Origin of the sequence: Amycolatopsis sp. NPDC059027 (genome assembly GCF_042739735.1) — a bacterium.
Taxonomy (GTDB): domain Bacteria; phylum Actinomycetota; class Actinomycetes; order Mycobacteriales; family Pseudonocardiaceae; genus Amycolatopsis.
This window is the reverse complement of sequence record NZ_JBHYIK010000052.1, coordinates 4,187-60,540: the sequence shown is the minus strand read 5'-3', so window position 1 is coordinate 60,540 and position 56,354 is coordinate 4,187. Positions and strand designations below refer to the sequence as shown.

Genomic DNA, 56,354 nt, shown 5'->3' with positions numbered 1-56,354 from the left:
TCACCCGTCTGGCCGATCAACGCCCGGGCGGCATCGTGGATCTTGAGGTTGTGGTCCCGGCAGAAGGACCGCAGCATGGCGAATGCCTCGTCCACGTCGATCCCGTAGCGTTCGGCGAGGATACCCTTCGCCTGCTCGATCGGCAGCCGGTGGTCCAGCGCGTACTGGAGCTGATCCGCCCGCGTACGGTAGTAGCGGAGGCGGTTCCGCAGTGCTTCGATCTCGCTGCTCTGGGCGGTGAGATTCGGGGGCCGGGACTTCGTGGTGTCCATGCACGAAGGATCACACAGCGCGCGGTGACCGGTGAAGACACGAAGGTCCCGGGCCCGTTAGGTGCAAATGACCCTGGCCGGGTTTCGAAACGGAATACCCCGAGGGACGACCAGCGCCGTGAAGGGGTCCTTCATAGCGCTGAGCGCGCTGAAAGCGCCCTTCGCCGCATCGCAGTCCACAAAGGACAAAGCGGGCGGCCGAGTGGATCAGCTCGCCTCCGATGGTCCACCGGCGCCGTGCACGCGCACGGGCACGCCGAAAAGCCGGGAAGGCAGCCGCCCGGCGGGCACCGTGCCGGGATTCACCCACACGTCGAGGGCGGGCGCGCCGTCGGAGTAGCCCCGGCCGACCCCGACGACGCCGGGCACCTCGTCCAGCCAGCGGGCGGCGGTGGCGAGCGCGGCGCCGAGGTCGGGGCGGGCTTTCGCGGGCATGTTACGGGTTCGCCCGGATGCCGGGCGGGGCGAGCGACAGGTGTTCTGCCGGAAGCCCGGAGTATTCGATCATTTCCGGGACCACTTCCCTCGCGGGGTGAACGGGGCGAGAATCGGCTCCGCGGCCACTGTCCCGCAGTATTCCGCGTCCCGCCATAGGTCAACCGGGTGCGTCGGCGCGGATCCTCTTGTCGCACAAGGAAGATCTGTTCCCGGAGCGAGACTGCGCCGGATGCGGGCGCACCGGCGAACCGGGGACTTTCGGCACTATTGTTTCAGGGTTTCGCGAGAGGGGATCGGTAAGGATCCCGCAGCCATCGGTGCTCGGCGACAATGGGGGTCGCCGAGCGCGGGAATCGCGCGTATGTTCGAACTCTCGCGGAGGGTGACCCGCCCGGGGTGTTGCGCCGGGCGTGCGGCACGGGGATAGGTAGGATCGGCAAGGGTTTTCCTGTTCGGGAAGCCGCTGGTGTCCGGAAAGCCTGGAACAACGTGGTCACGGTTCACGACGGAAGCAGAGACGACTCGCGGCTCGCGAAGCTCTGGACTTCGCTGAGCGAGCTCGCGCGGGCGCGGCGCAGGCGCGTCACCGTGGAGTTCGTCTGCGAGGCCGTGGTGGACCGGTTCGGGGTGAAGGGCGCGTGCCTGGTGGTCGGCACCGGGGCCGGTACCGCCGAACTGCGGTACGCGACGGGGGAGCTGGGCACCCGGCTCACCGAGATCGAGGCGACCGTCGGCGAGGGGCCGGGGAGCCTGGTGCTGCGCACCGGCGTCCCCGTGCTCGTCGCCGACCTGGAGGCACCGGCGATCGGCCGTCGCTGGCCGCTGTTCGTGCCGCTGGCCGTCGAAGCGGGTGCCCGCTCGTGTCATGTGCTGCCGCTGTCGGCCGGAGCCAGCCGTGCCGGGGCGCTGACGCTCTACTGCGCCGAACCCGGATCGCTGCCCAGGGCCGCGGTGGGCGAGGCGCTCTCGTTCGCCGAGCTGGTCTGGATCCTGCTCCTCAATGAGCAGACCCACACAGGGGGTGGGAAACTGGTCGGGTCGGGCAACGGCTTCCCCTTGCTGAGCCCACAGGTGCACCAGGCGGCCGGAATGGTCGCCGCACAGCTGGACGTGAGCCTGGAGGACGCCTACGCCCGGCTGCGGGCACGTGCCTTCGCCGAACACCGCGGGCTGGCGGAGCTGGCGGCGGATGTGGTCGCGCGGCGGCTGAGATTCGCACCCGAACGGGATCCCGGCTGAGACGCAGCGGATGACCGTGATCGTTGTAGGGTGTTCCGGGTGCGGAGGTGCGTGGGTCGATGCGTGACGACAGTCTGACCGAGGTACTCGTCGAACTGGCGGACACTCTGGTCGACGACTTCGACGTGCTGGATTTCCTCCACCTCCTTTCCCTGCGCTGTGTCGAACTGCTCGAGATCGACGCGGCGGGCGTGCTGCTCGCCGATCCCCGCGGTGGCCTGCAGGTGGTGGCCAGCGCGGACGAGGAATCCCGGACCCACGAGCTGTTCCAGTTGCAGATCGACGAAGGCCCGTGCGCCGACGCGTATCGGCTCGGCGCGGTCGTCGGCTACACCGATCTGCCCGGGGCGGAGGCCAAATGGCCCTCGTTCGCGCTCAAGGCGTCCGCGGCCGGTTTCCAGGCCGCCTACGCGCTGCCGATGCGGTTGCGGTCCGACATCGTCGGCGTGCTGAACCTGCTGATCGGCGCGCCGGGAGCGCTCGACGGGCCGTCGATGCGCACCGCGCAGGCCATGGTGGACGTGGCCACGATCGGCCTCCTGCAGGCGCGCTCGGCCCGGCACTACGACGTCCTTATCGAACAGTTGCAGACTGCACTGTCCAGCAGGGTGGTCATCGAGCAGGCGAAAGGCTTCATCGCCGAACGGCTCGGCCTCGACATGGCGGGCGCGTTCGCGGTGCTGCGCGGATATTCGCGGCGCAACAACCGGAAACTGACCGAGGTCGCGACGGCGGTCGTCTCGCGTTCCGAAGACGTCCAGGATCTTTTCTCCGCCTGATATTCCCGTGCGCGGCGGGGTGTACATTGCGCCGGTCGCGGATTCCCGTGCATCGGAAAGTGCGGATGGGAATGCGTGGATATCCGCACGCCGTAACACTGCGCCCGATCGGCGGATGGTCCCGGCATCCGGACTTACTAACATCAGTGAAGCTGTGGACGCCGGGGTACGCAGATGTGCCGCGACGGTGTAATCCCGTCCTGGACCCAGACGGCTGTCTGTTCGTCCGGTTGAAATACCAGGAGCGTGGGAATTCCATGGACATCCGTCAGGGACTCGTGGTGCGTTCGGAGGTGTGGTGATGACCGCGCTCACCGGTGAGGAACGGCTTCCAGTCCGAGTCGACACCGCGGACATCGAGGACCTGGAGGCGGCGGTCGAGACGTTCCGGGCGCTCGACTACCGCCTCGGCGGTGGCTACTGCCGGGACGCACTGCGGGTGCTGAAGACCAGTGGCCGCCTGTTGCGCCGGGGGATGGTGCCCGAGCACCTCCGTGCGCGGCTGTGCACCGTGCTCGCCGACACGGAGAACCTCTTGGGCTGGACCGAGTTCGACGCCGGGAACGCCCGGGTCGCCCAGCGTAGGTTCGAGCGCGCGATCGAACTGGCGACCGAGGCGGGCAACGATGATCTGGTGGCGAACGTGTGCTACCGGCTCGGCAGACTGCACCTGCACTACCACGCCGTCGGGGCGGCGGTGACCGAGTTCGCCCGCGGCCAGGAAGCCGCGCGGCGCGCCGGATCGGCTCTCGGTCAGGCGATCCTTTCGGCCAACCAGGCGTGGGCGCACGCGATGCGGGGCGACGCCGACGAGGCGCTGGCGAACCTGGGCCGGGCGGCGGACGAGTTCGCGGATTCCCGGGACACGCCGCCCGCGCCGTGGGCGGCGTTCTTCGGCGCCACCGATCTGGCGGCGATGGCAGGTACGGTGCGGACCGAGCTCGCCAGGACGGTGGACACGCGGCACGGGGAGCGGGCGATTCCCGAGCTGACGAAGGCGATCGACGGCTACGGACCGGAAATGGCCCGCAGCTGCTCCTTGACGCTGATCTGGCTCGCGGTGTGCCACGCCCTTGCGGGCGATCTCGACGAGGCCGCCGGGGCGGGCACGGAAGCGATCGAGCTGGCGCGCGGACTGCGGTCGGCGCGGACGAAGGACCGCTTGTGGCCGTTGGACGAGGCCATCCGGCGGAACGGGCCGAGCCCGCGCGGCGGTGAACTGCTTGAGCTGATCGGCCGGTTCCGGGCGCAACCGGCCTGATGACTACCGGGCGCCCAGCAACGCGCCCTCCCGTGGCGGGGCCGCGGGGGCGGATCGGCGCAGCTTGGTCAGCGCGCGGAACTGGGTGACGCGGACCGCGGCGGCGCTGGGCATGTTGAGCTTGGAGGCGGTTTCCTCGGCGGTGAATCCGAACAGGACCCGCATGCCCAGCACCTCCCGGTAGTTGTCGGGCAGCCGCTGGAGCATCCGCCTGAGCTGGCGTTGCTGGTCGAGGCGTTCGACCGCGTCCTCCGGCGGGACCGGTTCGGGAGCGACCACGGCGTCGGGATCGGGTAGCGGCTCGCACCGTTCCCTGCCGCGTCGCCGGAGCAGATCGCTGATCTTGTGCGCGGCGACACCGAAGACGAAGGACAGGAAGCGGTCCGTGCGATAGCGATAACGCGGCAGTGCGACCAGCACCGCGACCAGGACCTCCTGCGTGCAGTCCTCGGCGCCGGCGCAGCCGGTCTCCTGGACGCCGAGCCTGCTGACGCAGTAGCGCAGCACCATCGGCCGCAGCACCTCGGCGAGGGCGTTCAGTGCCTCCCGCTCGCCGGTGACCGCGGCTGCGATGAGCCGCGCGTCCGGGCGGGTGAAAGTGCTCGCGGTGGGCAGAATGTGGGAAAATTCCTGGGCATTTCCACGCATTCGGCTGCTCCCGGATCGATCGCGTCGGTCGGAATTCCCTTCGGAGTTCACGCTCGACCATCAGGGTCCGGGACAGCACGGGCGTACGGGAGACAACCCTGCCCCATTGGCGGGAGCTTGTCCACCGTCGTGGCCTCCGGCACCCGTTTGCGAGGAAAAGCCGATCACGGACACGCTCGGCAACTATCGCCGCACGCTACCTGCTCCTGGGTGTGGTGGGCGGCCGGGGTTCGTGTTTCATTGTCCTGGCAAGGAAAACCGGAATCCGGCCTGGCGGAGGGAGCCGCGATGTGCGGCGATCAGCTGATCGAGTCGATGATCCTATTGTCCGACACGTTGGCGCCGGATTTCGACGAGTCGATGTTCGGCCGTTTCCTCGTCGAGCGGGCGCGGGCACTGGCCGGGGCCGACAGCGTGGTGCTGTTGTTCGCCGGCTCCGGCGGGCGCCTGCGGATGGTGGCCGACGCCGGTGCCGGCCTCACCCGGGCCCGGCTGTGGCTCTCGGACTCCACCGTGGTGCCGTTGCGCAGAAGGACGGACACGGTCGGGTTGCTGTGCCTCATTCACGCGGACGGGAAAGGCGAAGACACGCACGCGCTGCGCGCCGCTTCCGCGCTCGCGGACGCCGCGGCGATCGGCCTCCTGCACCGGCAGCGGATCCGCGAGAAGGCCGCACGGAGTGCGTTGCTGCAGGCGGAACTGGACCGCACGGTGGTGATCGCGCAGGCGACCGGTGTCCTCGCGGAGCGGTACAAGACCGATCCGGCGGCAGGCCGCGAATCGTTGCTGGCCCTCGCGCGCTCGCGGCGGCAACCGGTGGAGGTCACGGCCGCCGAAGTGGTCGCGTCCGGGGCCCGGACACGCCCGGAACGACCGGGGTGACCGCTTCGGCCGGGTGGCCGAGAATACGTTCGGCTGAACGGCGGAAATTCGCGGCTCTGCGCCGGGCAGCATGCGGTAAAGGGATGAACACGGACGGTTTGCAGATTGCCGGTTTCGTCAGGGGCACGCTAATTTCTGATCTCGGTGCGGGGATGTCGTGGCCGCGCGGACGGCCGCAGTCGGAGGTGGAATGCTTGACCGGGGACACTGTTTCGCGAGGTGCGCGTCGCACTATGGGAATCCGGGAAGGGGCCGGAACCGGTAGGCGCCGATCGTGATGCGGATATTGCTGGTCCTGGGTTCGTCCATCAGCTCGAACGGGATCAGGAGAATTCTCGCGAAAGAGCCGGAAACAGAAGTCGTCGAGGATGTGACGCAAACCGGGAGCGACGTCTTCGCCGCACTGGCCGCAGTGGAGCCGGACGTGGTCCTCGTCGACCGGGATCTGCCGGGCGAGGACGGGATCGCCGTCGTGGCCGAGGTCGTCCGGTCCACCGGGAGGCGTGCGCCATGGACACTGGTCCTCGCCGACGCGTACCGCCGGGGTGACGCCGCGCGGGCTGCGCGGGCGGGTGCGCGAGGGTACCTCATCAAGAACCAGGAGGCGTGGACCCTTGGCGCCGCACTGAAAGCCGTTGCGGGAGGGGAAGCGTGGCTTTCCCCGCAGGCGGCGGGGGAACTGCTGGAGGAGTTCCGCGGCGGCCGCCCCGGCAGGCGCGAGCCGCGCGGGGCCACACCCCTGACCGAACGCGAACGCGGCGTCATCCGCTTGATCGCCTACGGCTGTTCGAACCTCGAAGTCGCACGGGAACTCGGGGTGAGCGAGTCGACGGTCAAGACGCATGTGTCACGCATACTGGCCAAGCTGGATCTGCGCAGCCGCACCCAGCTCGCCGCGTTCGCGCGCGACCTCGGCATAGCCTGACCCACGACGGGAGAGGACCGGGAGTACGGGGCCGCGAATTCGTTCTTTCGACCGATGCGGGTGCGTTGTCGCGGTCCCTATAATCTGCTGTGCTGCCGGCGTCGGCCTTCGTTTTCGGGCGAGCCGGCGGTTTCGTGTGTAAAAAGGACAGAGAATTCAGGGCGCTGGATTTCACCCCGACGGTGGATTCCGGCGCCTGGTCGCGGGTGAAGGATGATCACGAGGGCGCGACGAGGCGACTTCCCCGGGGGGTTTACCCGAACGATTCGAAGGTCGGAGGTCATTGTGGTCGGGGTCGAGGTCCCTGAAGCGTCGTTGCCTCTCGCGCGCCACGAGTTGCTCCACTGCGGCGATCCGGAGTACGTGAGAGAGGTGTGCGGCCGGGTCCTGTGCCCGCACACGCTCGACGTCCTCGGGCCGGCCGCGCGACTGGACGCTCGGATGCATTCGGTGCGGCTGCGGGACATGTCGGTCAACTACGTCAGTTACGGCTGTGACGTGCGCATCCGCTACGCGCCGCAGGACACCTTCTTCGCGGTGCTCATCCCGTTGACCGGGCGGGCCGAGATCCGCTGTGGTCCGGACCGGGTGCTGGTGGGGGCGGGGCAGGCGTCGGTGCTCTCGCCGGCCGACCCGGTGACCATGCGCTGGACCGCGGACTGCACGCAACTGGTGCTGCGCATGGAACGCGCGTCGCTGGAAGCGCGGTTGAGTGATCTGCTCGGTGCCCCTTTGCGAAGACCCTTGCGCTTCGCGCCGTCGATGGACCTCGGCTCCGGGTACGGGCGGAGCTGGCGCCGCGCGGTGGATCTGCTGGTCACCGAGCTGGACCGGCCGGGGACGTTGATCGAACAGCCGGTGGTCGCGGACCGTTTCGAGTGGACACTCATGAGCGCGTTGCTGGTGGCGCACGCGAACAACTATTCGAGCATGCTCAACGGTGACGTGGCCGCGGCGCCCTCGCGCGCGGTGAGCATCGCGCTCGAATGGATGGAAAGCCACCCGCAGTGGCGGCACACGACGGCGAGCCTCGCCCGCGAGGCCGATGTGACCGAACGCTCGCTGCAGCTGGGTTTTCGCAAGCATCTGAACATGCGGCCGATGGAGTATCTGCGCGAGATCCGGCTCCGCCGGGTGCACGACCAGCTGCGCGCCGCCCAGTCCGACGCGGTGACGGTGACCGCGGTGGCGGCCGAATGGGGATTTCTGCACACCGGCCGGTTCGCCGCCACCTATCAGCGACGGTTCGGCGAAAAGCCGTCGGAAACGCTGCGCCGCCACTGATTCCTTCGTGGCGATGGTGTCACGCCCTCGCTTGTCGCGAACGGAGCGTTCGCGACGATCAGCGTCCTGAACGGAGCGTTCGCGACAAAAGTGTGGCGCCCAGTACGCCGGCCGACTCTCCGGGTACGCGAGTTCGCCGTTTCCGCGCCTGACCGAAAAGCACAAGGGGCCAATTACCGGGGATCGAATGTTTCGGTTCATGGATTGCCGCGTTCGGGCGGCCGTGGGGAGAATCGAGTCATGTCATTCGGTATTCGGGTGGAGGGTCTGGTCAAGCGTTTCGGGCCGACCGTGGCGCTGGACGGGATCGACCTCGCCGCCGGGGCGGGCACCGTGCTCGGGGTACTGGGGCCCAACGGTGCCGGGAAGACGACCGCGGTGCGGATTCTGGCCACACTGGTGCGGCCGGACGCTGGTGTGGCCATTGTGGACGGACACGACGTCGTCCGCGATCCGGTCGCGGTGCGGGAGGTGATCGGCCTCACCGGGCAGTACGCGTCGGTGGACGGCGATCTCACCGGCACCGAGAACCTCGTCCTCATGGGACGGTTGCTCGGCATGTCCGCGCGGGCGGCGCGGGCGCGGGCCGGCGAGCTGACCGACCGGTTCCGGCTGGGCGAGGTGGCGGGCCGGGCCGCGAAGACCTACTCGGGCGGGACCCGCAGGAGGCTCGACTTGGCCGCGAGCCTGCTCGGGCGGCCGCGAGTGCTCTTCCTGGACGAACCGACCACCGGGCTCGACGCCCATGTGCGCCGCGAACTGTGGGACGTCGTCCGGCGGCTCGTGGCCGACGGGGTCACGGTGCTGCTCACCACGCAGTATCTCGAGGAGGCGGACCGGCTCGCCGACCGCATCGCGGTGTTCGACCGCGGCCGGGTGGTGGCCGAGGGCACCCCCGGCGAGCTCAAGCGCCGGATCGGCGGGCACATCCTGCGGGTCCGGCCCGCGATTCCCGGCGACGTCGCCGTGGTCGCCGGGATCGTCGGGAAACTGGCAGGCGCCGCGCCCGCCTACGACACCACCACCGGACTGCTGACGGTGCCCGCCCGTGATCCGCTGCTGGTGTCCACTGTGGTCCGGAAACTGGACGAGGCCGGGATCGCCGCGGACGAACTGGCCCTGCGGTTGCCCAGTCTCGACGAGGTGTTCCTGTCGCTGACCGGCGTCCCCGGTGAGCGGCCGGTGCCGGAAGGAAGTGCGGTATGAGCGGGACGGACGCGAGGCGGCACGTCGGGCCCGGCGAGGCCGTGCGGCACTGCGCCGTCCTTTGTGGACGCGGACTGCGAAAGATCCGGCGCAATCCGGAACATCTGGTGGACGTGACCGTACAGCCGGTCCTGTTCCTGGTGATGTTCGGCTTCCTGTTCGGTGGCGCGATCGCCGGGGACACCACGTCGTACCTGCGTAATCTGGTGCCCGGCCTGCTGGTGCCGACCGTGCTGCTGGCGAGCATGTCCGCCGGGGTGGGCCTCAACATCGACGTCGACCAGGGCGTGTTCGACCGCTTCCGCAGCATGCCCATCGCGCGCGCCGCGCCACTGGTCGGCGGGGTGCTGGCGGACGTGGTCCGCTATCTGCTCGCGTTCGGCACGGTGCTCGCCGTGGGCACGGCGATGGGGTTCCGGGTCCACACCGGACTCTTCGCGACGCTGGCAGCGGCCGGTCTGCTGGTGGCGGCCGGGCTGTGCTTCTGCTGGGTGACCGTCTACATCGGAATGGTCGTCCGCCGCCCCGATTCGGTGCAGGGCGTCGCGATCGCGTTGTTCATGCCGTTCGTGTTCGCCAGCAACGTTTTCGTCCCGAGTGCCAGCATGCCCGGCTGGCTGCGGGCCTGGTCCGGGGTCAACCCGGTCAGCCTGCTCGCGGACGTCATGCGCGGGCTGCTCGCCGGTGGCCCCGTCGCCGGTCCGCTCGCCGGGGGACTGGTGTGGATGGTCGTGGCCGTGCTGGTGTTCTTCCCGCTCGCCATGCGTGCCTACCGGAAACGCGCGGGCTGAGGCCGGAGAGAGGAGGTGAACGAGCCATGGGCGTGGCTGAACCGAGTGTCGACGTGCGCCTGGAAGGCGGCCCGGACGGAGTCCCGGACCGGATGAGCGTCCGGTTTTCGGAGTTCTCCGCGAGATACCTGAAGATTCCGTTCCGGGCGGGGTACGAACATTTCGTACTGGATCTCGAATCGCCAGGGGGATGCGACGAAGCTCCCGTTTTCGTCTGGTGCGACCGGACGAAGGTCGCCGAATAACACGTTCGAGGAATTCCTTCCGTAGGTGGATTGTGCCCGAAGAAAGGTCACCCATGTCATGAACACCGCGATTCTCGGAACCGGCTCCTACCTGCCGGAAACGGTCCTCACCAGCGAGACGCTCGGCAAGCGTCTCGGGGTGGGGGAGCAGTGGATCTTCGACAAGACGCTCATCGCGGAGCGCCGCGTCGCCGCCCCCGACGAAGCGACGTCCGACCTGGCCTCGGCGGCCGCCCACCGGGCGCTGCACGCCGCGGGCATCGCCGCCACCGACCTCGACCTGATCATCGTCGCGACCTCGACCCCGGACCAGCCGATGCCCGCGACCGCCTGTGCCGTCCAGGCCCAGCTCGGCGCCGTCCGCGCGGCGGCGTTCGACGTCGATTCGGTGTGCTCCGGGTTCGTCTACGCGCTGGTGACCGCGCACGCGATGCTCACCGCGGACCCCGGCCCGCGCACCGCGCTCGTGATCGGCGCCGACATCTATTCCCGCATCCTCGACTACACCGACCGGCGTACCTGCGTCCTGTTCGGCGACGGCGCGGGCGCGGTGGTGCTTGGCAAGAGCGGTACCGGACGCGGGCTGCTGGCCAGCACGCTCGGCTCCGACGGCACGCTCGTGGACATGGTCGGTATTCCCGGCGGTGGCAGCCGTCGCCCGGCCAGCGCGGAGACCCTCGCCGGCGGTCAGCACCACTTCGCCATGAACGGCAGGGGAGTCCGCGACTTCGCCGCGCGGGTGGTGCCCGAGCTCGTCGCCGACGTGGTGAAGGCGGCCGAACTCGACATCGCCGACGTCGACCTGCTCGTGCCGCATCAGGCGAACGGGACGATCCTGCGCGAGCTGGCCGACACCATGGGCCTGCGGCCCGAGCAGATGCACCTGACGATCGAGCGCTACGGCAACACCGGCGCGGCGTCGGTCCCGATCACCCTCGACGACGCGGTGCGGACCGGGAAGGTCTTCGCGGGCGACGTCGTGCTGCTGATCGCCTTCGGCGGCGGGATGAGCTGGGGCGGCGCGGCCCTGCGCTGGGCGGGGCCGAGGACGCGGGAGGACCTGTGGTGACGCGTCCCCCGATCCGGTTCCCGCGTTCGCGCCCGCCGCGGTACGAGGTCGAGTTCACCGGTGACGTCCGCATCCCCTCCAGCGTGCCGGGCCTGACTCTCGGCGGGGATCTGTACCTGCCGAAGGGCGCGGGCCGGGTGCCCGCGCTGGTGACCGTCCACACCGGACGGAAGGACGGGCTCGGCGGGATAGCGGCCCGGAAATACCTGCGCTACTTCGCCGAGCGTGGTTACGCGGTGCTCTATGTGGACAGTTTCGGCATCGGGACCTCCGAGGGCGTGCCCCGGCCGATCCTGAGCCCGGAGGAGGTCGACGACGGCGTGTCGGTCGTCGAGTGGGCGGCGGCGCAGCCGTGGTGCACCGGCCGGGTCGGCATGTGGGGCCTTTCGCACGGCGGGATGACGACGCTGGCCGTGGCGAGCAGGCAGCCGCCGCACCTGCGGGCGATCTTCCCGGTGATGGGCTGGACGGACGCCGAGCGCGATCTGGTGCACCCGGCGGGACTGCGCGGCGGGATCGGCATGTTCGGGCATCTCAGTCTGTACAACATCTTCTGCGCGCTGCTGCCTCCGCTGCGAGAGCACGACAAGGCCGAACACGAGACATTGTGGAAGGAACGGCTGGAGAAGTTCGAACCGTGGTTCGCCGATTCGTGGCTCCATCCGCCGGGACATCCGGTGTGGGAACAGCGTCGCGTCGACGCCAGGAGGATCACCGTGCCGTCGCTGTGCGTCGCGGGCTGGCGTGACCTGTTCTGCGCGTCGATGATCACCGCGTACCAGCAGATCCGCGGCCCGAAGCGGCTGCTGGTGGGGCCGTGGTTGCACACCTTCCCGGACGTCGCGGGCGTCGAGCCGGTGCCCTCGGCCGCGCTGGCCTGCGCCTGGTGGGACCGCTGGCTGCACGGCGAAGTGCCGCGCACGCGGGAAAGGCCGGCGACGTTCTTCGTCCAGGGCGGTGAAGGCCGCTGGGTACAGGCGCCGCGCTGGCCGCCGGAGAAGACCGGGGACCAGGTTTTCGTCGCCGCGCGCTCGGGGCATCTCTACCGATCGAACCGCACCGGGCGTTCGACCGCGGTCGTGACCACGGTCTGCCGGAGCGACGACACGGTGGGCGCGCTGAGCGGGCTCACGAAACACCCGATCGACAAGTTCGGCTATCCGCTCGACCAGCACGAGGACGACACCCGGTCGCTCGCGTTCACCAGCGCTCCGTTCCCCGAACCGGTGCTGGTGGCGGGCAGCCCGACGGCACGGGTGATCATCACCCCGGCCACCAGCGCCTCCCGCTGTGTGGTCAAGGTGACCGATGTGGACGAACAGGACCGGTCGGTGCTCGTCTCGATGGGCGTGGCCGACCTGGATTCCCCGCGGCCCCAGCGGAATGGCTCGCCCTACGTCGTGCAGGTGCGGCTCGACCCGACGTGCTACCGGCTGGCGGCCGGGCACCGGCTGCGGCTGGTCCTCGCGATGGCCGACGTCCCGAGGCTGTGGCCTGCCGGAAAGCCCGCGCTGCTCGGCGTGCGCGTCATCCAGGCGTCCGGGGACTACGTCGGCCTGGCCGCGGAGGGCTACGGCGGGAACACCGCGACCACGCTCAGCCTGCCGGTGTGCGATCCGGCTTCGCTTACCGACGTCGTCGTGGATCCGCCGGAACGACGGACGAGTGCCCGCGACGTCCCGAAAGACCGCTGGGAAATCACGCGCGATCACCTCGGCGACGCGGTGCGGCTCACCGTGGCGAAGGAGGACCGGGTCCGCTACACCGAGGGTTCGCTCGCCATGAGGACGCTGCTCGGCTTCGAGGTGGCCAACGGCGACGCGGCAGGCGCGCGGATGCTGGCTTCGGGGGAGAAGACCGCGGAGACCGCCGACGGCGACCGGGCGACGGTCCGTGCCGAGATCGACATGCGGGCCGCCGCCGCGACCGTGACCGCGGAAGTCCTGATCAACGGAACCCCTTTCTGCACCAGAGAATGGACCCTGTCATGACCATGGTGGAACGTCCGCTGAACTACCTGGAGCTGGCGCATTTCAACCGGGTCGTCATCATGGCCGCCGAGTACGAGGGCGACCTGGACGCCGAGGCGCTCGACCGCGCGTTCCGGGCGTTGTGCGCCGCGCATCCGGTGCTGCGAGCGAGGATCCGCGGGGCAGGGCGCGACGCCGTGATGCGCGTCGAGGACGGCCAGGTCCCCGAGTTGCTGATCCTCGACGAGGCCCCCGACGTCCTGACGAAGATCGTCGAACTGCCGTGGGACGCTTCGCGGGCGGTCGCGGACCTCGTGCTCGTGCGGGGCGAGCGGCACGGATATCTCGCCCTGCGCGCGGACCATTCGATCGTCGACGCCAACGGCTGGCTCGGCTATCTGCGAGAACTGCTGCGGTTGTTCACCGTGGGGGAGGCGGAGCCCGCCGAGGCGGCGGGCACGTTGCCCGCTCCGCCCGCGGAGCTGTTCCACGAGCGGCTCGGTCTCATTCCGTACGACCGGCGGCTGTTCCACACGGCGGGCCCGTCGATCCTCGACGGCGAGGGTGGGCTGCTCAGCGGGTACCTCCGGCTCGACGAGGAGCAGACGAGCTGGATCCGGCGGACCGCGCGGCGGTACGGCACGACCGTGCACGGGCTGGTCAGCGGCGCGATCCTGCTCACGCAGCGGGCGTTCGCCGGTGGCCGCGACCCGGTCCCGATGTTCTCGGTGTCCCCTGTGGACTTTCGCGGGCGCGTCGAGCCGCCGGTGGGGGAGCTGGAGACGACCAACTTCATGCTCTCCTACGTCGCCGAGGTCGACGTCTCGACGCGGATGAGTCCCGTGCTGGTGGGGCAGTCTGTGAAGGCGCAGATGGACGCGGCGCTGGAGAGCGGCGAGGGGGTGCGGGCGGGCGCGCCGCTCAAGAGCGCGCTCGACCGCAACCTTTCCTTCGCGCTGGTCAGCAATCTCGGTGTGGTACCGGAATTCCCGATGCCCGACGGCGTCGAGGTCGTCGAGACGCACATTCTCAACACCGTCGACGACACGCTCTTCCCCGGTTATTACGTCTCCACCTATCGTGGCAGGCTGACCGTCCTTTATGTACTGACGAAGCGTTTCTTCACCGAGGAGGACGCGGAGGCCATCGCGCGGGAACTGCAGGAGCAGCTGCTCATCATCGGGGCGTCGTCGTGAAGGTCCTGCTGATCACCCACGGCAGCAGGGGCGACGTCCAGCCGTTCACCGCGCTCGCGATGGCGCTGACCAGGGCCGGGCACGAGCCGGTGCTGGCGGGCCCGGCGTCGGCGGTCGCGATCGCCGAGCCGCACTGCGCCCGGGTCGTGCCGCTGGACGACGGGACGAACAAACTGGTCGGCGACCGCCGGGCGTGGGAGGCGGTGGAGAACAACTTCCGTGGCCTGCGCGGAAAACTCCTCGGCCTCGAGTTCCTGCGCCACAACCGCGCGGCGATGGGCCGGGTGTTCGACGACCTCGCCGCGCTGGCGTTCGCGGCGGCCGATTCCGGCGACGTCGATCTGGTCGTGCACCAGGTCAACGTGCCGGGCGACGCGATCGCGGAACTCCTCGGCGTGCCCGCGGTCCCGGTGTGCCTCCAGCCGTTCTGGGTGCCCACGCGGTCGTTCCCCGATCCGCTGTTCCCGTTCCCGCTGCCCGCACCGCTCAACCGCGCTTCGTACCTTTCGACCCGGCTGTTCGTCCGTGCCTTCACGGGCGGGACCCGCCGCTGGCGCACGGAAACGCTGGGCCTGCCGCGTCGCCGGTCCGGGGTGTTCCGCCGTCCGGACGGCGGGCCCGCGACGGTACTGCAGGGCTTCAGCGGGCACGTCCTGCCCGCGGGGGCGCGGTATCCGGATTCGGTGCACACGACGGGGTTCTTCTTCCTGCCCGGCCCGGCGGGCTGGACTCCACCGGCCGAGCTGGCGGCGTTCCTTGCCGCCGGGAAACCGCCGGTCTACCTGGGTTTCGGCAGCATGGTCGGCAGCGATCCGGTGCGGACCGGCCGGATCGTCCTCGACGCGGTCCGCGGGGCCGGGGTACGGGCGGTGCTGGCGGTCGGCAGGGGCGGGATCGACCCCGGGGAGCTGGGCGACGACGTCTTCTGCCTCACCGACGTTCCGCACGACTGGCTCTTCCCCCGGATGGCCGCGGTGGTGCACCACGGCGGAGCAGGCACGACGGCCGCCGCACTCGCCGCCGGGCGCCCGCAGGTGGTCTGCCCGTTCATGTTCGACCAGCCGTTCTTCGCGCGGCGGATGCAGCTGAGCGGCGTCGCTCCCGCCCCGCAGCCACTGCGCACGCTGACGTCCGATGACTTGGCCGCCGCGATCCGCCGGGCCGCCGGTGATCCCGCGCTCGCCGCGCGCGCGGAGCAGCTCGGCCACCTGATCCGCGCGGAGGACGGCGTCGGCACGGCGGTCAAGATCCTGGAGACGGCCCGGAGACCGACGGGACCGCGGCCAGCAACGCCCGGGTGTAGGGATGGCAGGGGTGGCCGGTGACCCGCTCGATCGGTCCCTGTTCGACGATCCGGCCACCGAACAGGACCGCCGCCCGGTGCGCCATATGCCGCACGACGTCGATGTCGTGCGAGATGAACAGGTAGCTCAGCCCGAGCCGCCGCTGCAGGTCCAGCAGCAGGTTCAGGATCTGGGCCTGCACCGAGAGGTCGAGCGCGCTGGTCGGCTCGTCGCAGACGATCAGTTCCGGTTCGCCGACGAGCGCGCGGGCGATCGCGACGCGCTGACGCTGGCCACCGGACAAAGCGGCCGGGTACCGCGAAGCGGTCTCGGGCGGCATTCCCACCTGGGCGAGGATCTCCGCGACGCGGGCATCGGCGTCCCGGCGGCTCATGCCGCGCACGACGCGCAGCGGCTCGGCCAGTGTCCGGCCGACGGTCCGCGACGGGTTGAGCGAGCCGTGCGGATCCTGGAAGACGATCTGCACGTGCTGCCCGAGTTCCCGGCGCCGTCGCGCCGAGACGTGGGTGATGTCCTTGCCGTGGAACAGGATCCGGCCCGCGGCGGGCCGGGCCAGCCCGACGAGCGCGTGCCCGGTGCTCGACTTGCCCGAGCCTGATTCCCCGACCAGGCCGAGGGTTTCCCCTCGTTCGAGGTGCAGGTTCACCCCGTCGACGGCGACGACGTCGTGGCCACGCCCGCCGGGTCTGCGGGGATACGCGACCCGCAGATCGAGGACCTCAAGCAGGCTCACGTTTTTTCCTTTCCCAGCAAAGCTTTTCGTGGTGCAGGCAGCGGGTGGTGTGTCCCGGCAGTGGCTCGGACACCGGGATCGGGGCGTCCGAACACTCGGGCGTGGCCAGCTCACAGCGCGGGGCGAAGGGACAGCCCGGCACCCGCGCCGAGGGCACGCTTCCCGGAATGGTCGCGAGCCTGCCCCGGGGCACCGCGCGGCTCGGCATCGCGCCGAGCAGACCCTCGGTGTAGGGATGCCGCGGCCGGTCGAGCAACTCCGCGACTTCGCACGATTCGACGATGTCGCCCGCGTACATCACGTACGCGCGGCGGCACAGCGCCGAAACGACGCCCCAGTCGTGCGTGACGAGCAGGATCGCCATCCCCCGCTCCTTCTGCAGCCCCCGCAACAGGTCGAGGACCTCGGCCTGCACGGTGACGTCCAGCGCGGTCGTCGGCTCGTCGGCGATGAGCAGCTTCGGCTCCCCGGACAACGCCATCGCGATCGCGACGCGCTGGGCCATCCCACCGGAGAGTTCGTGCGGGTAACGCCGCGCCACCTGCTCGGGTTCGGGGAGGTTGACGTCCCGCAGCAGATCGAGCGTCCGGGCGCGCACGGCCTGCCGGGTCCCGCCGCGATGCCGCCGTACCAGCTCGCCCAGCTGCTGGCCCACGGTGAACACCGGATCGAGCGCGGCGATCGGGTCCTGCGAGATCATCGCGATCCCGGAGCCCCGGAGCCGCCGCATCGCACGAGGTCCCGCGGTGGCGAGGTCGGTGCCGTCGAACAGGATGCTGCCCCCGGTGACGGCCCCGTCGGCCGGGAGCAGGTCGAGGACCGCCCGGCAGGTCAGGGTTTTGCCGCAGCCCGACTCGCCGATCAGCCCGACGGCTTCGCCCGCGTGGACGTCCAGATCGACGTCCGCCACGACGGTCCGTGTCCCGGTAGTGCCCGGCAGCGCGATCGATACTCCTTGCAGGGACAGCAATGCCGAGGAACCGCCGGTGTGCGGGGCGAGCGTCGGGGTCGGCGCGCGATGGGCGCGGTGCAGCCGCTCGCCGGGATGCTCGGAACGATCGGCTGTCGCGTCGCGGACGGCGTCGCCGAGCAGGCCGAACGCCAGGATCGCCAGCCCGAGCACGACACCGGGCGGCAGCAGCAGCCACGGCTGGCGGTCGATCACGGCCGACGCGTCCGCGATCATGTTCCCCCAGGTCGGATCCGGGGGTTGCGCGCCGAACCCGAGGTAGCTCAGGCCGGCGTCGATCAGCAGCGCGCCGCCGGCCAGCATCGAGATCTGCACGATGATCGGCCCGGCCACCCGCGGCAGCACGTGGTGCACGACGATGTGCCGGTTCGGCAGCCCGTACACGCGGGCCGCGGCGATGTACAGCTCCTGCCGCACGGCGAACGTCGAACCGCGGACCACCCGCGCGAGCCCGGGGGAGAGCAGGATGCCCAGGGTGATCATGGCGACGTCCCGCTGCCCGCCGACCATGGCGAGTACCACGAGCAGGGTGACCAGCACGGGGATCGCGAGCAGCACGTCCACGACCCAGGTGAAGACGCGGTCGAGCCAGCCGTCGAGGAACCCCGCGGCGATCCCGCTGCCGACGCCTGCGATCAGCACGGTGAGCACGACGACGGCCGCGTCGACCAAGCTGATCCGGCCGCCGTACACGATTCGCGTGAGCACGTCGCGGCCGAGGCCGTCGGTGCCGAACGGATGTGCCGCGGTCGGCCCGGACAGCACGTGGTCCAGATCCGCGGCGGCCGGGTCGTAGGTGGCCAGCAGCGGGGCGAACACCGCGGCGAGCAGCAGGATGGCGAGGTAGGCCAGCGGTACCGCGGCGATCGGGCGGCGCAGCACGGCCCGCCACCGGTGGCCGGGCGCGCTCACCGGGCACGCACCTTGGGGTTGAGCCAGCCGTAGGCGAGGTCCACCACCAGGTTGACCGTCACCACCACCAGCGTGAACACGACGACCACCCCCTGCAGCATGCGGACGTCGTGCTGGGTGGTGGCCTGCACGGCGAGCCCGCCCAGCCCGGGCATCGCGAACACGGCCTCGACGAACACCGTGCCGCTCAGCAGGCTGATGAAGGTCAGCCCGACGAGCGTCACGACCGGGATCGCGGCGTTGCGCAGCGCGTGCCGCACCACGATGGAGAACTCCGGGACCCCGTTGGCGCGCAAAGCGTTCACGAAATCCCGTGACAGCGCTTCCAGCATGGCGTCGCGGGTCTGCTTGGCGAACACCGCGATCCCGGGCAGCGCGAGCGTGGCGACCGGCAGGATCAGGCTGCGCACCCAGCCCGCCGGCGACGAGCCGAGCGACACGTACCCGGTGGCGGGCAGGAGCCGGATGGTGACGGCGAAGAGCGTGACCATGGTCAGCGCGAACCAGAAGCTCGGGAGCGCGTAGCCGACGAGCGAAAGCACGTCGATCACGCGCCCGATCCGGCCGCCGTGCACCGCGCTGAGCACGCCGAGCGCGACGCCGACGAACGCGGTCACCAGCGTCGCGCCCACCATGAGCGAGATCGTGACCGGAGCCCGGTTGGCGATCTCGGCGGAGACGTCGAGCCCGGACAGCGGCGACGATCCGAGATCGCCGCGCACCGCGTGGGTCAGCCACTGCCAGTACTGCGTCAGCAGCGGGCGGTCGATGCCGAGTTCGTGTCGTAGCCGCTCGTAGGCTTCCGCGCTGTAGTGGTCGCCGAGGAGGGTGCGCGCGACGTCCCCGGGGGCCGCGGCCTGCAACAGGAAGGTCACCAGCGAGACGATGAACACGAGCGCGGCCGAGACGGCTACCCGCCGCGCGATCAGCCGTGACATGGCGGGCCCTCCCCGGCCGACTGCGCCGCGATGAGCCGCCGATACCACTCGAAGGACGCCTTGGGCGTGCGCTCCAGCGTGGTGAAGTCGACGTGCACGAGGCCGAAGCGAGGACCGTAGCCGTGTTCCCATTCGAGATTGTCCAATAACGACCAGACGTGGTAGCCGCGGACGTCGAGGCCCGCGTCGATCGCGGCCCGCAGCTGGACGAGACAGCCGCGGAGATAGCCGATGCGTTCCTCGTCCCGCACCGCGCCGCCCGCGTCCACCTCGTCGGGCAGTGGCATGCCGTTTTCCGTGACGTGGACCGGTGGCAGGTCCGGGTACTGCGCCCGCAGCCAGCGCAGCAGCCCGCCGAACGCCGCGGGCACGATCGGCCAGCCGAGCATGTTGGCCGCGGTGTCCGGCAACGGAGTCCTGGTGTAGCCGAACGGCTCCGAGGGCGCGGCGGCGACGCGCGCTGGTGCGTACCAGTTGACACCGAGGAAATCGAGCGGGGCCGCGATAACGGTGTTGTCGGCCGGATCGCAGCGCACCACGGGGACGCCCTCGACACGGGGATAACGACCGTGCAGCAACGGATCGAGGAACAAGCGGTCCTCATAGGCCTCGGCCCGGCCGGCGGCTTCGACATCGGCGTAGCGCCCGCTGGCCGGTGTGACCCCGGACAGGTTGAGCGCGATCCCGACCTCCATCCGCCGTCCGCGCCCGGTCAGCCCGCGCAGCCGCTGCGCCGCGAGCCCGTGGGCCAGCAGCAGATGGTGGGCCATCGCCAGTGCGTGCTGCCGCAGCGGTCCGTCGAGGCGTGACGAGCCGTTCATCGCGGCGTGCACGACCGACAGCGGTTCGTTGACCGTGATCCACCGGTGCACCCGGTCCCCGAGCCTGGCCGCGATTCCCTCCGCGTACTCGGCGAAACGTTCGGCGGTGTCCCGGTTCAGCCAGCCGCCGTCGTCCTCCAGCGCCTGCGGATGATCCCAGTGGTAGAGCGTCAGCATCGGGTCGATGTTCCGGGCCAGCAGGCCGTCGACGAGCCGGTCGTAGAACGCCAGCCCTCGCGGGTTCCACTGCCCCCGGCCGGTGGGCCGCACCCGTGGCCAGGACACCGAAAAGCGGTAGCTGGTCACCCCGAGGCGGGCCATGAGCTCGAGGTCCTCGTCCAGCCGGTGGTAGTGATCGCAGGCGACGTCGCCGGTCGCGCCGCCCGCCAGCCCGCCGGGCCGGTGACTCAGTGTGTCCCATGTGGACGGTCCCTTGCCGTCGGCGTCCCACGCTCCCTCGATCTGGTAGGCCGAGGTCGCCACGCCCCAGCAGAACCCGGGCGGGAACGCCAGCGCGTCGTCCGCCGTTTCCGGTTCGGTGTCCGTTCCGGTGTCCATGTCCGCCCCCTCAGGTCGCGGGATGCCAGGCGGTGACGCTCGGGAACAGCTTCCCGCGCACCGCGTCGATCCCGACCGAATTCCGGTAGTACAGGAACAACGGGCTCAGGCACACCGGCAGGAACCAGCCCAGTTCCACGACCCGCCGGACGATCCGCCGGTCGAGGTCGGCCCGTACCTCGCCGTCGGCCGCGGCCGCCTGCCGGTCCAGGTCTTCGAGCATCGGATCGCTGCTGTGGAAGGGATTCATCCCGATCGCGTCCTTGAGCCACAGGCCACGCCCCATGAAATACACCGGCAGCGCGCCCCAGCCCATGTGCGACGCCGGGTACTTGGTGATCTCGGCGTTCGCGGCGGACGGCTCCTTCGAGGTGATCTGGAGGTTCACCCCGACCTGACGCAGATTGGCCGCGATGGCCTGCACGATGTCGCCGAAGAAGGCCGGGGTCGATCCGACGATCACCGGCAGCGAGAAACCGTTGGCCAGTCCCGCCTCGGCCAGGAGCTGACGTGCGCGTGCCGGGTCGTAGCTGTAGAAGTTCTTGTCGTTGAAGCCGTCTTCGCCTGGCGCGGCGGGTTGTTCGGTCGGGATGCCGTACTCGCCGAGCAGCGCCCTGGTGATCTTCTCGCGGTCCACGGCGAAGTTCAGCGCCTGGCGCACCCGGACGTCGGCGAGCGGCGGGCTGAGCGTGCCTGCGCGGTCGTTGAGCTGCAGGCCCATCACGATGTTCGGGCTCGTCGTGATCTTCAGCCCGGCCGCCTTCGCGCCGTCGGCGATGGCGTAGCTGCCGCCGATGACGTCGACCTGCCCGGTCTTGAGCGCCGCGAGCCCGGTGTTCTCGTTGGGCAGCACCTTGATGGTGATCCGGTCGTAGTTGCGCTCCCGCGCGTTCCAGTACCGGGGATTCGGCGCGTAGGTGTAGTGGTCGTTCGCGACGGTTTCCCCCGGCACCAGCACGTACGGCCCGGCGCCGAACGTCTGGGTCGCCAGCTCCTCGGGCTTGGCGACCGCCGCGGGGCTGAGCACGTTGCCCACGAAGAAGTCCTGGGTGAACAGGGCGGGCAACTGGGGATGCGGCTGGGAAAGCCCGAGCCGCACGGTGAGCGGCCCGGTGGCTTCCACCTTGTCGACCGCGGCCAGGAACGCCGCGGCCTGCCCGGCGCCCTTGCGGAAGTGCCCGATGCTGCCCGCCACCGCTTCGGCGGTGAGCGGCGCGCCGTCGCTGAAGGTCACGCCTTCCCGCAGCGTCATCTCGAAACTCTGGTTGCCACTGCCGAGATAGCGCCATGCCGTCGCCAGCCGCGGCTGGTACGAACCGTCCGGTGCCCGGTAGATGAGCGGTTCATAGGCGGGGTTGAAGTACAAAGTGGACTCGCCGCCCGCCTTGGCGGGGTCGAGGCTGGTCGGCGGCCAGTACTGCCCGATCCGCAGGATGCGGGAGGCACCCTGCGGATCGGGGCCGCCACCGCAGGCCGCGCTCGCCGCGAGCGCCAGCCCGCCGAGTGCGAGACCGGTGAACCGGCGGCGGCTGATCATGGGGGAGGGAAAGGCTTCCGGCGCTGTGCGCATCGCGATGCCCTTTCGTTCGGGGCGGGGCTCAGCCGCGCCAGTGCCGGTCGAGGAGGGTTTCCCCGTCGAGGGTGACGCGGCCGGTGGCGTCGACCGATGAGGACGTCGCGCTCACCCCCACGTCGACGGTCAGGTGCGCGCCGGTTTCGGTGTCGATGGTCGCGGTGATGCTGCCGGTGACGGTCGACGCCGCCGGGTCGGCGCGGTCGGCGGTGGCCACCAGGGTCTGGGCGATGGCCAGCGCGTGGTCGCGATCGGCGACGTCCTCCGGGCGGACGGCGTTGGAACTGGCCAGCCGCAGGGAGACCCGGTCGTTGAGCAGATCGGTGGTGATCTCCCACGCGGCCTGCTCCGAAGGGTCCTGTTCGGACATCGGCGCCGCCGCGGCCGCGCCGGCGTCCGGCAGTGGATAGTCGATCGTCGCGCCGCTGCCCGCGGGGACCACGGGGAGCGAAAGCGTGCGCACCGACGGGAATCCGGTGCCCGGCGGGGTTTCCGGCCAGACGCGGGGGAAGTCGCCGGGGGCGACGGCCACCCGGAGCCGGTGTCCTGCCGGGATCTCGTAGGTGGTCGGGGTCAGCTCGACCTCGATCCGGTCCGCACCGTCCTTTCCGGACTCCAGTCCCGCGCAGATGAGGGTGGAGCGTCCGGCCGGGTCGACGTCGGTCAGCTTCACCGACACCCGCGGCCACCCGGCCGACACCACGACGCGCGGTTTTCCGCTGACGAGCAACGCTTCGGCCAGTGGTGCCGAGGTGTGGCACAGGCTGCGCGCGTCGTCGTCGTGCTGGTCCAGCGGCAGGCCGAACATCCCGGCAGGCGTCGACCACAGGCCGGAAAGCAGGCCGACCGCCGCGTCGGTTTCCGCGGGCTCACCGCGTTGCCAGGTCGCGAGATCCTCGACGCGGGTGGTGCCGGGCGGTGGCCAGCTGGGAAAGCCGAGCCAGCGTGGCCGGGCGCCCTGGACGTAGACGCTGACCGGCGGCGGTTCGGGCCCGGTGTCCTCGCCGAGCAGCCAGCGGTCCCACCAGGACTGGGCGAGGGCGAGGAAGTCGATGGGCGTGAACGGACATTCCTGTGGCATCACGTGCATCCACGGTCCGGCGACGAGCCGCTTGGGGCCGCTCATCCGCTCGAACGCGCGGATGGTGCCGTCGACGAACAGATCGCGCCAGCCCGCGACGCACAGCGCGGGTACCTCGATCGCCGCGAGGTCCACTTCGCGCACGGGCCAGGCGGGCGAACCCGGTCCGTTGCGCCAGAGGTCGAGCAGGTACGGCGCAGCGGTGAACCGGCGGCGCCAGCGTGTCTGCTCGGCCGGATCGGCGTAGTCGTCGAGCGGGGGCAGGAGCTGGTTGAACAACGTGCCCAGCGCCCAGGTTCCCAAGGGGGAGAAGGCACCGCGCGAGCCTCCGGGATGGACGAAGTCACGGCCGGGGTCGGTGGGGCCCTCGACCGCGATGATCGCGCGGAGGCCGGGCGGCCGGTGGCTGGCGGCCCGCATCGCCGTCAGTGCGCCGTAGGAACCGCCCCACATCCCGACGTTTCCGTCGCACCAGGGTTGTTCGACCGCCCATTCGATGGCGGCGAGGGCGTCTTCGGCTTCGCCGGGGTCGAACGGGGGCCGCTGGGTGCCGTCCGAGGAACCGGTACCGCGCAGGTCGAGCAGCATCGAGGCGTAGCCGCGCGCGGCGAACCACCGCTCGGCGGGGGAACCGTTCAGCGCGGTGATGTCGCGGCGGTACGGCAGGACCGTGAGCAGTAAGGGAACCGGGCTCTTGCCCTCGGGAAGGAAAAGATCGCCCGAAAGCGTCACGCCGCTCACGCCGGTCGGGATCCGGACGTCGCGCCGCACCGTGACGTCGTACCCCTGGGCAGGTCTGCTCTCCGTGCGCACCGGCATCGTTGCCTCCGCCCTCCACCCCGCGGGCCTGCTGCCCGGCGGGTACTGGGTGCGGGTACTAAATCGAATACTTGAGTACCCACTGGAGTACGTTAAACACACATGCGCGGACGCCGCAAGCCTCGTGTCCGAGTTGTGCGGTGCCGGTGATTTATTGCCCGGTCAGGGCGTGCCGGTGTGGTTGGTGAGCGCGGCCAGTACGAGATTGCCCAGTTCCGTGTAGGCGTCGCCCATCGCGAGCCCGGTGCGGTCGAGCAGTTCGCCGTGCTGGATGCTGTCGATGAGCAGGCTCACCGCGGCGCCGACGAAATCCGCGTTGACCGCGCGGAACTCCCCGGATGCGACACCGTCCTGAATGGACTCGCGGACGTGTTGCGCGGCGGCGAGCGAGTTGCGTGCGTAGATCTCCGCGGTCGCCTGGGTGGTCACCATGTCCGCGTAGCATTCGGGCGACATGCGCCGCATTTCCGCGCCGAGCCCGGCCAGATAGGCGGCGATTCGCTGCGACGGATCGGTGATCGGGGCGACTTTTTCGCTCACGCGCGTGGCCGATTCGGTGAAGAAATGACGGACCGCGAGCACGACAAGCTGTTCCTTGCTGGCCGCGACGGCGTAGAGCGTCGACTTGGAACACTGCAGCCTGCTGGCCAGATCGTCCACGGTCAGCCGGGCGAAACCCTCGGCGAGCACGAGGTCGGCCAGCTGCCGGAGCAGTTCCTCACGCCGCGCCGCGGACATGCGACGGGTCCTGGCGGTGTGCACGCCGGGTGGCGTCATCCACGGTGGCTTCACGGTCATGGTTTCGTAGCCTCGCACACTGTCCGCCGGGCCGGTGGACCGAGATCGGTACCCCGCCGGCCAGAACGCCGTCCAGAATCAGCATGGTACTACTGTACCGCGTTCGGTACCCTCATGGGAGAAGACCAAGGCGCCGTGCGGTGACCACGGCCTCCATCCGGGAATGGGCGAGCAGTTTGCGCATCGCGCTGCGCAGATAGCTTTTCACCGTCTCGACGGTGATTCCGAGATCGGCCGCCGCCTGTGCGTTCGTCCAGCCCAGCGAGACGCAGGCGAGCACGTCCAGCTCGCGTGCCGAAAGCCGCGGCCCGCTCGGCCGCGCACCGGCCGGACCGCCCATTGTGGACAGTTTCGCGCAGATGGCCGCGACCCGGCGGCGCAGCGCGGTGTCCCCGACGTCCTGGGCGAGGATCCGCAGTTCGGCGTAGGCCTGCCGGACCAGCTCCCAGCGCGGGTTGGCCTGCCCCGTCGCGCCGTACCGGTCGAACCAGGCCAGCCGGTGGACGACCTCGTCCTGGACGGCCAGCCGCTGTTCCAGCTCCCGTGCCGCCTCGAGAACGGACTGGACGACCCGGTCGCCGAGCGCCTCGTCGCTGCGGAGCGCGCCGTAGAGGACCGCGCGGACCTCGCGGGAGACCACCACGGGCGCGGCGATCATGGCGCGCAGGCCCTCCGCGGTGATGACGTGGTCGTAGTGGTGGCTGATCCCGTTCGCCCGCACGTAGTCGTTGACCACCACCGGGCGGCGCAGGACGAGGACCTTGCCGCCGAGCCCGCGCCCGCGGTCGAGCGTGACGCCCTTGAGTGCCCCGGTGGTGACGCCCGCGAACTGCGTGAGCCGTACCTGACCGGCGCCGATCTCACCGCCGAACGCCAGCGGGAGACCGGTCGCCTCCCGCAGTCCGGCCAGTGTGCGCTGGATCTGCGGCCGGTCGTCGGGCTGTCCGTGCGTTCCCACGCCTGCTCCTCGACTCGTTACGGCATCCCCTCAGCCGGGGGTGGTTCGGTACTCCGCCGCGATGGGACATTGCCTAACGATACGCCGATCCACCGAAGTCGTTCGCGTATCCCGCACACCCGGGAGCCTCAATGACGAGCTCACTGCACCAGCGCCACGATGTCCGTGAACGCGACAACGCGCGAGTGCGTTCCCGTGCTGTCCTCAGTGGACAGTAAGACTCCGGCTCCCGGAAAGCGTTCTCCCCCTCGCTGTCGGTGAGGGGTGAATGATCCACAGTCCCCTTCGCCCGCGTGGCGGCCGCGACGGCGCGGCGCTGTTCGCGCACTCGGGTGAAGGCTGGTTTCCCTTGCGTGGAAACGGTTCGTGTCGATCACCGCGCGCCAAGGAGGCAACGATGCCCAGGCCCTTCGCACCCCGGAAATTCGCCCCCGACCGCAGCGGGGGTGGTCCGTCGACGATCTCCCGGCGGGGCTTCGTCCTCGGCGCCGCCGCGGGCATGACGGCCCTGGGCCTCGGCGCCGCGGTTGCCCGCGCCGACACCGGTGCGCGCGTCGTGTCCGAACGTTACGTCGGCGAGCGGCTCCTCGACCTGACCATCTCCTCGCCCGCGCTGGCCGCGACGGTACCGGTCCGCCTGCTGCTGCCCGCGAGCTGGACCCCCGCGCCGAAAAAGACCTGGCCCGTGCTGTACCTCCTGCACGGCTCCGGTGACGACTACACGTCGTGGACGCGCTCGACCGACGTGGAGGAGCTGACCGGGCACAGCGAGATGCTGGTGGTGATGCCGAGCGCTGGACGCGATGGTTTCTACAGCGACTGGCTGAACCACGGCGCGGGCGGCCCGCCCCGCTGGGAGACGTTCCACCTGACCGAACTCCGGGAAATCCTCGAACGCTCCTACGGCGCGGGCACCGTGCGCGCCATCGCGGGCCTGTCGATGGGCGGCTTCGGCGCGATGTCGTACGCCGGCCGTCACCCCGGCATGTTCCGCGCGGCCGCGGCGTACAGCGGGCTGCTGCACACCACCTACCAGAACGCCCGCGGTTCGAGCCTGATCCAGGGTGTGCTGGTGAAGGACGGCTACGACCCCTTCGCGCTGTGGGGCGACCCGATCCTGAACGCGGACGTCTGGGCCGCGCACAACCCCTACATGCTGGCGGACCGGCTCGTCGGCATCCCGCTCTACGTCGCCTGCGGGAACGGTCAACCGGGCGCGCTCGACCCGCCAGGAGCGCCGCCGGACGTGCTCATCGAACCGTTGTGCTATGAGGAAAGCGCCGCCTTCGCCGACCGCGTCCGCGCGCTGGGCGGCTCGATCACCACCGAACTGTACGGACCGGGCACCCACAACTGGCCGTGGTGGCAGCGCGACCTGCACCACTCCTTCCCGTTGCTGGCCGCCGCCATCGGCGCCGCCGACGGCTGAGCGGAGCGCACGGTCCGTGAAGGCCTCCTTCACCGCAGTCAGGGACGGGAAGGAGGCCTTCACGAACCTCAGGCGGCCCGGGTCAGTCGCCCGGGCGGCAGTGCTCGATCGCGCCGGCCAGGATGAGGCTGGCGCGATCGATGTCCTCGGCGGTCACGGTGAGCGGCGGCATGAGCCGGACGACACCGTCGTCGCGTCCGCCGAGCTCGATGATCAGCCCGTTCCGCAGCGCGTGCGCCTGGACGGCGCGGGCGTACGTGCTCGCGGGCGAGCCGTCGGCCGGATCCGCCAGCTCGACGCCCCACATCAGCCCGAGCCCGCGTACTTCGCGGACCCACGGGTTGTTGCGCAGCATCGTGAGCCGGTCGGCCAGTTGCGCGCCGCGCCGCCGGACGTTGCCGAGGACGTCGTCGCGCCGCACGATGCGGACGGCTGCGGCGCCCGCGGCGAACGCGGCCTGGTTGCCGCGGAAGGTGCCGGAGTGCGCCCCCGGCGCCCAGGTGTCGAGCCGCTCGTCGTAGAAGATCACCGCCACCGGCAGGCCCATGCCGCTCAACGCCTTCGACGCCACGATGACGTCGGGCTCGATGTCGAAGTGCTCGAACGCGAACCACCGCCCCGTCCGGCCGCAGCCGGTCTGCACCTCGTCGACCACGAGCGGGATGTCCAGTTTCCTGGTCAGCGCGCGGATCCGGCGGACGAACTCGCGGCGGGCCGGGACGATCCCGCCCTCGCCCTGCACCATCTCCAGCACCACCGCGGCGGGCAGTGGCAGTCCGCCGTTGACGTCCTGCAGCGCGCGTTCGAGGTAGGCGACGCAGTTGGTCTCGCAGGTGTTGGGCGAGAGCCCCAGCGGGCACCGGGCGCAGTAGGAGTACGGGAAGAAGTGCACACCCGGCATCCCGTTCGCGATCGGCCGCTTCTGCGAGACCAGCCCGGTCAGTGCCATCGCGGCATGGCTCGAACCGTGGAACCCGCCCTGGAACGAAACGATGTCGCCGCGCCCGGTCGCGGTCTTGCACAGCTTGAGCGCCGCGTCCACCGCGTTCGCCCCGGTCGGCCCGCAGAAGTGCAGTTTCATCCGCTCGCGCATCCCGGCGGGCAGCATGGACAGCTGAGCGTCGATGAACTCGCGCTTGGCCGGGGTCGGGAAGTCCAGGCCGTGCGTGAACACGCCGAGCTGCGCAGCGGCCGCGCGGACGAGCTCCGGGTGGTTGTGGCCGAGCGAAAGCACCCCGGCCCCGGACAGGAAGTCGAGGAACACGTTCCCGTCCATGTCGCGTACGTGGCTCCCGGTGCCCTCCGCGATCGCGATGGGCAGGTTCCTCGGGTACGCCCTGGCGTTGGACTCCCAGCGCCGCTGGTGCTCGAGGTACTCCGCGGAACGGGGGCCGGGCAGGTCGCCCGCGACGTGCGGGACGAGTTCGGGGGGTCTGGTGTGTACCTGGGTCATCGCGGACTCCTCACGAGTGCGGTGGTCTCGGTTTCGGTGGCCAGTTCGGTGGCCGGATTGCCCCGCCAGCGGGATCCGGGCGGCGGTTCGGAGCCCTTCATCAGGAAGGCGTCGGCGTCGATCACCGTGCCGTCGCCCATGGACACTCCATAGTGGACGAAGGCGCCGGTGCCGACGGTGCAGCCCGCGCCGAGCACGATGTGGTCGGACTTGAACGTGCCGTCCTCCAGGGAGTGGCACTGGATGACGCTGCCCGCGTTGAGCGAGCAGTCGTCGCCGATGGTGAGCAGGGACTTCTCCGGGATGGCGCAGCCGTCGTCGAACACCCGCCTGCCGATCCGGACACCGAGCAGGCGCCAGAGCGTGTTCTTGAACGGGGTGCCGTTGAACAGCGCGAGGTAGCGGCCCGCGCTGAGCTTCCAGAACCGCTCGTGCCGCCAGAACCGCCGGTCGTAGATCGAGCAGAACCGGGGCCGCAGCGACCGGAAGCCGGAGATCGCGCGTTCGGCCAGCACCAGGAACGATACCGAGAAGAAGAGCGTCAGCACGATCTCCGCACCGGTCGCGAGTGCGCCGAACCGGCTGTGGAGGCTGCCGGTCACCACACCGATCAGCACGACACCGAGGAAGTTCAGCCACTGGACCAGCAGGTAGCACAGCAGCGTGACGGTGTTGTGCCGGAGTTTCGCCGCCAGGCCGCGGCGCAGTGTGTCCCCGGTCTTGAGGTGGTCGAAGTCGCCGTCTCGGCGCACCGACCGCGGGATCTCGAAGGCGGGGGAGCCGAGCAGGCCGGTGTTCTCCCGCACCGGCCCGTCCAGTGGTACCAGCACCTTGGTCGCCAGCAGGCAGTTCTCGCCCACCCGCGAGTCCGGTGGGTAGACGATGTTGTTGCCAAGGAACGCCTTCGGCGCGACTGCCGTCCGGCGCAGGCGGAACGAGGAACCGGAGAAGTCCGCGTTCATGAAGGAAAGCCCGTCCGAGACCATGGTCCCGGCGCCCACTGTGGACAGGAATGGTGTCTCGTGCTTGACCTCGACGCCGAAGTTCGACCCGGTCTGCTCCACTTTGGACAGACCGTAGCCCAGTGCGCGCAGGTAGTGCACGATGTAGCTGCTGTCCCCGAACAGGTAGGTGAGTGTCCGCACGTTCGTCAGCCGGGCGATCGTCCGCTGGAACGAGTAGCGCAGCCCGTAGAGCGGATAGACCCGGTCCGGTTTCAGGAACAGGGTGAGCAGCCGGGGCACGGTGAGTACCAGCACGAGACTGGCGAGCAGCCCGCCGAAGTACAGCGCGGCGGAACCGGCGAGCTGCCTGCTCCAGAACGCCCAGCTGCCGAAGTCCGGCCGGCCGGCGGGGTAGACGACCTGGACCACCAGGTCGGTACCGGCCAGCAGCAGCGGAATCGTGAACAGCAGCACCGTCAGCAACTGGCCGGCGCAGAACAGGAAGCGCCGGAACGCGCCGGTCCGCCCGGTGGCCAGCGCCCGGTAGTCCACTGTGGAGGGCTGGGCCGGGGAGCCGTGCCACGACTCGCCGTCGGGGACGGCGTGGCCGGAGTGCAGCGAGGACGCGTGACCGAGCTGGGCGTCGTCGCCGATCACGGTGTCGATGTCGAGGATGGAGTGCTCCCCGACGAACGCGTCGTCGCCGATGCTCACCCGGCCCGTCCTGATCCGGCCGCCCTCGACGCGGTAGCCGGTGAAGAAGGTGTCCTTCCGGATCACCGCCCCCGCGCCGACCGTCAGCAGATCGGTGCACACCGGGGGATTGTGCGAAAGGATCACCGCGCCCTTGCCGATCTTCGCGCCGAGTGCCCGCAGGTAGAACGAGTACAGTGGCGAGCCGGCGAACATCACGAGCGGGTTGAACCGGGTCAGCGTCCTGACCGTCCAGAAGCGCAGGTACCCCGGACCCCATACGGTGATCTCACCGGGTTTCCAGCGGCCGACGAGCAGCCATTTCGCCAGGATCGGCACAATGACCATGAACGCGAACCCGGCCAGTCCGAACCCGACGATGCGCAGATAGGTCTCCACGAGGCCCGGCGCGGCGGTGATCCAGTCGAACCCCCGTTCCAGGACGACTCCCGCCGCCGCGGCGTACGCGAGGAAAACCAGGAGCTGGAAGAGTCCACAGAGGACATAGCGGACGGTGCCCGCCCGGTACGGCTCGGCGGTGGCCGTCGCCTGGACGGCCGGGGTGACCGGCGGGGCGGCGGACAGGGTGTCGGCGAGACTCCGGACCGTGGGATGCAGGTACACGTCCTTCATCGACGGTGGCGCGAGGCCGTCGATGTCCCGCACCCGGGTGCAGAACCTCGCCAGCAGCAGCGAGTTCGCGCTGTAGTCGTCGAAGAAGTGACCGGTGACCGAGACCTCGTCCAGCCGCAGGACCTCCGCGAACGCCTGGGCCAGCTGCCGTTCGGTCTCCGTGGCGGGTGCCACGTGGTCGTCCGGCGCCGCGACGGTCCGCCGTCCGGTGGGGGCCGGGAGGTTCTTGCGGTCGGCCTTGTCGCTCGGCGTCATCGGGATGAGGTCGAGCTGTTCGAAGTACGCGGGCACCATGTACGCGGGCAACCGCTCCCGCAGCAGCCGCCGGATCTCCTCGGTGTCCACAGTGGACGCGTCGCGGCGGAGGCTGTAGTACGCGACCAGCTCCACCGTGCCCGGTTCCGGCTCGTAGGTGTCCACCACCGCCTGCGCGATGCCGGGCACCCGCAGGAGCACCGACTCGATCTCGGTGAGTTCGATGCGGTAGCCCCGGATCTTCACCTGGGTGTCGGTCCGGCCGTGGTACTCGATCTCGCCGTCGGCGGTGATCCGGCCCAGATCGCCGGTGCGGTAGATCCGGCCCGACGGGTTCCGTTCGATCCCGAGGAAGTCCGGGACGAACGCCCGCTCGGTCAGATCGGGCCGGTTGAGATAGCCGGTGGCCAGCCCGATTCCCGCGATCCCGATCTCGCCCAGCTCACCGGCGGCCAGCGCGCGCGGTTCGTCGGGGTCGAGGATGACAACGGAATAGGTGGGCAGCGGCACGCCGATCGTCACCGGCTGATCGGGCCGGACCACCGCCCAGGTCGCGGTGACGGTCGCCTCGGTCGGGCCGTACACGTTGAGGAAGCGGCGGCCGGGCCGGTGCCAGCGGGCGATGAGATCCTCCGGGCACGCCTCCCCGGAGACCAGCAGGAAGCGCAGTGCCGGCAGATCCTCGTCGAGCGTGGCCAGCAGCGTCGGAACACAGCACATCGCGGTGATGTCGTTGTCCCGCAGGAACTCGTACAGGTCGTAGCCGATGAGACTGGCGCCGCTGGGCTTCGGCACCAGCGTCGCGCCGGACAGCAGGGGTACCCAGATCTCCTCGACCGAGAAGTCGAAGGCGATCGTCATGCCCTGGTACATCCGGTCGCCGGACTCGATGCCGTAGACCTCCGACGCCACGCGGACGAAGTTGCAGATGCTCCCGTGGTCGATCGGCACGCCCTTGGGCCGGCCCGTCGACCCCGAGGTGTAGATGATGTAACAGAGTTCGTCCGCGGGCTCGCCCTTTTCCGCCCTGCTCAGGCGTCCGCCCGGCCGGGCGGCGAGCTGCGGCTCGTCCTCGTCGACACAGACCAGGTCGACGCTCCCGCGTTCGAACCGGTCGCGCAGTGCCGACAGCGTCAGCACCATCCGCACGCCGGCGTCCCGCGCGATGTAGGCAAGGCGATCGTCCGGGAAGGCCGTGTCGAGCGGGACGTAGCCGGCGTTGATCTTGAGTACCGCCAGCATCGCGACGTAGGTCTGCACCGGCTGGTCGAACAACAGCCCGATCCGGTCGCCCGCGAGTACTCCTTGGGCGAGCAGGTGACGGCCGAGCCGGTTGGCCCGCTCGTCGAGTTCGGCGAAGGTGAGCCGGACATCGCCCGCGTCCACGGCGAGAGTGCCGGCGGGCAGCAGATCGCACCGTTGCTCGAACAACTGCTCCAGTCGTTCTCCGCTGTGCCAGCGGATTTCCTGGTCGAAACCGCCGCAGGTCAGCACCCGGCCCTCGTCGGCGAGCAGGCCGACGGGTGCTTCGCGCGGGCTCACCGCCGGGCCTCGGCGGGCACGTTCAGGCCGAACGCCTCGTGCAGCGCCCGGACCGCGGTGTCGAGCCGGTCGGCGGGGAGGACGGCGGTGAGCCGGGACGGCGAGGTGGCCATGGTCGGCACGGTGACGCCGAGTTCCCCCACGACGCGCAGCAGCGCGGAAAGATGACCGGGGTCGTCGAGGAGACCGGTGCCCACCACGGACACCGCGCCGAGGTCCTCGTCGATTTCCCAGTGCGCCCCCAGTTCTTCGGCGAGTTCGCGGACGGGCCCCGCCAGCGGCGCGGAACCGCGCACGGTGAACCAGAGAACGTCCGGATCGGGCCAGGTGAGCGTGTCCGGTCTCAAGCCGCTGGCGGCCAGCCTGGCCAGCACGCGGGCGGTCCCGCCCGCCAGCAACCGGGGGCCCATGAGCCGGACCTGCCGGACGTCGCGCGCGTGCGCGACGCCGATCACCTCGGGACCGCCTTCGAGCGGTTCCGCCGCTTCGACCATGGTGCCGGGTCCCGGCCGCGAGGAATGCAGTACCCGTACCGAAACCCCATGCCGCTCGGCCAGTTCCACCGACCGCGGATGCAGGACGCGGGCGCCGTGGTGGGCCAGTTCCGTCATGACCTCGTAGGCGATCGTCGGTACCGGCTGGGTTTCCGGCACGATCCGCGGGTCCGCGGTCCGCACGCCTTGCACGTCGGTGCAGATGTCGCAGGTGGGGCTGCCCAGCGCCGCCGCCAGTGCGACAGCGGTGGTGTCCGAGCCGCCCCGGCCCAGCGTGAGCAGTTCGCCGGTGGCGTCGCGGCCCTGGAATCCGGCGACCACGACGACCTGCTCGTCCCGCATCCGCTCGACGATCCTGGTCGGGTCGATCCGCACGATCGTGCCCGACCCCGGTTCGCCGCCGACGACGATGCCGGCCTGATCCCCGGACAGCGACACGGCTTTCACCCCGCGGCGGGTGAGCGCGAGCGCCAGCGCCGCCGCCGAAAGCTGTTCCCCGGTCGCCATCATCTGGTCGAGTTCCCGCGGATCGGGCTGGTCGGCGAACTGCCCGGCGAGCGCCACCAGCTCGTCGGTGGTGTTCCCCATCGCGGAGACGACGACCACGACGTGCTTGCCGGTCCGGACCAGTCCGGCCACTTCCTGCGCGACCCCGTGCACGAGTTCGGGCGTCGCCAGCGACGAGCCGCCGTACTTGCGAACGACGATCCCCTCGTCAGGCCCGTCGAACCCGGTCGGCGGCGCGTCTTCCCACGGCCGGCGTTCCGGTACGTCAAAGTAATTCTTCATCCCTCGCACCTTTTTCTGTAATGAACGAAACAACTTCCGCCCCAAAGGGCAGGCGGCAGTGAAATAGGCAGGTGATACTGCTGGCCGCGCGCGCGGGTGCTGGGCTGACGCGCGGTGTGAAATGTCCCGCCGGCCGGACCAGGTCGGCAGGTGGTACGGCGACGCGTGCAGGGACACGTGGCCGTACTCGGCGGCGTTTCAGAGCCGGTGTGGGTTTTCCCCCTGATGCCAGGCTATCTGGATACCCCGTGTACAGATGCGCGGCATGCGACCGAGGTCGCAGCGATTGAGCACGGTTTCCAACTCCTCGAAGCGGCGGCGCGGAGTCTTACCGAACGAGTGTCGAAGTTAGTGCATCGATCTTCCGGGAGGTACCCCCGTCCGTGTTGTGAGAATTACAGCGGTCGTTAGGTCGGGAGCGGTAACCAGGCCGTGCAATTACCGCAGTCGCGTTGGTGTGGGAGTTCTTCGGCGATTCGCCGCGTTAATTCAGTTCTTTCCGCCGGGAAGTGGAGATGAATGGGGCGAGCGGGCGAACGTCCGCTGGTGCGCGCGACGGAACGTCCCGCGTTCCCGTTGAGTCCACAGTGGACTAACCGGGGTGTCGGTGAGGTGGTTTAGTCCTGTGGCGGACCTGCGACGATTCCCGCGTCTTCGGCCCGGTCCGGGACCGGCTTGTCGGGCGCGCGCGAGCATGCGGTAGGTGTGGGGCATGGAAATCTGGATCAACCCCGCCTGCTCCAAATGCGCGTCGGCGCTGTCGCTGCTCGACGAGGCGGGCGCGGCCTACACCGTGCGTCGCTACCTGGAGGAGCCGCCCTCCGCCGCGGAACTCGGTGCGGTGCTGGAGCGGCTCGGCCTCGAACCGTGGGATGTGGCGCGGCTGGGCGAGGAAGCCGCCGCCGAGCTGGGCCTGGCCTCGTGGGAACGGACGGCGGGGACGCGCGGCCGGTGGATCGACGCGCTGGTTGCGCGGCCGATCCTGATCCAGCGGCCGATCATCACGGCCGACGACGGGACGGCCGTCGTCGGCCGGTCGGCGGAGGCGGTCCGGTCGGTACTGCCCTAGCGGCCGCCGTCCCGCGCGGGGCGCCTCACGGTTTGCGGCCGAGCGCGCCGAGGCTGCAGGACTCGGCGGGATTGCTCGTCAACGCCTCGCTCGCGGCCGACGGCTGCTCGTCGAGGTGCCATTCCGGCAGCCACACGAGGCCGGGGTCGACCAGGTCGAACCCGTCGAAGAAGCGGCCGAACTCGGTGCGGGTGCGCGAGAACACGGCATTGCCGGAGCGGTTGTACTGCGCCCGGAGTTCGGCCCGCTTGGCGGCGTCGGCCTGCGGGGTGCCGTCCTCGGTCCCGTGGGACGAGAGCAGGTAGGAGCCCTGCGGGAGCGCGTCGCGATACCGGGCGACGAGGTCGTGCGGGCGGTCCTCCGGGGCGATGAAGTGCAGGACGGCCACCAGGATGAGCCCGATCGGTTTCGCCGGGTCGAGCACACCGGTGTCCAGCGCGCGTTCCCAGACCTCCTCGACGTCACGCAGGTCGCCCTGGACGACGGCGTGCCGGTCCGGGTCGCCGTGCCGTTCCAGCAGCACCCTCGCGTGCGCGACGGCGACCGGCTCGATGTCGACGTACACGCAGCGGCTGCGCGGGTTCACCCGGTCCGCGATCTCGTGCACGTTGCCCACCGTCGGGACCCCGGAGCCGAGGTCGAGGAACTGTTCGACGCCGTTGCGTGCCAGGTAGTGCACGCCCCGGCCGAGGAACTCGCGGTTCGTCCTCGCGAGGATGGGGGCGAGCGGGAAGGTCTCCACCGCTCTGGCCCCGAACTCGCGATCGATGGCCCAGTTCGCGGTGCCGCCGAGGAGCCAGTCGTAGATGCGGGCGGCGTTCGGCTTGTCGAGGTCGACCCCGTCCGGTACGGGCTGTGTGTCGCGCATGGCGGTCATCCTTCCGCTACGGGCCGTCGCGGGGAAGCACTCCCGGGGCGTTTCGCCCGGAAGGTTCCATCGCGCCGGGCCTGGCACGGGCCCGGGTATTCCCGCTCGGCCCCCGGTTTCCGATGGGGGATCCGGTAGCCGGTGATTTCCGCACAGTTTCCGCGAGTGGGACGGGTGCTTTCGCTGTTCGTATCCGGCCGGTCGCGCTGCGTGGAAACAAGAACCCTCCGCCGGCGTCGGCGCTATCGGACCGGAAAGGGGGAGTTGTCCGGTTTGCGTCATCGAAATGTCGGGTTCCCGCCGTAAGGATGGCACTCTCCGGCGGTGTGTTCGGATCGGTGAATTGCCCGAATGTCCCTTCGGGGTTTCGCGATAACCGGTCGCGTTCGGGGGAGTCGTGGGAAAATCACCGTCGCGAAATCGCGGGTATGTTCCCGGTGCGTCATTTTGTGGCCCTCCGTTCTGTTCGTGGGTGATCGGGTGCCGATGTCCGAAGCCGGTGTGTGATGAACAATCCCCGGCACCCCGCCCCGATCGGTGCCGGGATGCCGTCGGCTAGGGTCCCCGCGCATGTCCTCGAGTCCCTCTGTCCCGGTACTCGCGCGGCCGGAACCGCTCGTGCCGGGCCCGCACCGCCGGTTCGGCCCGTTCACCTCGGTCGCGCTGGGCGCGTTCGCGCTCGCCGCCCTGCTGCTCGTGGTGCTGCACGTGGACCGGTACTGGGGGCCGATCGACCCGGTGACCGCGATGCTGTCGGACTACGCGCTCTGCCCAGGGTGGTGGCTGTGGGACGGCTCGCTGATCCTGACCAGCGCGGGCTCGGCCGCGGCGCTGGTGGCGTTGTACCGCGGGCGGGTGCTGCGCGGTCCGTTCGCGGTGTCGGTGATGCTCGTGTGGTGCCTGAGCGTGCTCATCGTGGCCGCGTTCAGCAAGGACCCGCAGGGCGGGGCGGTCACTCCTGCCGGGAAGGCCCACCTCTACGCCACCGCGGTGAGCTGTGTGAGCCTCCCCGTGGTCGGCTGGCTGCTCGGCAGGCGGCACCGGGCCTGGCTCCCGTGGAGCCGCTTCGCGCGGTGGTCCCGGTGGCTCTCGCTCGCGTCGATCCCGTTCTACCTGCCCTTCATCGTCCCGTTCGCGGTGAACGTCGTGCTGGGCGGCCATCTCCCGACCGTCGCCACCGGGCTCGTCGAACGGCTGATGGCGGTGCTGGAGCTGGCCCTGCTGGTCGTCCTGGTCCGGTGGGCCCGGCACGCGTCGAGGGCGACAGGCCCGGCGTACTGAGAGGTTCCCGGTAACGGCTGAGCCTCGCATGGGTTTCGAGTCCGTTGTGGACAGTGACCTAAGTCCCCGCCGCCAGGGCCCAACGTACGCAGCGCGGTCACCGGGTCACGGCCTACCGTCGGCGGATTGGGCGGGCGCGGACGGTGTCCAGGCCGTGCGCGCCCGCCCGGGACGGAGACGGAGATGACCCTGCTTTCCACCGTGCGAAGCCGCCGGATGCTGCGTGCCCACCTGCAGGCCCTCGACGCCGTCCCGGTCGCCGCGGTCCGGCTCCGCGCGGCGCTGGGGCTGGTGTCCGCCGGCCGCGGCACGATCTCCTTCGTGCCGCGGGACGCCGCCGAGCGGACCCAGGCCGAGATCATCGCGGCGACCGCGGGGGACGCCTTCCTGCACAACGTGGTCACCCAGGACGTCCGTGGCCGCAGCACGGTGCGGTGCTGGCGCCGGGACGGCGACCTCGTGCGCCTGCTCGCCGATCTCGTGGACATCACGGAACGGCTGGCGCTGGCCGGGTTCGGCGCTTCGCTGCGGTGTGTCTCGGTCGAGTTCACCGAGGACGGCGAACGGCAGGCGCGCAAACTCGTCCTGACGTACTTCTTCGGCCGCGGTGCCTTCGCGGTGTCCGCGCAGAGCGGCCGCGCCGTCACCGAGTACACAATGGAGCGTCGGGCCAGGGAAGCACTGCGCGGCGTGGTGCGCGTCGAGGCGCTGATTCCCCGGCAGGAGCGGGCCTGACCCTGGGATTCCCGCGGTCCGGGGTGCACAATGGGCTGGGGCGGCTCGACGGCGAGCGGTCCGTGACGGAGCGCGTGATGAGCACTGAGCCCGCGATCGTGGTCGATGGCCTCCGGGTGATCCGGGGCGGCCGCACCGTGCTCGACGGTCTCGGGTTCACCGTCGCGCGTGGCAGTGTTACCGGGCTGCTCGGCCCGAACGGCTGCGGGAAGAGCACGCTGATGCGTTCGATCGTCGGGGTGCAACTCGTCGCCGGAGGCACGGTGACCGTGCTCGGGCACCCCGCCGGTAGCCCGTGGCTGCGCGATCGGATCGGTTACGCCACACAGGATCCCGCGCTCTACGCCGATCTCACGGTGACCGAGTCGCTGCGCTACTTCGCCACCGTCCTCGGTGCCAAGACGTCCACTGTGGACGACGCGATCGCCAGGGTTGGCCTCGCCGCGAGCGCCGGCGTCCTCGTGGGGCGGCTTTCCGGCGGACAGCGTGGCCGGGCCAACCTCGCCGTCGCGCTGCTCGGTTCCCCGGAGCTGCTGGTGCTCGACGAGCCGACCGTCGGCTCGGACCCCGAACTGCGGGACGAGCTGTGGACGCTGTTCCACGCGCTGGCCGCCGACGGTGTCACGCTGCTCGTCTCCAGCCACGTGATGGACGAGGCCGCGCGCTGCCGCCGCCTGCTGCTGATGCGCGACGGCGCCCTGCTGGCGGACGACACCCCCGAGGCGTTGCTGCGGCGCACGGGGACCGGCAGCCTGGAACCGGCGTTCCTGCGCCTGATCCGGGACAGGGAGGCGTGATGCGCGCGTCCGTCACTCTCGCCACCGCCCGGCGCATCCTCACCCAGCTCCGGCACGACCCGAGGACCGTGGTGCTGCTGATCGGGGTGCCGTCGATCCTGATGATCCTGCTGCGTTACGTGCTGAACTCCGCCCCCGCCTTCAGCGCCGTGGCACCGGCGCTGCTCGGGATCTTCCCGTTCACGATCATGTTCCTGCTCACCTCGATCACCACGTTGCGCGAGCGGACCGGCGGCACCTTCGAACGCCTGATGACCCTGCCGATCGGCAGGCTGGACCTGCTGTGCGGCTACGCGCTGGCGTTCGGCCTGCTCGCGCTGGTCCAGGTCGGGGTCGCGGTGACGGTGTGCCTCGCCTGGCTCGGCCTCGACCTCGCCGGTCCGGTGTGGACACTGCTGCTGATCACCGTGCTCGACGCGCTGCTCGGGACCGCGCTCGGGCTGTTCGTGAGCGCGTTCGCCCGCACCGAGTTCCAGGCCGTCCAGTTCATGCCGGTCTTCGTGCTGCCGCAGTTCCTGCTGTGCGGGCTGTTCGTGCCCCGCGAGAGCATGGGCTGGGCGCTGCGGTGGCTCTCGGACGTGCTCCCGCTGTCCTACGCAGTCGACGCGCTGACGCAGGTGACCCGCTCCGGCGCGATCGACGGCACACTGCTGCGCGACATGCTCGTCGTCGCCGGATGCGCGGTGCTCGCGCTGGTACTGGGCGCGGCGACGCTGCACCGCCGGACACCGTGACCCGGGACTGATGCATCCGCATCACCGAGCCGGGGCCATGTGGCGCCCGGTCTCTGGGCCGTTCGACTCTGCGCGCCGTACGAGCCCGACCGCGAAGCTGAGGGGACGACGGGTTCCGGGCGTGCGGTCCCGCGGACGTCGGTGAGGAGAAGACGATGGCGGATGCGGGAGAAACCGGGCGGGCGACACTCGTGGAGTCCGTTGTGGACGGAGCGGTCGTGGTGGGCGTCGACGGTTCCGACGCGGCCGGGCACGCCCTGCGCTGGGCGGCGGAAGAGGCACGGCGACGCGGTACGCGGCTGGTCCTGCGCCACGCGATGACCTTGCCGGACCCCGGCGGCACACTGACCCTGCCGCCCGAGTGGTACGCGGGGAAGCGGGCGTCGTCGTCCTCGCTGCTCGAAGCCGCGGCGTCGATCGCGGGCGAAGCCGTGCCAGGGGTCCCGGTGTTCGCGCAGTCGATGGACACCGACCCGCTGACCGCGCTGCTCGCGGGGACCGCGGGCGCCGCGCTGATCGTGGTCGGGCCGCCGGAGCACGGCCGCCTGCTCGGCTGGTTCTACGGGGCTCCGGTGGCGGATCTGCTCGCCAAGGCGCGCTGCCCGGTGGCGGTCGTCCGGGGACACGCGCGGCCGGACGGGCCGGTCGTGCTCGGCGTGGACGGCAGCCCGGCGGGCGAGACGGCCATCGACGCCGCGTTCACGGCGGCGGCACTGGCCGGGGCGGAACTGCTCGCGGTGCACGCCTGCCATGATCGCGAAACCATGCTGTCCGGCGGTGGCCGCGCCGCGCAGCAGAAGGGCTGGCGGTTGCTCGGGGAGCGGCTGCGGTCTCGTGCCGAACGGCATCCGATCGTCGCGGTCGAGCGGATGGTGGTCGCCGAACGGCCACGGCACTGCCTGGTGACACTGAGCCACCAGGCTCGGCTGATCGTGGTCGGCAGCCGGGGCCGGGGTGGCCTGTCCGGGCTGACCCTCGGCTCGACAGGGCGGACGCTGACGCACCATGCGGCGTGCCCGGTCCTCATCACGCCGCCGGGTGGCGGTTTACCCCGTGTGCGCCGCCGCTTACCCTGAGAGAGGGAACCGCTCAGGACCTCCCGGTGCGATCCACCGGGGAGCCCCCAGACCTCGGGACCGGCGCGGACCCCAGTCGGAACATCCGAGGACAGGGAGGCCACCCATGCGTACCCGGTACACCAACCTGACCGGCTGGCACACGAGCAGCCATTCGCACTTCGAGGAGAACGCCTGCGTCGACGTCGGCACCGGGGACGGGCTGGTCGGGGTCCGCGACAGCAAGCAGGCCGCGTTGCCCGACCACATTCGTCCGGTGCTGGTCGTCGGCGCGCCCTCCTTCGGCGCGTTACTGGCGCACCTCAAGGCCTGTCGGTCGTAGCGAAGGGTCGCGGGTCCGAACGTTCGGTATCGGACGTTCAGACCCGGATCAGCACCTGGTCGAGGGATTTGCGCCGCAGGTCGGGGACGACGCAGTCCTCGGCCGGATAGCCGACCGGGATCACCGCGAAGGCCTTTTCGTTGCGTGGCCTGCCGAGGACCTCGGCGAGGAACCGCATCGGCGACGGCGTGTGGGTCAGCGCGGAGAGCCCGGCCACCTGCAGCGCGGTGAGCAGCATCCCGACCGCGATGCCGACCGACTCGTCGACGTAGTAGTGCTTGTGCGTGCGGCCGTCGTCCATCAGGTGGTACCGCTGCTGGAACACCACGATCAGGTAAGGAGCGTCGGTGAGGTGGGGTTTGATCGCGTCCGTGCCCAGCGGGCGCAGCGCGGACAGCCACTCCTCGCCGAGCCTGCCGTCGTAGGAGACCCGTTCCTCCGCCTCGGCCTCCTCCCTGATCCGCTGCCGGATGTCGGGGTCGGTGACCAGGACGAACGTCCACGGCTGCTGGTGCGCGCCGCTCGGCGCGGTCGAGGCCGTGGCGATCGCGTCCAGCACGACCTGCTCGGGCACCGGGTCGGAGGCGAACATCCGGACGGTCCGCCGCTGCTCCATCCGCTGCCGCAGCTCCGCCGCCTTGGTGACCGATTCGCCCGCTGCCATCCTCGGCGGCTGGTAGGGGACCGGCTGGTAGGGCTCGCCGTAGTTGGGCATCCACCGCTGTGAGGTCGTCATGGCGACGATTCTGGCAACGGACGGCCGCCGCCGTAAGGAAATGCGCCCGTTTGACGGAACGAGGTGTCCGGATAGCGGACAGGCGCTCAGGCGCGGTCTTCGGTGTCGTAGCGTCGCTGGGCGTCGAGGACCTCGGGCATCCGGCCTTCCACGAGGTCGATCAGGGTCAGCAGCTGCTTCGTGATCGTTTCGCCGAGCGGGGTCAGCGCGTAGTCCACGCGCGGGGGATTGGTGGGCTGGGCCTCGCGGTGCACCAGGCCGTCGCGCTCCAGCGCGTGCAGGGTCTGGGACAGCATCTTCTCGCTGACGCCGTCGACCCGGCGCCGCAGCTCGTTGAAGCGGGCCGTGCCCTTGCCGAGCGCGCCGAGGGTCAGGCTGCCCCATTTGCCCGTGACGTGCTCCAGTGCGGTGCGCGACGGGCAGGTGCGCGCGAACACGTCGAAGACCGCTTCGTCTCCGGTGCAGATCTCGGTGTCGGGCGCGCTGCTCATGGACACAAGCTTACCACTCGGTAGCGCTAACCCATGGATTGCGCTTTCGATTAGTTAGTGCTTTCCTGGAGAGGTCATCCCCGGCGCGATCCCGCGGCCGGGAGCGAATCCGAAGGAGCCTGTGCCCGTGACCACGCCTGCCGTGTCCATCGCCTACCACTCCGGCTACGGCCACACCGCCGTCCTCGCCGAAGCCGTCCGGGACGGCGCCGCCGAAACCGGGGCCGCCGTTCACCTGATCGAGATCGACAAGATGTCCGACGAGCAGTGGGAGCTGCTGGACGCGTCGGACGCGATCGTCTTCGGCTCGCCCACCTACATGGGCACCGCGTCCGCCGCGTTCCACACCTTCGCCGAGATCAGCTCGAAGCGCTGGTACGACAGCGTCTGGCGCGACAAGCTCGCCGCCGGCTTCACCAACTCGGGCTCGAAGAGCGGCGACAAGTTCAACACCCTCCAGTACTTCACCGTGCTCGCCGCCCAGCACGGCATGCACTGGGTGAACCTGGGCCTCCACCCGGGCTGGAACACTTCGACCGCGTCCGAGCACGACGTCAACCGCCTCGGGTTCTTCCTCGGCGCGGGCGCGCAGAGCAACAACGACGAAGGACCCGATGCGGTGCACAAGGCCGACATCGCCACCGCGCGTCAACTCGGCCGGCGTATCGCCGAGGTGGCGCGCGTCGTGGTGGCGGGCCGGACCACCCTGGCCGCCTGATCCGCGAGCCTTCCGCCCGGCGAGTCCGCTGACCTCCGCCTATCCCGAACGCGTGGGGCACCAAGGACTCATGAGCGTTCCGAACGGTTCGAAGCGGTCGGAACGCTCACGAGTCCTTGCCCAGCAGGGCTTTGAGCAGGTCCGGCACCGCGGTCACCGGACGGTCGGCCAGCTCGCCGGGCAGCCCGGCGGCGGCCAGTACCTGGACGGCCTGGGCCAGGGGGAGCGAGGTGAACCACCGGGCCGTCAGGTCGTGGACCGCCTGGGCGGTCAGCTCGCCGTAGAGGCGGAAGCGGCCGATGCCGCCGTCGGGGTGACTGTCGATCCGGACGTGGGTGACCGGACGGTCCGCGGCGAGCCGGAACCGGTGGGTGGTGTCCGGCAGCAGCTTCGTCTCGGGCAGCAGCGGGAACCACGCCGTGTCGTCATCGGGTGACGCGGTCGCGCTGTCCACACCGGACAGTGCGACGCGGTCCGGTGAATTGCCGAGGTAGTGCGTGGTGGCTATCTCCGCGACCACTGGGGTCGCCGCGCAGGCTAGCGACAGCACCGCCCAGTCGTGTCCGTCGTCGCGGCGGCGGGCGGTTTCCCAGCCGTCGGCCATGAACCGGGACTCGCCGGGCTGGAGCATGTTGGCGGGCGGGGAGAAGAAGCTGTCGCTGCACCGGAGCACGGTGCCGCCGTTCAGGGTCGCCGCGAGGTCGAACGGCAGCCCGGACAGGTCGCGGGGATCGGGAACGACTTCGCCGTGCACTCGCAGCCGGGCGATTCCGCCGTCCGGGAGGATGTGCAGCCGGATGTGCGTGACCCGGCGGGGACTGTCCACTGTGAACACATTGTGCGTGCCGCCCGCCAGCGGGCTCTCCGGCAGCAGCTCGAACCACTCGGCGGCTGCCAGCTCCTCGACGCCGGGGTAGCCCTCGACTCCGGTCGCTTCGACCCGGCAGCGTTCCGGATAGTTGCCGAGGAAGAACGAGGTGTCCACGTCGATCGCGCGCACGATGCCGGGGGCGCCGAGCCGGAGCAGCACCCAGTCGTGCCCACCGGTCCTGCCGAAGCGCCTGCGGGTCTCCCAGCCGTCGTACTCCTGGCCCTTCGGGGTGAAGGTGTGCGGCCGGAAGGCCGGGTCCTCGGCCTTGATGAGGTTTTCCTTGTCGGCGAAGAACTCGTCGCTGGCGGCCAGGACGGTGCCGCCGTGCGGCCGGGACGCGAGGTCGGGCAGGGTGGTCGGTTCGGTGGTCATGCTTTCCTCTCTCGGGACAACAGAACTCCGGTGGGCTCGCCGTCGATCTCCCGGCCGCGCAGCCAGGTCCGGTGGACGACGCCGTGCAGCCGCGCCCCGGCGTACGGCGTGATCGGGTGCCGGTGCCGCAACCCGCCGACGTCGACGGTGAACTCCTCGTCAGGGGCGAAGGCGACCAGGTCCGCGTCGCGGCCGGGGGCGATCCGTCCCTTGCCGGACAGTCCCGCGAGGTCCGCGGGCGCGGTGGCCATCCAGCGTACGACGGTGGAAAGCGAGTGCCCGCGGCGTCGCGCCTCGGTCCAGACGGCGGGCAAGCCCAGCTGCAGCGAGGACACCCCGCCCCACGCCTCGCCGAACCCGCCTCGCTTCAGTTCGGGCGTCGAGGGCGAGTGATCGCTGACCACGCAGTCGATGACGCCGTCGGTGAGCCCTCGCCACAGCCGGTCCCGGTTGACGTCGTCCCGGATCGGCGGGCAGCACTTGAACTCCGTCGCTCCGTCCGGGATCCGTTCGGCGGCCAGCGTCAGGTAGTGCGGGCAGGTTTCGGCGGTGATCCGCACCCCGGCCGCCCGGGCGTCGGCGATCCGGCCGAGCGCGGCGGCCGAGGAAAGGTGCAGGACGTGCGTCCGCGCGGAATGCCGCGTCGCGCGGTCGATCAGTCCGTCGATGGCTCGCTGTTCGGCCGATTCCGGGCGCGAGGCGAGGAAGTCCGGATAGGACTCGCCCGCCGCCGGGGCCGCGTCCAGTTCGGCCGCGTCCTCGGCGTGCACGATCAGCAACGCGTCCATCTTGGACAGTTCGGCCAGCGCGGCGTCGAGTCCCGCCCAGTCCAGCGGCGGGAATTCGTCCACTCCGGACGGAGAGAGAAAACATTTGAAGCCGAAGACGCCCGCCTCGTGCAACCCGGCGAGATCGTCGAGGTTGCCGGGGATCGCCCCGCCCCAGAAACCGACGTCCACCACGCACTGCCCGGCCGCCGCCGCGCGTTTGACCGCCAGCGCGCCGGCGGTCACCGTGGGCGGCAGGCTGTTCAGCGGCATGTCGAGGATCGTGGTGACCCCGCCCGCCGCCGCGGCCGCCGTCGCGGTGGCGAAACCCTCCCATTCGGTGCGGCCGGGTTCGTTGACGTGCACGTGGGTGTCCACCAGCCCGGGAAGCAGGGCGAGGCCGCCGAGGTCGACGTCGCGCGCGGTGTCCACAATGGAATTCCGGTCGAGTACGGCGGTGATCCGTCCGTTGTGGACACAGACGGCGGCGGGACGGGGGCCGCCGGGGGTGTGGACCTGGTCCGAACGCAGTACGAGGTCGGTCATGGGCTCCTCAGCCAGTCTTCGGCCAGCCGCGCGGACACCATGGTCAGCAACGGTCCGGCGGCGGCGATACAGCGAGCCGGGTCCGGCTCGACATCGGTCAGCGCGTACGCGGCCTCGAAGCCCGAGTCCCGCAGCGCGGCGGTGGTGAGCAGGCAGCGGCCCGCGACGGCGACCACCGGAACGGCCGCCTTCCGCGCCCTCGCCGCGACTCCCGAGGGCGCCTTGCCGCGCAGGGTCTGCTCGTCGAGCGAACCCTCACCGGTAACGACGAGCCGGGCGTCACGCAGGGCGTCGTCGAACCCGAGCAGTTCGGTGAGCAACTCGATCCCGGGACGCCTGCGCGCGTGCAGTACGGCGAGCGCGGCGAATCCGACGCCGCCCGCCGCGCCCGCCCCGGGGCGCGCCGCGTCCGCTGGGCCGGCGACCTCGGCCCAGCGGCGCAGCCCGTCCTCCAGTACCCGGACCGCCGCCGGGCCCGCCCCTTTCTGTGGTCCGTAGACCGCGGCGGCACCGTGCGGGCCGAGCAGCGGGTTGTCGACATCGCTCGCCAACTCGATGTCCACTTCGGACAATGCGGGGTCCAGATCGGACAGTTCGAGGCGGTGCAGCTCCCGCAATGCGGCGCCGCCGGGGGCGAGCTCCGCACCCGAGGAGTCGAGCAGCCGGGCGCCGAGCGCGGTCAGCAGGCCCGCTCCGCCGTCACTGCAGGCGCTGCCGCCCACCCCGAGCACGATCCGGCGGGCACCGGACCGCACCGCCGCGGCGATCAGGTCCCCGGTGCCCGCGCTGGACGCGGTCAAGGGGGCGGGCACGTCGCCAGGGAGCCGGTGCAGCCCGGACGCCTCCGCCAGCTCCACTATCGCGGTGTCGCCCGAAAGCGCGAAGGAGGCGGTGATCCGCTGCCCGGTCGGGCCCCGCGCGGGGACGTCGACGCGGCGGAAACCGGCGGCGACCGCCGCGGCGACGGTCCCGTCACCCCCGTCGGCCACCGGCAAGGTACGCACCGGGACGCCGGGGACGACGGAACCGATCCCGGCCGCGATGGCGCCGGCGACCTCGGCGGCGGTCAGGGAACCCTTGAACTTGTCCGGCGCCACCAGGACGTGGGGCCCGCTCACGGCTTCTTCGTGCCGGCCCGGTAGGCCCGCCAGTCGCCGATCTCGGTGATGTCGGTGAGCTGGACATGCGAGGTGTAGGGACGACGCAGCAACATGGCGAAGGCCGAACTGCCATCGGCGAGTTCGACGACGCCGAGCTCCAGTTCGTGCGGTTCGCTCGGCAGGACGCGGTCGCGCAGGACGTCCATCGAGAGGTCGTACACCTCGCCGGACACCGCGGCCCCGCCGTGCGATACCGGATAGAGCGCGGGGCAGGCGTCGCCGACGGAGTAGAAACGGTACTTCGGCGCCGTCTTGGTCGCCGTGACGAGCGGGGCGTCGCCGAGGAGGTGGTGCAGTGGCTCACCCCGCATGGCTCCGCCGTTGAGGAACATCAAGGCCATTTCTCGCTCCTTATGTGAAGAGAGCTTCGATGCCGGTGACGCCGAAGTAGACGCCGAAGATCAGCGCGAGCACGGTGAGCAGCCAGCCCGCCTCGCGCCACCGGCCCTTGCAGGTCTTGATCAGCACGAACGCGATGAGCCCGGCGCCGACGCCGTTGGTGATCGAGTAGGTGAACGGGATGACCGCCACCGTGAGGAACACCGGGATCACGTAATCCGTGTCGTGCCAAGGGATGTTGCGGCACTGCGCCATCATCATCCCGCCGATCACCACGAGCGCGGGCGCCGCCGCCTGCGCCGGGACGACGTCGGCCAGCGGGGTGAACAGCAGGGTGGCAGCGAACAGCGCCCCGGTGACCACGCTCGCCAGCCCGGTCCGCGCGCCCTCGCCGACCCCGGCCGCGGATTCGAGGAACACGGTGTTGGGGGAGGCACCGCTGACCCCGCCCATCACCGCACCGGCGCCGTCGACGAGCAGGATCCGGCCCATCCGCGGCACCTTCCCGTCCCGGGACAGCCCGGCCTCGTCGGAGACGCTGGTGATCGTGCCCATCGCGTCGAAGAAGCCGGAAAGCACCAGGGTGAACAGGAACACCGTCGCCGCGATGGGCCCGGCCGAGACGAAGCCGCCGAACAGGTCGACGTGCCCGAACAGCCCGAAGTCCGGCGCCGCGAGCAGGTGATCGGGCACCCTCGGCTCCACCAGACCCCAGCCGGAGACGCCGAAGCCCTGGTTGAGCACGACCGCGAGCACGGTGGCCGCGCCGATGCTGATCAGCACCGCGCCGGGCACCTTCCGCGCGGTCAGCACGGTCATCAGCAGCAGCGCGAAGCAGAACACCGCGATCGGCCAGCCGGACAGATGCCCGTTCAGCCCGAGCCGGACCGGCACGGTGCTGTGCGCGGCGTCCGGCGTCCTGGTCACGAAACCGGCGCTGACCAGGCCGACCAGCGCGAGGTAGAGGCCGACGCCAACGGTGATGGCGGTCTTCAGCGCCTTCGGGATCGCGTCCATGATCCGCTGGCGGATGCCGCTCGCGGCCATCAGCACGATGCAGACGCCTTCGAGCACGACCAGCCCGAATGCCTGCGCCCAGGTCATCGCCGGTGCCATCTGGAAGGCCACGATGCCGTTGATGCCCAGCCCCGCCGCCAAAGCGAGCGGGGCGTTGCCGATCAGTCCCATGAGGACGGTCATCACCGCGGCGGCGAGCGCGGTGGCGGTGGTGATCTGCGACGAGGTCAGCCGCGCGCCGGTGATGTCGGCCGACGCGCCGAGGATGAGCGGGTTGAGCAGCACGATGTAGGCCATCGCGACGAAGGTGGTGATGCCGCCGCGGACTTCGCGGCCGACGGTCGATCCGCGGCCGCGGATCGCGAAGAGACGTTCGAGCGGGGAGAGGCGGCCTGCGGTGGCGGGTACGCCGAGGCGGGCCTCGGGCTGGGTCCGGGTCATGCGTCCTTCCCTTGCCGGTGGGCGTGCTTCGCCGCGCCCCGTATGGCACGGGGCGGGGCGAGCGGGACGTTTGGGTTTTTCTGGTGCTCCGGTCAGCACCGGTTTCGGCCAGGTTCTGGCGATTTCCGGTGGGTTTTCGGCTCAGTATTCGACGCGTGCGGTGTTGTCCAGCCAGGCCGCGAAGGGAACGAATCCGTCTACTGTGGACAGCCTGGCGACGGGTACGTCCCAGCTGTCCCTCGGCTTGTCGAAGAGCTCGTAGAAGGCGCGGTCGTCGAAACCGGCCTTGGCCGCGTCGTGGCGGTCGCCCGCGTAGATGACGCGGTCGACCCTGGCCCACAACGCCGAGCTGAGGCACATCGGGCAGGGCTCGCAGCTCGAAACGAGCACGCAACCGTCCAGTTTGAACGTTCCGAGTTCCTGGCAGGCCGCGCGGATCGCGGTCACTTCGGCGTGCGCGGTCGGGTCGAGGTTCGGGGTGACGCGGTTGATGCCGGTCGCGACGATCTCGTGGTCGCGGGCGATCAGCGCGCCGAAGGGCCCGCCGCCGTTCGCGACGTTCTCGGTGGCCAGCCGGATCGTTTCGGCGAGCCACGCGGTTTCGAGGTCGGTGTGCACGAGCATTTGTTCTCCCGGAAGTCGTTCAGGTGCCGGTGATGTGTTCCGGTTTGATCGGGACGCGGGGGAGCGCGAGGCCGGTGGCCGCGCGGATCGCGTTCGCGATCGCCGGGGTGGCGGAGATGGTCGGTGGCTCGCCGACGCCCCGGACGCCGTACGGCGCGTGGGGATCGGGACGCTCCAGCACGTCCACGGTCATCGGCGGCATGTCGAGAATGGTCGGGATGAGGTAGTCGGTGAACGACGGGTTGCGCACGGTCCCGCCGGTGACCTGGATCTCCTCCATGACCGCGAGGCCGAGGCCCTGCGCCGATCCGCCGTGGATCTGGCCGAGCACGGCGTCCGGGTTCACCGCCTTGCCGACGTCCTGGGCGCAGTCCAGCTGGACGACCTTGACCAGGCCGAGTTCGGTGTCCACGTCGACGACGGCGCGGTGCGCGGAGAAGCCGTATTGCACGTGCGCGTTGCCCTGACCGGTTTCGGGGTCGAGCGGGTACGTCTTGCGGTGGTGGTATTCCCGGGTCTCCTCGATGATCTCGTCCCCGAGCACCTCCGCGAGATCCGCCAGCACGACGCCGTCGGTGCCGGTCAGCTTCCCGCCGCTCAGGCTCAGCCCGTCCGGGGACACGCCGAGGCGGCGCGCGGCGAGTGCGTACACCTGCCCGGCCACCGCGAGGCACGCGTTCCGCACCGCGCCGCCGGTGATGTAGGTCTGCCGGGACGCCGAGCTGGACCCGGCGTCGCCGACGCTCGTGTCGTGCGGATGCAGGGTGACCCGCTGGACGCCGAGTTCGGTGCGCGCGATCTGCTGCTGCACGGTGACCAGGCCCTGGCCGACCTCGGCCGCGGCGGTGTGCACCAGCGCGACCGGCTCGCCGCCGATCACCTCCAGCCGCACCCGGGCGGTCGAATAGTCGTCCAGCCCTTCGGCGTAGGAGATGTTCTTGATCGTCACGCCGTAGCCGACACCACGCACGACCCCCTCGCCGTGCGTGGTGTTCGCCGCGCCACCGGGCAACTGCAGGATGTCGGCGTCGGTGTTTTCCGGCGGCAGCGGCAGATCCCGGACGCGCTGGACGAGTTCGCCGACGGGGGCGGGAAAGTCGACGACCTGGCCGGTGACGGTCGTCGATCCCTCGCTCATCGCGTTGCGGACGCGCAGTTCGGCCGGGTCCATCCCGAGCGCGGCGGCGAGTTTGTCCATCTGGGACTCGTAGGCGTAGGTCGGCTGGACCGCGCCGAGCCCGCGCATCGCGCCGCAGGTCGGGTTGTTGCTGTAGACGCCCCAGCCCTCGATGTGCGCGTTGGGCACGTTGTACGGGCCGACGCTCAGCGTCGTGCCGTTGCCGACCACGACCGGGGTCTTGGAGGCGTAGGCGCCGCCGTCGAAGTACAGCCTCGCCCGGACGTAGACCAGCTCGCCGTCGCGAGTCGCGCCGTGCTCGTAGTACATCCGCGCGGGGTGGCGGTGCACGTGGCCGAAGAAGGATTCCTCGCGGTTGTACGACATCTTCACCGGGCGGCCGGTGCGCAGCGCCAGCATGCACGAGTGGACCTGCATGCTCAGGTCCTCCCGGCCGCCGAACGCGCCGCCGACGCCGGACAGTGTCAGTCGCACCTTCTCCGGCGGCAGCCCGAGCGCGTGCGCGGTCTGCTTCTGGTCGACGTGGAGCCATTGCGTCGCCAGGTAGAGGTCGACGCCGCCGTCCTCGTCCGGTACGGCGAGTCCTGCTTCCGGGCCGAGGAAAGCCTGGTCCTGCATGCCGATTTCGTACACGCCGGAGACCACCACGTCCGCCCTGGCTTCCGGGTCGCCCTTGACGATCCGCTGGTAGCGCACGAGGTTGCCGTTCGGGTGCAGTTTCGGCAGCGAGTCGTCATGGGCGGCGCGCTCAGGATCGGTGATCGGCTCCAGCACGTCGTAGTCGACCCGGATCTTCTTGAGCGCCTGCCGCGCGATCTCCGGGTGGTCGGCGGCGATCAGTGCGACGGGTTCTCCTTGGTACCGCACGAGGTTTTCGGCGAGCACCGGGGTGTCCTGGTGTTTCAGGCCGTAAACGTTTTCGCCGGGGACGTCCTCGTGGGTGAGGACCGCGTGCACCCCGGGCGTGGCCAGCGCCGCCGAGACGTCGATGGCGAGGATGCGCGCGTGCGGATGCGGGCTGCGCAGGGTGGCGCCCCACAACATGTTCTCGTGCCACAGGTCGGAGGCGTAGGCGAACTCGCCGCGGACCTTCAGCGTGCCGTCCGGCCTCAGTGGACTGTCACCGACCCCGCCGGAGATGGTGCCGGCCAGGTTCTGCGGGGAACGGGCGGGCGCGTTCATCGGGCCCCCTCCTTGTCCCGGCGGCGCGACGCGGCGAGCCGGACCGCTGCCAGGATCTTCTCGTAGCCGGTGCAGCGGCACAGGTTCCCGGCGAGCGCTTCCCGGATCTCGGGGTCGCTCGGCTCGGTGTTACGTTCGAGGAGGTCGTGCGCGGCGACCAGCAGGCCCGGCGTGCAGAATCCACATTGGACAGCACCGGTCTCCACAAAGGACTCCTGGACCGGGTCGAGCCGGTCGCCGTCGGCGAGCCCCTCGACCGTGCGGACCTCGCGGCCCTCGGCCTGTCCGGCCGCGACCAGGCAGGAGCACGCGGGGACGCCGTCGAGATAGACCGTGCACGAGCCGCATTCGCCCTGCTCGCAAGCGTTCTTCGAGCCGGGGAGGCCCAGCCGCTCCCGCAGTACGTAGAGCAGGCTTTCCCCTTCCCAGACGTCGTCGGCTTCGCGTTTCTCGCCGTTGACGGTCAGGTTCACGCGCATGCCCGTCCTCCTCGGGTGTAGTCGGACCAGGCCCAGCCGAGGGTGCGGCGGGCCAGCACGGACAGCGCGTGCCTGCGATAGGCGGCGCTGCCCCGGACGTCGTCGATCGGCGACGCGGCCTCGGCGACCAGCGCGCCGAACCGGCGCAGCACCGAGTCGTTCAGCGGCCTGGGCGATTCCCAGTCCAGCTCACCGGCGATGAACTCCTCGGCGGAGGTGGCCGCGCGGGGCGTCGGTGCGGCCGAACCGAGCCCGGTGCCGACGCGCCGTTGCGCGGGATGCAGGGCAAGGCCGAAGGCGCAGACCGCGATCACCATCGCGTTGCGCGTGCCGACCTTGCTGAACTGCTGCGGCCCGTCGGCGGGCGCGAGGTGGACGGCGGTGATCAGCTCGTCCGGTTCGAGCACATTCCGCTTCACCCCGAGGTAGAAGTCCTTCGCCGCCACGATCCGGGTGCCCCTGACGGACGCGATCTCGACGTCGGCGTCGGCCGCCAGCAGGGCGGGATGGCTGTCGCCCGCCGGGGACGCGGCGCCGAGGTTGCCGCCGACGCTGCCCCGGTTGCGGATCTGCGGTGAGCCGACGGTCCGCGCGGCCATCGCCAGCCCGGGCAGTTCCGTGCCCAGTTCGGCGATGATGCGGGTGTAGGGCACCGCGGCGCCGATCCGGATCCGGCCGTCCTGGCGGCCGTGCTCGTGCAGCTCGGCGACCCGGTTCAGGTCCAGCAGGGCGGCGGGACGGCGATGGTCGAAGTTCAGCTCCACCATGACGTCGGTACCGCCCGCGATCGGGACTGCGTCGGGATGTTCCGCTTTGGCGGCAAGGGCTTCGGCCAGGCTACGGGGGCGCAAGAAGTCCACTGTGGATTCCTCCCTCAGTCCCAGGCCGGACCGGCGGGCGGCGCGTCGTCGCGCAGCACGGTGCCTTCGATGAGGCCATAGGGGCGGTCCGCCGCGTAGAACACCTCGCCGGGGTTGTCCATGCCGAACGGGGTGAGGTCGGTCAGGAAGTGGTGCTTGTTCGGCAGGCTCAGCCGGACCTCGGCGATTCCCGGGACGTGCTGGAGCACCCGCTCGCCCATGGCGTACAGCGTCTGCTGGAGCGAGAAACTGTAGGTGGCCGCGAATGCCTCCAGCAGGTTCTGGCGCGCGGCGCGGTAGCTCGCTTCCCAGTCGACGTCATCGGTCGTGGCGTGCCGCCAGGTCGCGTTGACGGCGGTGGCGAGGATGCGGTCCTTGGTCTCCTGCAACGTCGTGTACCGATCGCGCGGGAAACCCCAGAACTCGGAGTCGGTGGAGTTGAGCACGGTCAGGTCGGTGATCCCGGACAGCGCCCACGACCGTTCGCCGTCGTAGCTCACCACGGTGGTGCGGGTGCCGTCGCCCGAGCGGGAGAACGAATGCCGGGCCGGTTCGCCCTCGACCGTCAGCCGCGACCACGAGTACCGCTCGATGGCGACCCGCGCGAAGTGGATGCTCTCCTGCGAGTCGACGAAGTGCCGGGCCAGCCGCAGCGCGAAGTCCTCGATGGACCCGATGCCGTCGCGGGCGAAGGCGTACACGGTGTTCTTCTGCGTGTCGGTGGCCAGCACCTTGTCGTTCGCGCCGCTCAGGTGCGTGTCGGCCATGTCACCGGACAGCGCGACGCTGACGTTGAGGTCGGTGATCCCGTGCTCCTCGCCGTCGCGGTCGATGCGGACGAGCCGGACTTCGGCCTTGCCGTACCGGTTCCCGCCGAGAACGATCGCCATCTTTCCGTGCTCCTCGTGGTCCGAAATGGATGTCTGAAGTGGACAGTGCTCAGCTGCCCCGGTAGGTCGAGTACGCGTAGGGGCTCAGCAGCAGGGGGACGTGGTAGTGCTCGCCGGGATCGCCGATCCGGAAGGCCACCGTGACCTCGGGGTAGAACGCGCCGGCGCCGAGGTAGGCACCGGTGTCGAAGACGAGCCGGTGCGTGCCGGGGCCGGGGGACCAGCCGGTGATCCGGCCGTCGGTGTCGGTCCGCTCCTCGGCGACCGTGGCCCAGCCCGTGTCGTCGTGGCGGTCGAGCCGGACGCCGAGTCCGGCGGCAGGCCGGCCCTTCGCGGCGTCCAGGACGTGGGTCGACAGGCTCAAGACAGCCACCTCTCCAGTCGCAGCCGGACGATCTTGCGCAGTTCCTCGCGGACCACGGCGCGTTCGGCCTGTTCGTCGTTGCCGAGGCGGGCTCTGAGGTGCGCGAGGATCTCGGCCGCGGGCAGCCCGCTCGCACAGATCAGGAACACCCGGTCGAAGACGCGCTCGTACTCGGCGTTCGCCTCGGCCAGTTCCGCGAGGACGGTGGTGTCCGCGGTCGCGGCGGCGGACTGCTCACGACGGGACCACGCCGCTTCGCGGCCCTGCCCCGCGGCCCGCTCGCCGATCCGCGGGTGGGCGGAGAGCGCTTTCTCGATCTCGTCCCAGCCGAGGACCGCCAGTTCCATGTCCGACGCACGCAGCACCGCGCCGACGTCGTCATACGGGCGGCCCGCCGCGATCGCCGCCGCCCAGACCGGCGAGGCGCAGCAAGCGAGCAGTTCGCGCTCGGCCGCGGCGCCGGAGAGGGCGTGGAACGGGGTGAGCACGCTCCGTGAAGATTCGCTCATGCGATCGACTCGCTCCGCGAGACAGCGTCCAATTCCTTTTGGCGCATGATGTCCATGATTCGCTCGCAAGCATCGCTCATGCCGTACCGTCGCCTCCCGCTCGTCGCGTCGTCGCGCCTCGCTGTGCCCGATCGCTCGCTTTCCGGGCTGTGAAGCAGTACACACTGGGTGTTCCGCGGCTGGCCAGCGGCGGATTCACCGAAAGAACGGGGGCGCGGGGACGTGGTTTTCGTGCTTTCCTCCAAAGACGGACAAAAGAAGCTTGGAGGCACGGTGCGACTGAGCGCACTCTTGGCGGCCGAGCAGCTCGGGCTCACGCTGCTGGTCGGAGAAGACCAGCTCGACCGGAGTTTCGAGCGTGTCTTCACTGCCACGCTGCGTGACCCCCGGCGTTATCTCACCGGCGGGGAACTCGTGCTCAGCGGCATGGAGTGGTGGAACAACCCAGCCGAGTCGGAAGCGTTCGTCGCCGCGCTCGCGGAGGCCGACGTCGCGGCACTCGGCGCGGGAACCGCCCAATGGGGTGGTGGTCCGGTGCCGGACCACATGGTGGCGGCCTGCCGCCGGCATCGCGTGCCGCTGATCGAAGTCCCGGTGAACGTCTCGTTCGCCACCATCAGCGAGCAGGCCATCCTCTGGCTGGCGGCGGAACGCGCCGAGCGCACACCGGGGGCGGGCCGGTTCCTCGACCAGTACCGGCGGCTGGTCGCGGCCGTCGCGGACGGCGGCGGCATCGCCAACCTGATCGCCGCGGGCGCGACCGAACTGGGCGCGGACTGCTGGGTGCTGAGCGCCACCGGACGCCTGATCGCCGGACCGGCGGACACGCTCGCCGCGGACCGCCGGGTGCTGCTGGCCGAGCGGTTCCTGCGCGCGGACCGGCTGCCGAAGGTCGTCGAGACGGACGCGGGCCCGGTGACCCTGCTGTCCGCCGCCGCGCGGGCGGGCCATCGCGTGGTCAGCTGGTTCCTCGTGCTCGATGGAGACCACGAGCCGGCCGACCGGGAGCTGGCCGCGGAACTGGCCACGCTGGCCGGTCTCGAACGCACCCGGCTCGACGACGCGAAGCGGATGGAAGACCGGGCGGCCCAGCCGCTGCTCCGGCTGGCGCTGGCGGAGAACACGACCGCGGCCGAGGTCGCCGCACGCCTGCCGGAGGCCGATCTCGCGCCCGCCGATCCGGTGTGCGCGGTGTCGGTGAGCCTGGACGGCGGCGGTCCGGGCCTCGCCGCGGTGCTCCTCGCGGAGCTGCTCGCCCCGCTGGGGGACCGCGCGATCATCGGCGAGATCGACGGGGAAACGCTTGGCCTGGCCCGGATCTCGCCCGGCGCGGGGCTGGACGCGGTGGACGCGCTGGTCGCCGAGGTGAAGGAAGCCGTGCGGACGCTCGAACCCGCGCTGGGCTCGGCGCGGCTGGCGGTCGGCGCGAGCCGGGCACTCGACGCCGCCGGGCTGCGGTCGGCCGTGCACGAGGCGCGGCACGCCCGCAAACTCGCCGAGCTGGCTCCCGGCCGGGCCACCGTGGTGGCGGGCGACGACGTCGCCTCGCATCTGCTGCTGCTCGCCGCGGTCCCGGACGAGCTGCGGAGGTCGTTCCGGTCGCGGGTGCTCGGGCCGGTGCTGGCCTACGACGCCGCGCACAAGTCCGAGCTGATCCACACCCTCCGGGTGTTCCTGCAGAACTCGGGGTCCTGGACGCAGACGTCGGCCGCCCTGCACGTCCACGTCAACACCCTGCGTTACCGGATCAGCCGGATCGCCGAGCTGACCGGCCGGGATCTCGCGTCCTTCCCGGACCGGGTCGACCTCTACCTGGCCCTCGACCAGGAGTGAGCCCGGGTTGCCGTCGGCGCTGTCCCGAACGACGCGTAGCGGACGCTCAACGTCTCCAACGGCGCGTTCGGGACATGTCAGCGGTCAGGGTCTCTGTCCTTTGTGGATTTGGTGCCGCTTCGCGCGGCGCGCTGCCTTGTGGGGGGGGGGCGGGGCGCCCGCGGCGCGTAGGGACCCCCCGAGGGTGGCGGGAGCCGCACGGCTGCGGGGGGGGGGGGGCGCGCCCGCGGCGA

At 70.6% G+C, this 56,354-nt stretch carries 52 protein-coding genes (1 of these 52 cut by a window edge); 23 read left to right on the top strand and 29 right to left on the bottom strand.

The features are described 5' to 3' along the window. Together ACFWY9_RS30900 and ACFWY9_RS30895 are read right to left on the bottom strand one after the other, a co-directional pair. On the bottom strand, positions 1–272 hold the 5' portion of the coding sequence (locus ACFWY9_RS30900; protein WP_378323926.1) for an ANTAR domain-containing protein. Its footprint begins 22 nt before the window's first position; 272 of the gene's 294 nt are visible here — the first part of the coding sequence; it begins with the start codon at positions 270–272; the stop codon falls past the left edge of the window. A 207-nt stretch (positions 273–479) separates the two neighbouring features. Continuing rightward, complete coding sequence (locus ACFWY9_RS30895) at positions 480–707, bottom strand: hypothetical protein (RefSeq protein ID WP_378323925.1); 228 nt, start codon at positions 705–707, stop codon at positions 480–482. A gap of 492 nt (positions 708–1,199) precedes the next feature. On the opposite strand from ACFWY9_RS30895, the gene ACFWY9_RS30890 reads away from it, so the two are divergent. From ACFWY9_RS30890 to ACFWY9_RS30880, 3 genes are all read left to right on the top strand, one after another. Next, entirely contained in the window at positions 1,200–1,949 is a 750-nt protein-coding gene (locus ACFWY9_RS30890) for a GAF and ANTAR domain-containing protein (protein ID WP_378323924.1), read from the top strand. A gap of 59 nt (positions 1,950–2,008) precedes the next feature. Then, on the top strand, positions 2,009–2,728 hold the full coding sequence (locus ACFWY9_RS30885; RefSeq protein WP_378323923.1) for a GAF and ANTAR domain-containing protein: 720 nt from the start codon (positions 2,009–2,011) through the stop codon (positions 2,726–2,728). Positions 2,729–3,029: 301 nt separating this feature from the next. After that, positions 3,030–3,989 (top strand): hypothetical protein, encoded by a 960-nt coding sequence (locus ACFWY9_RS30880; RefSeq protein WP_378323922.1) that lies wholly within the window; start codon positions 3,030–3,032, stop codon positions 3,987–3,989. Positions 3,990–3,992: 3 nt separating this feature from the next. Here the strand turns inward: ACFWY9_RS30880 and ACFWY9_RS30875 are convergent, their stop codons facing one another. Continuing rightward, entirely contained in the window at positions 3,993–4,637 is a 645-nt protein-coding gene (locus tag ACFWY9_RS30875) for a sigma-70 family RNA polymerase sigma factor (RefSeq protein WP_378323921.1), read from the bottom strand. Positions 4,638–4,925: 288 nt separating this feature from the next. Here ACFWY9_RS30875 and ACFWY9_RS30870 point away from each other — a divergent pair, with 288 nt between their 5' ends. The 10 genes from ACFWY9_RS30870 to ACFWY9_RS30825 all read left to right on the top strand — a co-directional run bounded on the left by ACFWY9_RS30870 (position 4,926) and on the right by ACFWY9_RS30825 (position 15,530). Continuing rightward, complete coding sequence (locus ACFWY9_RS30870) at positions 4,926–5,519, top strand: ANTAR domain-containing protein (RefSeq protein ID WP_378340524.1); 594 nt, start codon at positions 4,926–4,928, stop codon at positions 5,517–5,519. Between the two features lie 277 nt (positions 5,520–5,796). Then, the gene (locus ACFWY9_RS30865) at positions 5,797–6,444 is read left to right on the top strand and encodes a LuxR C-terminal-related transcriptional regulator (RefSeq protein ID WP_378324011.1); all 648 of its coding nucleotides are present in this window, start codon (positions 5,797–5,799) and stop codon (positions 6,442–6,444) included. Positions 6,445–6,807: 363 nt separating this feature from the next. Next, positions 6,808–7,728 carry an AraC family transcriptional regulator gene (locus ACFWY9_RS30860; RefSeq protein ID WP_378340523.1) on the top strand — a complete coding sequence of 307 codons (921 nt, stop codon included), beginning with the start codon at positions 6,808–6,810 and terminating at the stop codon, positions 7,726–7,728. A gap of 240 nt (positions 7,729–7,968) precedes the next feature. Beyond that, positions 7,969–8,934 carry an ATP-binding cassette domain-containing protein gene (locus ACFWY9_RS30855; protein WP_378340522.1) on the top strand — a complete coding sequence of 322 codons (966 nt, stop codon included), beginning with the start codon at positions 7,969–7,971 and terminating at the stop codon, positions 8,932–8,934. Further along, positions 8,931–9,725, top strand: coding sequence for an ABC transporter permease (locus tag ACFWY9_RS30850; RefSeq protein ID WP_378323917.1), 795 nt, complete (start codon positions 8,931–8,933; stop codon positions 9,723–9,725). Before ACFWY9_RS30855 ends, ACFWY9_RS30850 begins: the two co-directional genes overlap by 4 nt. Before the next feature lie 32 nt (positions 9,726–9,757). Continuing rightward, positions 9,758–9,970 carry a DUF5988 family protein gene (locus ACFWY9_RS30845; RefSeq protein WP_378323916.1) on the top strand — a complete coding sequence of 71 codons (213 nt, stop codon included), beginning with the start codon at positions 9,758–9,760 and terminating at the stop codon, positions 9,968–9,970. 58 nt (positions 9,971–10,028) lie between these two features. Further along, the gene (locus ACFWY9_RS30840) at positions 10,029–11,039 is read left to right on the top strand and encodes a 3-oxoacyl-ACP synthase III family protein (RefSeq protein ID WP_378340521.1); all 1,011 of its coding nucleotides are present in this window, start codon (positions 10,029–10,031) and stop codon (positions 11,037–11,039) included. Then, positions 11,036–13,030 (top strand): CocE/NonD family hydrolase, encoded by a 1,995-nt coding sequence (locus ACFWY9_RS30835; protein WP_378340520.1) that lies wholly within the window; start codon positions 11,036–11,038, stop codon positions 13,028–13,030. The genes ACFWY9_RS30840 and ACFWY9_RS30835 overlap by 4 nt, the downstream gene beginning before the upstream one ends. Next, positions 13,027–14,205 (top strand): hypothetical protein, encoded by a 1,179-nt coding sequence (locus tag ACFWY9_RS30830; protein WP_378323912.1) that lies wholly within the window; start codon positions 13,027–13,029, stop codon positions 14,203–14,205. The genes ACFWY9_RS30835 and ACFWY9_RS30830 overlap by 4 nt, the downstream gene beginning before the upstream one ends. Next, a complete protein-coding gene (locus ACFWY9_RS30825; protein WP_378323911.1) occupies positions 14,202–15,530 on the top strand; it encodes a glycosyltransferase in 1,329 nt (442 codons plus the stop codon). Before ACFWY9_RS30830 ends, ACFWY9_RS30825 begins: the two co-directional genes overlap by 4 nt. Here ACFWY9_RS30825 and ACFWY9_RS30820 read toward each other — a convergent pair. The 8 genes from ACFWY9_RS30820 to ACFWY9_RS30785 all read right to left on the bottom strand — a co-directional run bounded on the left by ACFWY9_RS30820 (position 15,448) and on the right by ACFWY9_RS30785 (position 25,670). After that, the gene (locus ACFWY9_RS30820; RefSeq protein WP_378323909.1) at positions 15,448–16,242 is read right to left on the bottom strand and encodes an ATP-binding cassette domain-containing protein; all 795 of its coding nucleotides are present in this window, start codon (positions 16,240–16,242) and stop codon (positions 15,448–15,450) included. The genes ACFWY9_RS30825 and ACFWY9_RS30820 overlap by 83 nt on opposite strands. Continuing rightward, positions 16,229–18,124 (bottom strand): dipeptide/oligopeptide/nickel ABC transporter permease/ATP-binding protein, encoded by a 1,896-nt coding sequence (locus ACFWY9_RS30815; protein WP_378340519.1) that lies wholly within the window; start codon positions 18,122–18,124, stop codon positions 16,229–16,231. The genes ACFWY9_RS30820 and ACFWY9_RS30815 overlap by 14 nt, the downstream gene beginning before the upstream one ends. Next, positions 18,121–19,062 (bottom strand): ABC transporter permease, encoded by a 942-nt coding sequence (locus ACFWY9_RS30810; protein WP_378323907.1) that lies wholly within the window; start codon positions 19,060–19,062, stop codon positions 18,121–18,123. Before ACFWY9_RS30810 ends, ACFWY9_RS30815 begins: the two co-directional genes overlap by 4 nt. Next, a complete protein-coding gene (locus ACFWY9_RS30805; protein ID WP_378323906.1) occupies positions 19,050–20,441 on the bottom strand; it encodes a GH1 family beta-glucosidase in 1,392 nt (463 codons plus the stop codon). Before ACFWY9_RS30805 ends, ACFWY9_RS30810 begins: the two co-directional genes overlap by 13 nt. A 10-nt stretch (positions 20,442–20,451) precedes the next feature. Then, a complete protein-coding gene (locus tag ACFWY9_RS30800) occupies positions 20,452–22,011 on the bottom strand; it encodes an ABC transporter substrate-binding protein (RefSeq protein ID WP_378323905.1) in 1,560 nt (519 codons plus the stop codon). Positions 22,012–22,039: 28 nt separating this feature from the next. Continuing rightward, entirely contained in the window at positions 22,040–23,914 is a 1,875-nt protein-coding gene (locus ACFWY9_RS30795) for a CocE/NonD family hydrolase (protein WP_378323904.1), read from the bottom strand. 162 nt (positions 23,915–24,076) lie between these two features. Continuing rightward, positions 24,077–24,712, bottom strand: coding sequence for a TetR/AcrR family transcriptional regulator (locus ACFWY9_RS30790; RefSeq protein WP_378323903.1), 636 nt, complete (start codon positions 24,710–24,712; stop codon positions 24,077–24,079). A 112-nt stretch (positions 24,713–24,824) separates the two neighbouring features. Continuing rightward, positions 24,825–25,670, bottom strand: coding sequence for a response regulator transcription factor (locus tag ACFWY9_RS30785; RefSeq protein ID WP_378323902.1), 846 nt, complete (start codon positions 25,668–25,670; stop codon positions 24,825–24,827). 397 nt (positions 25,671–26,067) lie between these two features. On the opposite strand from ACFWY9_RS30785, the gene ACFWY9_RS30780 reads away from it, so the two are divergent. Continuing rightward, positions 26,068–27,099: an alpha/beta hydrolase gene (locus ACFWY9_RS30780; RefSeq protein WP_378323901.1), complete on the top strand. Its 1,032-nt coding sequence runs from the start codon at positions 26,068–26,070 to the stop codon at positions 27,097–27,099. 82 nt (positions 27,100–27,181) lie between these two features. Here the strand turns inward: ACFWY9_RS30780 and ACFWY9_RS30775 are convergent, their stop codons facing one another. Genes ACFWY9_RS30775 through ACFWY9_RS30765 form a run of 3 tightly spaced genes read right to left on the bottom strand, consistent with a single transcriptional unit; the run spans position 27,182 to position 33,902 of the window. Continuing rightward, positions 27,182–28,552, bottom strand: coding sequence for a diaminobutyrate--2-oxoglutarate transaminase family protein (locus ACFWY9_RS30775; protein ID WP_378323900.1), 1,371 nt, complete (start codon positions 28,550–28,552; stop codon positions 27,182–27,184). Next, positions 28,549–32,619 carry a Pls/PosA family non-ribosomal peptide synthetase gene (locus ACFWY9_RS30770; RefSeq protein ID WP_378340518.1) on the bottom strand — a complete coding sequence of 1,357 codons (4,071 nt, stop codon included), beginning with the start codon at positions 32,617–32,619 and terminating at the stop codon, positions 28,549–28,551. Before ACFWY9_RS30770 ends, ACFWY9_RS30775 begins: the two co-directional genes overlap by 4 nt. Next, on the bottom strand, positions 32,616–33,902 hold the full coding sequence (locus ACFWY9_RS30765; RefSeq protein ID WP_378340517.1) for an aspartate kinase: 1,287 nt from the start codon (positions 33,900–33,902) through the stop codon (positions 32,616–32,618). The genes ACFWY9_RS30770 and ACFWY9_RS30765 overlap by 4 nt, the downstream gene beginning before the upstream one ends. Positions 33,903–34,614: 712 nt before the next feature. Here ACFWY9_RS30765 and ACFWY9_RS30760 point away from each other — a divergent pair. Further along, complete coding sequence (locus ACFWY9_RS30760) at positions 34,615–34,971, top strand: ArsC/Spx/MgsR family protein (protein ID WP_378323897.1); 357 nt, start codon at positions 34,615–34,617, stop codon at positions 34,969–34,971. A gap of 25 nt (positions 34,972–34,996) precedes the next feature. Here ACFWY9_RS30760 and ACFWY9_RS30755 read toward each other — a convergent pair whose 3' ends face one another. Beyond that, entirely contained in the window at positions 34,997–35,848 is an 852-nt protein-coding gene (locus tag ACFWY9_RS30755; RefSeq protein WP_378323896.1) for an SAM-dependent methyltransferase, read from the bottom strand. A gap of 561 nt (positions 35,849–36,409) precedes the next feature. Between ACFWY9_RS30755 and ACFWY9_RS30750 the strand changes: the two genes are divergently transcribed. The 6 genes from ACFWY9_RS30750 (at position 36,410) to ACFWY9_RS30725 (ending at position 40,784) form a co-directional block, all read left to right on the top strand. Further along, the gene (locus tag ACFWY9_RS30750; protein WP_378323895.1) at positions 36,410–37,120 is read left to right on the top strand and encodes a DUF998 domain-containing protein; all 711 of its coding nucleotides are present in this window, start codon (positions 36,410–36,412) and stop codon (positions 37,118–37,120) included. A gap of 183 nt (positions 37,121–37,303) precedes the next feature. After that, positions 37,304–37,855, top strand: coding sequence for a hypothetical protein (locus ACFWY9_RS30745; protein WP_378323894.1), 552 nt, complete (start codon positions 37,304–37,306; stop codon positions 37,853–37,855). A gap of 77 nt (positions 37,856–37,932) precedes the next feature. Further along, positions 37,933–38,652 (top strand): ABC transporter ATP-binding protein, encoded by a 720-nt coding sequence (locus tag ACFWY9_RS30740; protein WP_378323893.1) that lies wholly within the window; start codon positions 37,933–37,935, stop codon positions 38,650–38,652. Continuing rightward, positions 38,652–39,386 (top strand): ABC transporter permease, encoded by a 735-nt coding sequence (locus ACFWY9_RS30735; RefSeq protein WP_378323892.1) that lies wholly within the window; start codon positions 38,652–38,654, stop codon positions 39,384–39,386. The genes ACFWY9_RS30740 and ACFWY9_RS30735 overlap by 1 nt, the downstream gene beginning before the upstream one ends. Positions 39,387–39,541: 155 nt before the next feature. Then, positions 39,542–40,462, top strand: coding sequence for a universal stress protein (locus tag ACFWY9_RS30730; RefSeq protein ID WP_378323890.1), 921 nt, complete (start codon positions 39,542–39,544; stop codon positions 40,460–40,462). A gap of 106 nt (positions 40,463–40,568) precedes the next feature. Continuing rightward, positions 40,569–40,784 (top strand): DUF397 domain-containing protein, encoded by a 216-nt coding sequence (locus ACFWY9_RS30725; protein WP_378323889.1) that lies wholly within the window; start codon positions 40,569–40,571, stop codon positions 40,782–40,784. A 37-nt stretch (positions 40,785–40,821) separates the two neighbouring features. Here the strand turns inward: ACFWY9_RS30725 and ACFWY9_RS30720 are convergent, their stop codons facing one another. Continuing rightward, complete coding sequence (locus tag ACFWY9_RS30720; RefSeq protein ID WP_378323887.1) at positions 40,822–41,520, bottom strand: nitroreductase family protein; 699 nt, start codon at positions 41,518–41,520, stop codon at positions 40,822–40,824. A gap of 86 nt (positions 41,521–41,606) precedes the next feature. Then, complete coding sequence (locus tag ACFWY9_RS30715; RefSeq protein WP_378323886.1) at positions 41,607–42,011, bottom strand: winged helix-turn-helix transcriptional regulator; 405 nt, start codon at positions 42,009–42,011, stop codon at positions 41,607–41,609. A 127-nt stretch (positions 42,012–42,138) separates the two neighbouring features. Here ACFWY9_RS30715 and ACFWY9_RS30710 point away from each other — a divergent pair, with 127 nt between their 5' ends. Next, the gene (locus ACFWY9_RS30710; RefSeq protein WP_378323885.1) at positions 42,139–42,729 is read left to right on the top strand and encodes a flavodoxin family protein; all 591 of its coding nucleotides are present in this window, start codon (positions 42,139–42,141) and stop codon (positions 42,727–42,729) included. A gap of 106 nt (positions 42,730–42,835) precedes the next feature. Here ACFWY9_RS30710 and alc read toward each other — a convergent pair whose 3' ends face one another. The 12 genes from alc to uraD form a co-directional block, all read right to left on the bottom strand. Then, on the bottom strand, positions 42,836–43,972 hold the full coding sequence (alc, locus tag ACFWY9_RS30705; RefSeq protein WP_378323884.1) for an allantoicase: 1,137 nt from the start codon (positions 43,970–43,972) through the stop codon (positions 42,836–42,838). Then, positions 43,969–45,285, bottom strand: a complete 1,317-nt coding sequence (gene allB / locus ACFWY9_RS30700) for an allantoinase AllB (protein WP_378323883.1) — start codon at positions 45,283–45,285, stop codon at positions 43,969–43,971. The genes alc and allB overlap by 4 nt, the downstream gene beginning before the upstream one ends. After that, positions 45,282–46,403 carry a glycerate kinase gene (locus ACFWY9_RS30695; protein WP_378323882.1) on the bottom strand — a complete coding sequence of 374 codons (1,122 nt, stop codon included), beginning with the start codon at positions 46,401–46,403 and terminating at the stop codon, positions 45,282–45,284. Before ACFWY9_RS30695 ends, allB begins: the two co-directional genes overlap by 4 nt. Then, positions 46,400–46,786, bottom strand: coding sequence for a gamma-glutamylcyclotransferase (locus ACFWY9_RS30690; RefSeq protein WP_378323881.1), 387 nt, complete (start codon positions 46,784–46,786; stop codon positions 46,400–46,402). Before ACFWY9_RS30690 ends, ACFWY9_RS30695 begins: the two co-directional genes overlap by 4 nt. Before the next feature lie 10 nt (positions 46,787–46,796). Then, positions 46,797–48,242 (bottom strand): NCS2 family permease, encoded by a 1,446-nt coding sequence (locus ACFWY9_RS30685; RefSeq protein WP_378323880.1) that lies wholly within the window; start codon positions 48,240–48,242, stop codon positions 46,797–46,799. Between the two features lie 141 nt (positions 48,243–48,383). After that, complete coding sequence (locus tag ACFWY9_RS30680; RefSeq protein WP_378323878.1) at positions 48,384–48,866, bottom strand: nucleoside deaminase; 483 nt, start codon at positions 48,864–48,866, stop codon at positions 48,384–48,386. Positions 48,867–48,885: 19 nt separating this feature from the next. Then, positions 48,886–51,186: a xanthine dehydrogenase subunit D gene (gene pucD / locus ACFWY9_RS30675; protein WP_378340516.1), complete on the bottom strand. Its 2,301-nt coding sequence runs from the start codon at positions 51,184–51,186 to the stop codon at positions 48,886–48,888. Beyond that, positions 51,183–51,665, bottom strand: coding sequence for a (2Fe-2S)-binding protein (locus tag ACFWY9_RS30670; protein WP_378323874.1), 483 nt, complete (start codon positions 51,663–51,665; stop codon positions 51,183–51,185). Before ACFWY9_RS30670 ends, pucD begins: the two co-directional genes overlap by 4 nt. After that, the gene (locus ACFWY9_RS30665) at positions 51,656–52,525 is read right to left on the bottom strand and encodes an FAD binding domain-containing protein (RefSeq protein ID WP_378323873.1); all 870 of its coding nucleotides are present in this window, start codon (positions 52,523–52,525) and stop codon (positions 51,656–51,658) included. The genes ACFWY9_RS30670 and ACFWY9_RS30665 overlap by 10 nt, the downstream gene beginning before the upstream one ends. A 14-nt stretch (positions 52,526–52,539) precedes the next feature. After that, positions 52,540–53,415, bottom strand: a complete 876-nt coding sequence (gene pucL / locus ACFWY9_RS30660; RefSeq protein WP_378323872.1) for a factor-independent urate hydroxylase — start codon at positions 53,413–53,415, stop codon at positions 52,540–52,542. Positions 53,416–53,464: 49 nt separating this feature from the next. Continuing rightward, entirely contained in the window at positions 53,465–53,779 is a 315-nt protein-coding gene (gene uraH, locus ACFWY9_RS30655) for a hydroxyisourate hydrolase (protein ID WP_378323871.1), read from the bottom strand. Beyond that, positions 53,776–54,288: a 2-oxo-4-hydroxy-4-carboxy-5-ureidoimidazoline decarboxylase gene (uraD, locus tag ACFWY9_RS30650; RefSeq protein ID WP_378340515.1), complete on the bottom strand. Its 513-nt coding sequence runs from the start codon at positions 54,286–54,288 to the stop codon at positions 53,776–53,778. Before uraD ends, uraH begins: the two co-directional genes overlap by 4 nt. 273 nt (positions 54,289–54,561) lie before the next feature. On the opposite strand from uraD, the gene ACFWY9_RS30645 reads away from it, so the two are divergent. After that, positions 54,562–56,121, top strand: a complete 1,560-nt coding sequence (locus tag ACFWY9_RS30645; RefSeq protein ID WP_378323869.1) for a helix-turn-helix domain-containing protein — start codon at positions 54,562–54,564, stop codon at positions 56,119–56,121. Positions 56,122–56,354 lie beyond the last annotated feature (233 nt).

Bases quoted from the DNA above. Each gene is read 5' to 3' on its own strand.
- ACFWY9_RS30895 (WP_378323925.1), bottom strand. From the start codon at position 707: ATGCCCGCGAAAGCCCGCCCCGACCTCGGCGCCGCGCTCGCCACCGCC.
- ACFWY9_RS30885 (WP_378323923.1), top strand. From the start codon at position 2,009: ATGCGTGACGACAGTCTGACCGAGGTACTCGTCGAACTGGCGGACACT.
- ACFWY9_RS30880 (WP_378323922.1), top strand. From the start codon at position 3,030: ATGACCGCGCTCACCGGTGAGGAACGGCTTCCAGTCCGAGTCGACACC.
- ACFWY9_RS30875 (WP_378323921.1), bottom strand. From the start codon at position 4,637: ATGCGTGGAAATGCCCAGGAATTTTCCCACATTCTGCCCACCGCGAGC.
- ACFWY9_RS30870 (WP_378340524.1), top strand. From the start codon at position 4,926: ATGTGCGGCGATCAGCTGATCGAGTCGATGATCCTATTGTCCGACACG.
- ACFWY9_RS30865 (WP_378324011.1), top strand. From the start codon at position 5,797: ATGCGGATATTGCTGGTCCTGGGTTCGTCCATCAGCTCGAACGGGATC.
- ACFWY9_RS30855 (WP_378340522.1), top strand. From the start codon at position 7,969: ATGTCATTCGGTATTCGGGTGGAGGGTCTGGTCAAGCGTTTCGGGCCG.
- ACFWY9_RS30850 (WP_378323917.1), top strand. From the start codon at position 8,931: ATGAGCGGGACGGACGCGAGGCGGCACGTCGGGCCCGGCGAGGCCGTG.
- ACFWY9_RS30840 (WP_378340521.1), top strand. From the start codon at position 10,029: ATGAACACCGCGATTCTCGGAACCGGCTCCTACCTGCCGGAAACGGTC.
- ACFWY9_RS30830 (WP_378323912.1), top strand. From the start codon at position 13,027: ATGACCATGGTGGAACGTCCGCTGAACTACCTGGAGCTGGCGCATTTC.
- ACFWY9_RS30810 (WP_378323907.1), bottom strand. From the start codon at position 19,062: ATGTCACGGCTGATCGCGCGGCGGGTAGCCGTCTCGGCCGCGCTCGTG.
- ACFWY9_RS30805 (WP_378323906.1), bottom strand. From the start codon at position 20,441: ATGGACACCGGAACGGACACCGAACCGGAAACGGCGGACGACGCGCTG.
- ACFWY9_RS30800 (WP_378323905.1), bottom strand. From the start codon at position 22,011: ATGCGCACAGCGCCGGAAGCCTTTCCCTCCCCCATGATCAGCCGCCGC.
- ACFWY9_RS30795 (WP_378323904.1), bottom strand. From the start codon at position 23,914: ATGCCGGTGCGCACGGAGAGCAGACCTGCCCAGGGGTACGACGTCACG.
- ACFWY9_RS30790 (WP_378323903.1), bottom strand. From the start codon at position 24,712: ATGACCGTGAAGCCACCGTGGATGACGCCACCCGGCGTGCACACCGCC.
- ACFWY9_RS30780 (WP_378323901.1), top strand. From the start codon at position 26,068: ATGCCCAGGCCCTTCGCACCCCGGAAATTCGCCCCCGACCGCAGCGGG.
- ACFWY9_RS30775 (WP_378323900.1), bottom strand. From the start codon at position 28,552: ATGACCCAGGTACACACCAGACCCCCCGAACTCGTCCCGCACGTCGCG.
- ACFWY9_RS30765 (WP_378340517.1), bottom strand. From the start codon at position 33,902: ATGAAGAATTACTTTGACGTACCGGAACGCCGGCCGTGGGAAGACGCG.
- ACFWY9_RS30760 (WP_378323897.1), top strand. From the start codon at position 34,615: ATGGAAATCTGGATCAACCCCGCCTGCTCCAAATGCGCGTCGGCGCTG.
- ACFWY9_RS30755 (WP_378323896.1), bottom strand. From the start codon at position 35,848: ATGACCGCCATGCGCGACACACAGCCCGTACCGGACGGGGTCGACCTC.
- ACFWY9_RS30750 (WP_378323895.1), top strand. From the start codon at position 36,410: ATGTCCTCGAGTCCCTCTGTCCCGGTACTCGCGCGGCCGGAACCGCTC.
- ACFWY9_RS30745 (WP_378323894.1), top strand. From the start codon at position 37,304: ATGACCCTGCTTTCCACCGTGCGAAGCCGCCGGATGCTGCGTGCCCAC.
- ACFWY9_RS30740 (WP_378323893.1), top strand. From the start codon at position 37,933: ATGAGCACTGAGCCCGCGATCGTGGTCGATGGCCTCCGGGTGATCCGG.
- ACFWY9_RS30735 (WP_378323892.1), top strand. From the start codon at position 38,652: ATGCGCGCGTCCGTCACTCTCGCCACCGCCCGGCGCATCCTCACCCAG.
- ACFWY9_RS30730 (WP_378323890.1), top strand. From the start codon at position 39,542: ATGGCGGATGCGGGAGAAACCGGGCGGGCGACACTCGTGGAGTCCGTT.
- ACFWY9_RS30725 (WP_378323889.1), top strand. From the start codon at position 40,569: ATGCGTACCCGGTACACCAACCTGACCGGCTGGCACACGAGCAGCCAT.
- ACFWY9_RS30720 (WP_378323887.1), bottom strand. From the start codon at position 41,520: ATGACGACCTCACAGCGGTGGATGCCCAACTACGGCGAGCCCTACCAG.
- ACFWY9_RS30715 (WP_378323886.1), bottom strand. From the start codon at position 42,011: ATGAGCAGCGCGCCCGACACCGAGATCTGCACCGGAGACGAAGCGGTC.
- alc (WP_378323884.1), bottom strand. From the start codon at position 43,972: ATGACCACCGAACCGACCACCCTGCCCGACCTCGCGTCCCGGCCGCAC.
- allB (WP_378323883.1), bottom strand. From the start codon at position 45,285: ATGACCGACCTCGTACTGCGTTCGGACCAGGTCCACACCCCCGGCGGC.
- ACFWY9_RS30690 (WP_378323881.1), bottom strand. From the start codon at position 46,786: ATGGCCTTGATGTTCCTCAACGGCGGAGCCATGCGGGGTGAGCCACTG.
- ACFWY9_RS30685 (WP_378323880.1), bottom strand. From the start codon at position 48,242: ATGACCCGGACCCAGCCCGAGGCCCGCCTCGGCGTACCCGCCACCGCA.
- ACFWY9_RS30680 (WP_378323878.1), bottom strand. From the start codon at position 48,866: ATGCTCGTGCACACCGACCTCGAAACCGCGTGGCTCGCCGAAACGATC.
- pucD (WP_378340516.1), bottom strand. From the start codon at position 51,186: ATGAACGCGCCCGCCCGTTCCCCGCAGAACCTGGCCGGCACCATCTCC.
- ACFWY9_RS30670 (WP_378323874.1), bottom strand. From the start codon at position 51,665: ATGCGCGTGAACCTGACCGTCAACGGCGAGAAACGCGAAGCCGACGAC.
- pucL (WP_378323872.1), bottom strand. From the start codon at position 53,415: ATGGCGATCGTTCTCGGCGGGAACCGGTACGGCAAGGCCGAAGTCCGG.
- uraD (WP_378340515.1), bottom strand. From the start codon at position 54,288: ATGAGCGAATCTTCACGGAGCGTGCTCACCCCGTTCCACGCCCTCTCC.